Annotated in this window: 53 protein-coding genes (1 of these 53 cut by a window edge); 23 read left to right on the forward strand and 30 right to left on the reverse strand. The window is 71.9% G+C overall.

All coding sequences use genetic code 11. The features are described from left to right. Positions 1-345 precede the first annotated feature (345 nt). The 3 genes from ACERZO_RS36315 (at position 346) to ACERZO_RS36325 (ending at position 2747) form a co-directional block, all read left to right on the forward strand. Entirely contained in the window at positions 346-1065 is a 720-nt protein-coding gene (locus tag ACERZO_RS36315; protein ID WP_372670423.1) for a lysophospholipid acyltransferase family protein, read from the forward strand. Next, a complete protein-coding gene (locus tag ACERZO_RS36320; RefSeq protein ID WP_372670424.1) occupies positions 1065-2081 on the forward strand; it encodes an NAD(P)H-dependent glycerol-3-phosphate dehydrogenase in 1017 nt (338 codons plus the stop codon). Before ACERZO_RS36315 ends, ACERZO_RS36320 begins: the two co-directional genes overlap by 1 nt. A 186-nt stretch (positions 2082-2267) precedes the next feature. Next, the gene (locus tag ACERZO_RS36325; protein WP_372670894.1) at positions 2268-2747 is read left to right on the forward strand and encodes a cysteine dioxygenase; all 480 of its coding nucleotides are present in this window, start codon (positions 2268-2270) and stop codon (positions 2745-2747) included. Positions 2748-2751: 4 nt separating this feature from the next. On the opposite strand, the gene ACERZO_RS36330 is transcribed toward ACERZO_RS36325, so the two are convergent. The 6 genes from ACERZO_RS36330 to ACERZO_RS36355 are packed head-to-tail and all read right to left on the reverse strand — an operon-like array spanning position 2752 to position 7574. Then, the gene (locus tag ACERZO_RS36330; protein ID WP_372670425.1) at positions 2752-3729 is read right to left on the reverse strand and encodes an asparaginase; all 978 of its coding nucleotides are present in this window, start codon (positions 3727-3729) and stop codon (positions 2752-2754) included. Between the two features lie 13 nt (positions 3730-3742). Further along, entirely contained in the window at positions 3743-4567 is an 825-nt protein-coding gene (locus ACERZO_RS36335; protein ID WP_372670426.1) for a class I SAM-dependent methyltransferase, read from the reverse strand. Beyond that, positions 4564-4944, reverse strand: coding sequence for a VOC family protein (locus tag ACERZO_RS36340; RefSeq protein WP_372670427.1), 381 nt, complete (start codon positions 4942-4944; stop codon positions 4564-4566). Before ACERZO_RS36340 ends, ACERZO_RS36335 begins: the two co-directional genes overlap by 4 nt. A 60-nt stretch (positions 4945-5004) precedes the next feature. Next, positions 5005-5745: an FAD:protein FMN transferase gene (locus tag ACERZO_RS36345; protein ID WP_372670428.1), complete on the reverse strand. Its 741-nt coding sequence runs from the start codon at positions 5743-5745 to the stop codon at positions 5005-5007. Continuing rightward, a complete protein-coding gene (locus ACERZO_RS36350; RefSeq protein ID WP_372670429.1) occupies positions 5742-6215 on the reverse strand; it encodes an FMN-binding protein in 474 nt (157 codons plus the stop codon). The genes ACERZO_RS36345 and ACERZO_RS36350 overlap by 4 nt, the downstream gene beginning before the upstream one ends. Before the next feature lie 12 nt (positions 6216-6227). Beyond that, on the reverse strand, positions 6228-7574 hold the full coding sequence (locus tag ACERZO_RS36355; protein WP_372670895.1) for a ferredoxin reductase family protein: 1347 nt from the start codon (positions 7572-7574) through the stop codon (positions 6228-6230). A 148-nt stretch (positions 7575-7722) separates the two neighbouring features. On the opposite strand from ACERZO_RS36355, the gene ACERZO_RS36360 reads away from it, so the two are divergent. Beyond that, complete coding sequence (locus ACERZO_RS36360; RefSeq protein ID WP_372670430.1) at positions 7723-8433, forward strand: response regulator transcription factor; 711 nt, start codon at positions 7723-7725, stop codon at positions 8431-8433. Further along, positions 8430-9851, forward strand: a complete 1422-nt coding sequence (locus ACERZO_RS36365; RefSeq protein ID WP_372670431.1) for a sensor histidine kinase — start codon at positions 8430-8432, stop codon at positions 9849-9851. Before ACERZO_RS36360 ends, ACERZO_RS36365 begins: the two co-directional genes overlap by 4 nt. Here ACERZO_RS36365 and ACERZO_RS36370 read toward each other — a convergent pair. After that, positions 9829-10479, reverse strand: coding sequence for a pyridoxamine 5'-phosphate oxidase family protein (locus ACERZO_RS36370; protein ID WP_372670432.1), 651 nt, complete (start codon positions 10477-10479; stop codon positions 9829-9831). The two genes, ACERZO_RS36365 and ACERZO_RS36370, sit on opposite strands and share 23 nt — an antisense overlap. Positions 10480-10559: 80 nt before the next feature. On the opposite strand from ACERZO_RS36370, the gene pdxR reads away from it, so the two are divergent. Both pdxR and ACERZO_RS36380 read left to right on the forward strand, forming a co-directional pair. Further along, the gene (pdxR, locus tag ACERZO_RS36375; RefSeq protein ID WP_372670433.1) at positions 10560-11966 is read left to right on the forward strand and encodes a MocR-like pyridoxine biosynthesis transcription factor PdxR; all 1407 of its coding nucleotides are present in this window, start codon (positions 10560-10562) and stop codon (positions 11964-11966) included. Positions 11967-12871: 905 nt separating this feature from the next. Continuing rightward, on the forward strand, positions 12872-13966 hold the full coding sequence (locus ACERZO_RS36380) for a D-alanine--D-alanine ligase family protein (protein WP_372670434.1): 1095 nt from the start codon (positions 12872-12874) through the stop codon (positions 13964-13966). Here ACERZO_RS36380 and ACERZO_RS36385 read toward each other — a convergent pair. Then, positions 13963-14496, reverse strand: a complete 534-nt coding sequence (locus ACERZO_RS36385; RefSeq protein WP_372670435.1) for a DUF3515 domain-containing protein — start codon at positions 14494-14496, stop codon at positions 13963-13965. The two genes, ACERZO_RS36380 and ACERZO_RS36385, sit on opposite strands and share 4 nt — an antisense overlap. Positions 14497-14515: 19 nt before the next feature. Next, a complete protein-coding gene (locus tag ACERZO_RS36390) occupies positions 14516-14749 on the reverse strand; it encodes an Lrp/AsnC family transcriptional regulator (protein WP_103341116.1) in 234 nt (77 codons plus the stop codon). 137 nt (positions 14750-14886) lie between these two features. Here ACERZO_RS36390 and ACERZO_RS36395 point away from each other — a divergent pair, with 137 nt between their 5' ends. Together ACERZO_RS36395 and ACERZO_RS36400 are read left to right on the forward strand one after the other, a co-directional pair. Continuing rightward, positions 14887-15843 carry a thiamine-phosphate kinase gene (locus ACERZO_RS36395; protein WP_372670436.1) on the forward strand — a complete coding sequence of 319 codons (957 nt, stop codon included), beginning with the start codon at positions 14887-14889 and terminating at the stop codon, positions 15841-15843. 116 nt (positions 15844-15959) lie between these two features. Further along, the gene (locus ACERZO_RS36400; protein ID WP_372670437.1) at positions 15960-16439 is read left to right on the forward strand and encodes a GNAT family N-acetyltransferase; all 480 of its coding nucleotides are present in this window, start codon (positions 15960-15962) and stop codon (positions 16437-16439) included. On the opposite strand, the gene ACERZO_RS36405 is transcribed toward ACERZO_RS36400, so the two are convergent. Next, complete coding sequence (locus tag ACERZO_RS36405; RefSeq protein ID WP_372670438.1) at positions 16426-17589, reverse strand: glycoside hydrolase family 27 protein; 1164 nt, start codon at positions 17587-17589, stop codon at positions 16426-16428. The genes ACERZO_RS36400 and ACERZO_RS36405 overlap by 14 nt on opposite strands. Before the next feature lie 80 nt (positions 17590-17669). Here ACERZO_RS36405 and ACERZO_RS36410 point away from each other — a divergent pair, with 80 nt between their 5' ends. The 3 genes from ACERZO_RS36410 to ACERZO_RS36420 are packed head-to-tail and all read left to right on the forward strand — an operon-like array spanning position 17670 to position 19738. After that, complete coding sequence (locus ACERZO_RS36410) at positions 17670-18200, forward strand: gamma carbonic anhydrase family protein (RefSeq protein WP_372670439.1); 531 nt, start codon at positions 17670-17672, stop codon at positions 18198-18200. A 30-nt stretch (positions 18201-18230) separates the two neighbouring features. Further along, positions 18231-18908: a uracil-DNA glycosylase gene (locus ACERZO_RS36415; protein WP_372670440.1), complete on the forward strand. Its 678-nt coding sequence runs from the start codon at positions 18231-18233 to the stop codon at positions 18906-18908. A 59-nt stretch (positions 18909-18967) separates the two neighbouring features. Next, a complete protein-coding gene (locus ACERZO_RS36420; RefSeq protein ID WP_372670441.1) occupies positions 18968-19738 on the forward strand; it encodes an alpha/beta fold hydrolase in 771 nt (256 codons plus the stop codon). Between the two features lie 130 nt (positions 19739-19868). On the opposite strand, the gene rpmB is transcribed toward ACERZO_RS36420, so the two are convergent. Then, positions 19869-20060, reverse strand: a complete 192-nt coding sequence (gene rpmB / locus ACERZO_RS36425) for a 50S ribosomal protein L28 (RefSeq protein WP_003091970.1) — start codon at positions 20058-20060, stop codon at positions 19869-19871. Between the two features lie 133 nt (positions 20061-20193). On the opposite strand from rpmB, the gene ACERZO_RS36430 reads away from it, so the two are divergent. The 3 genes from ACERZO_RS36430 to ACERZO_RS36440 are packed head-to-tail and all read left to right on the forward strand — an operon-like array spanning position 20194 to position 24392. Beyond that, positions 20194-21768, forward strand: a complete 1575-nt coding sequence (locus tag ACERZO_RS36430; protein WP_372670442.1) for a DAK2 domain-containing protein — start codon at positions 20194-20196, stop codon at positions 21766-21768. A 3-nt stretch (positions 21769-21771) separates the two neighbouring features. Continuing rightward, complete coding sequence (gene recG, locus ACERZO_RS36435) at positions 21772-23925, forward strand: ATP-dependent DNA helicase RecG (RefSeq protein WP_372670443.1); 2154 nt, start codon at positions 21772-21774, stop codon at positions 23923-23925. After that, on the forward strand, positions 23922-24392 hold the full coding sequence (locus tag ACERZO_RS36440; RefSeq protein ID WP_372670444.1) for a GNAT family N-acetyltransferase: 471 nt from the start codon (positions 23922-23924) through the stop codon (positions 24390-24392). The genes recG and ACERZO_RS36440 overlap by 4 nt, the downstream gene beginning before the upstream one ends. On the opposite strand, the gene ACERZO_RS36445 is transcribed toward ACERZO_RS36440, so the two are convergent. Further along, on the reverse strand, positions 24352-24987 hold the full coding sequence (locus ACERZO_RS36445; RefSeq protein WP_372670445.1) for a TetR/AcrR family transcriptional regulator: 636 nt from the start codon (positions 24985-24987) through the stop codon (positions 24352-24354). The two genes, ACERZO_RS36440 and ACERZO_RS36445, sit on opposite strands and share 41 nt — an antisense overlap. Positions 24988-25018: 31 nt before the next feature. On the opposite strand from ACERZO_RS36445, the gene ACERZO_RS36450 reads away from it, so the two are divergent. The 5 genes from ACERZO_RS36450 (at position 25019) to ACERZO_RS36470 (ending at position 34018) form a co-directional block, all read left to right on the forward strand. Continuing rightward, a complete protein-coding gene (locus ACERZO_RS36450; protein ID WP_372670446.1) occupies positions 25019-26137 on the forward strand; it encodes an erythromycin esterase family protein in 1119 nt (372 codons plus the stop codon). 62 nt (positions 26138-26199) lie between these two features. Then, complete coding sequence (locus ACERZO_RS36455) at positions 26200-28758, forward strand: caspase family protein (protein WP_372670447.1); 2559 nt, start codon at positions 26200-26202, stop codon at positions 28756-28758. A gap of 37 nt (positions 28759-28795) precedes the next feature. Further along, the gene (locus ACERZO_RS36460; RefSeq protein WP_372670448.1) at positions 28796-29704 is read left to right on the forward strand and encodes a S8 family peptidase; all 909 of its coding nucleotides are present in this window, start codon (positions 28796-28798) and stop codon (positions 29702-29704) included. Between the two features lie 133 nt (positions 29705-29837). After that, positions 29838-33215: a pyruvate carboxylase gene (locus ACERZO_RS36465; protein WP_372670449.1), complete on the forward strand. Its 3378-nt coding sequence runs from the start codon at positions 29838-29840 to the stop codon at positions 33213-33215. Next, positions 33212-34018, forward strand: a complete 807-nt coding sequence (locus ACERZO_RS36470; protein WP_372670450.1) for an arginase family protein — start codon at positions 33212-33214, stop codon at positions 34016-34018. Before ACERZO_RS36465 ends, ACERZO_RS36470 begins: the two co-directional genes overlap by 4 nt. Here the strand turns inward: ACERZO_RS36470 and ACERZO_RS36475 are convergent. Beyond that, on the reverse strand, positions 33990-34349 hold the full coding sequence (locus ACERZO_RS36475; protein WP_372670451.1) for a GntR family transcriptional regulator: 360 nt from the start codon (positions 34347-34349) through the stop codon (positions 33990-33992). The two genes, ACERZO_RS36470 and ACERZO_RS36475, sit on opposite strands and share 29 nt — an antisense overlap. Further along, complete coding sequence (locus tag ACERZO_RS36480; RefSeq protein ID WP_372670452.1) at positions 34346-35041, reverse strand: hypothetical protein; 696 nt, start codon at positions 35039-35041, stop codon at positions 34346-34348. Before ACERZO_RS36480 ends, ACERZO_RS36475 begins: the two co-directional genes overlap by 4 nt. Before the next feature lie 300 nt (positions 35042-35341). On the opposite strand from ACERZO_RS36480, the gene ACERZO_RS36485 reads away from it, so the two are divergent. Then, entirely contained in the window at positions 35342-36619 is a 1278-nt protein-coding gene (locus tag ACERZO_RS36485; RefSeq protein ID WP_372670453.1) for a PucR family transcriptional regulator, read from the forward strand. 57 nt (positions 36620-36676) lie between these two features. Here ACERZO_RS36485 and ACERZO_RS36490 read toward each other — a convergent pair whose 3' ends face one another. From ACERZO_RS36490 to ACERZO_RS36500, 3 genes are all read right to left on the reverse strand, one after another. Further along, positions 36677-37252, reverse strand: a complete 576-nt coding sequence (locus tag ACERZO_RS36490) for a hypothetical protein (protein WP_372670454.1) — start codon at positions 37250-37252, stop codon at positions 36677-36679. Positions 37253-37256: 4 nt separating this feature from the next. Then, on the reverse strand, positions 37257-38687 hold the full coding sequence (locus ACERZO_RS36495; RefSeq protein WP_372670455.1) for a DUF6801 domain-containing protein: 1431 nt from the start codon (positions 38685-38687) through the stop codon (positions 37257-37259). A gap of 89 nt (positions 38688-38776) precedes the next feature. Continuing rightward, entirely contained in the window at positions 38777-39397 is a 621-nt protein-coding gene (locus tag ACERZO_RS36500; RefSeq protein ID WP_372670456.1) for a DUF6801 domain-containing protein, read from the reverse strand. A gap of 363 nt (positions 39398-39760) precedes the next feature. Between ACERZO_RS36500 and ACERZO_RS36505 the strand changes: the two genes are divergently transcribed. Continuing rightward, the gene (locus tag ACERZO_RS36505) at positions 39761-40705 is read left to right on the forward strand and encodes an RCC1 domain-containing protein (RefSeq protein ID WP_372670457.1); all 945 of its coding nucleotides are present in this window, start codon (positions 39761-39763) and stop codon (positions 40703-40705) included. 56 nt (positions 40706-40761) lie between these two features. On the opposite strand, the gene ACERZO_RS36510 is transcribed toward ACERZO_RS36505, so the two are convergent. From ACERZO_RS36510 to ACERZO_RS36565, 12 genes are all read right to left on the reverse strand, one after another. Continuing rightward, on the reverse strand, positions 40762-41430 hold the full coding sequence (locus ACERZO_RS36510) for a hypothetical protein (RefSeq protein WP_372670458.1): 669 nt from the start codon (positions 41428-41430) through the stop codon (positions 40762-40764). A 42-nt stretch (positions 41431-41472) separates the two neighbouring features. Next, positions 41473-42021 (reverse strand): hypothetical protein, encoded by a 549-nt coding sequence (locus tag ACERZO_RS36515; protein WP_372670459.1) that lies wholly within the window; start codon positions 42019-42021, stop codon positions 41473-41475. Between the two features lie 17 nt (positions 42022-42038). Then, positions 42039-42554 carry a hypothetical protein gene (locus ACERZO_RS36520; RefSeq protein ID WP_372670460.1) on the reverse strand — a complete coding sequence of 172 codons (516 nt, stop codon included), beginning with the start codon at positions 42552-42554 and terminating at the stop codon, positions 42039-42041. Then, complete coding sequence (locus ACERZO_RS36525) at positions 42539-43747, reverse strand: MCE family protein (RefSeq protein WP_372670461.1); 1209 nt, start codon at positions 43745-43747, stop codon at positions 42539-42541. The genes ACERZO_RS36520 and ACERZO_RS36525 overlap by 16 nt, the downstream gene beginning before the upstream one ends. Further along, a complete protein-coding gene (locus ACERZO_RS36530) occupies positions 43747-44808 on the reverse strand; it encodes an MCE family protein (RefSeq protein WP_372670462.1) in 1062 nt (353 codons plus the stop codon). The genes ACERZO_RS36525 and ACERZO_RS36530 overlap by 1 nt, the downstream gene beginning before the upstream one ends. Further along, positions 44805-45812, reverse strand: coding sequence for an MCE family protein (locus tag ACERZO_RS36535; protein ID WP_372670463.1), 1008 nt, complete (start codon positions 45810-45812; stop codon positions 44805-44807). The genes ACERZO_RS36530 and ACERZO_RS36535 overlap by 4 nt, the downstream gene beginning before the upstream one ends. Continuing rightward, entirely contained in the window at positions 45809-46801 is a 993-nt protein-coding gene (locus ACERZO_RS36540; RefSeq protein ID WP_372670464.1) for an MCE family protein, read from the reverse strand. Before ACERZO_RS36540 ends, ACERZO_RS36535 begins: the two co-directional genes overlap by 4 nt. Continuing rightward, positions 46798-47805, reverse strand: a complete 1008-nt coding sequence (locus ACERZO_RS36545) for an MCE family protein (protein WP_372670465.1) — start codon at positions 47803-47805, stop codon at positions 46798-46800. The genes ACERZO_RS36540 and ACERZO_RS36545 overlap by 4 nt, the downstream gene beginning before the upstream one ends. Beyond that, a complete protein-coding gene (locus ACERZO_RS36550) occupies positions 47802-49079 on the reverse strand; it encodes an MCE family protein (RefSeq protein ID WP_372670466.1) in 1278 nt (425 codons plus the stop codon). Before ACERZO_RS36550 ends, ACERZO_RS36545 begins: the two co-directional genes overlap by 4 nt. Beyond that, positions 49076-49927, reverse strand: coding sequence for an MlaE family ABC transporter permease (locus tag ACERZO_RS36555; protein ID WP_372670467.1), 852 nt, complete (start codon positions 49925-49927; stop codon positions 49076-49078). The genes ACERZO_RS36550 and ACERZO_RS36555 overlap by 4 nt, the downstream gene beginning before the upstream one ends. Positions 49928-49929: 2 nt before the next feature. Next, positions 49930-50724, reverse strand: coding sequence for an MlaE family ABC transporter permease (locus tag ACERZO_RS36560; RefSeq protein WP_086674921.1), 795 nt, complete (start codon positions 50722-50724; stop codon positions 49930-49932). 420 nt (positions 50725-51144) lie between these two features. Continuing rightward, positions 51145-52137, reverse strand: a complete 993-nt coding sequence (locus tag ACERZO_RS36565) for an LLM class flavin-dependent oxidoreductase (RefSeq protein WP_372670468.1) — start codon at positions 52135-52137, stop codon at positions 51145-51147. Positions 52138-52432: 295 nt separating this feature from the next. Here ACERZO_RS36565 and ACERZO_RS36570 point away from each other — a divergent pair, with 295 nt between their 5' ends. After that, complete coding sequence (locus tag ACERZO_RS36570; RefSeq protein ID WP_372670469.1) at positions 52433-56194, forward strand: nSTAND1 domain-containing NTPase; 3762 nt, start codon at positions 52433-52435, stop codon at positions 56192-56194. Positions 56195-56627: 433 nt separating this feature from the next. On the opposite strand, the gene ACERZO_RS36575 is transcribed toward ACERZO_RS36570, so the two are convergent. Then, positions 56628-56719: the final stretch of a HelD family protein gene (locus ACERZO_RS36575; protein ID WP_372670470.1), read on the reverse strand. The gene runs 2023 nt beyond the window's last position; only the last 92 of its 2115 coding nucleotides appear in the window; its start codon lies beyond the right edge, outside the window — the gene reads right to left on this strand; its stop codon occupies positions 56628-56630.

Consider the following 56719-nt stretch of genomic DNA (forward strand, 5'->3'; position numbering starts at 1 on the left):
CTTCCGGCACCCCGAAGCTGTCATGGTGACTACGGCCGGCAACACCGCGTCAAGGCGGGAAAGATGCCTTGACCCGGCGCTGCCGGCCGTGTTGTGGCTTCGGATCGGGGTGCGGGGGAGTCTGGGTTCTCGTCGGTGTCGGTTCTCGGGGGCCTCTTGCCTTTGGTGTCGGCTTTTGGGGCGAGGCCGCCCTGCCGAAAAGCCCGGCGTCTCGCGAGCCGAACCCCGGGCATCCGGCCCGCCTGGACCCGCCCTGACCACCGGCGATCACCCGCCGCTCACCGGCCAAGGAGACCCTCCCTGGACTGCCCTCACCCCGGCGCGGCAGGATCTGGGGGAGCTGACGTGGAGGAGGAGATCGTGGCCCGGCGTGAGAAGGGCGGCTTCTGGGTGGGGCTGGCCGCCGTACTGTTCTACCCGCTCACCGGCATCGCCCGGCGGGTTTACGTCGGGGCCGAGAAGATCCCCAGGCAGGGGCCCGCCCTGCTCGTCATGAACCACATCTCGCACCTGGACCCCGTCGTCGACGCCGTCTTCGTGCACCGGCAGAAGCGCGTCCCGCGGTTCCTCTACAAAGAGAGCCTGCAGCGCGCGCCGATCCTCGGGCCGATCGTCTCCGGGGCCGGGCAGATCCCCGTCTCGCGCGGGTCCGCCGCCGCCGGGGACAGCCTCAAGGCCGCTCACCAGGCCCTCGAAGAAGGCAAGATCGTCGTCATCTACCCCGAGGGCACCATCACCAAGGACCCCGCCGGCTGGCCGAAGGAGTCCTTCACCGGCGCCGCCCGGCTCGCGCTGCAGAACGACGTCCCCGTGATCCCGATCGCGCGCTGGGGCACCAACCAGATCTTCAACGGCTACACGAAGAAGTTCACGCCCTTCCCGCGCAAGACGATCACCCACTCCGTCGGCGACCCGATCGACCTCTCCGCCTACCGCGGCGGCAACACCCGCAGCGCGTCGAAGCTGCGCGAGGTCACCCAGGTCATGATGGACGAGGTGACCCGCCTGCTCGGCGAGATCCGCCACGAAGAACCGCCGTCGGCGAAGCCGGGGGACCCCGCCTGATGCGCGCCGACGTCCAGCGGGTCACCGTGCTCGGGGCCGGCTCGTGGGGCACCGCCTTCGCGAAGGTGCTCGGCGACGCCGGGCGCGACGTCACGATGTGGGCGCGCCGCGAACAGGTCGCCGAGGACATCCGCGAGCGGCACGTCAACAGCGCCTACCTGCCCGGCGTCGGCCTGCCGGAGACCATCACCGCCACCAGTGACCCCGAACAGGCACTGGCACGAGCCCAGGCCGTCGTGCTGGCCGTCCCCAGCCAGAGCCTGCGGGCGAACCTCTCGGAGTGGCGCTCGCTGCTGCCGCCCGACGCGATCCTCGTCAGCCTCGCCAAGGGCGTCGAACTCGGCACGCTCAAGCGGATGAGCGAGGTCATCGGCGAGATCGTCGGGATCGACGCGGGCGACGTCGTCGTCGTCACCGGGCCGAACCTGGCCAAGGAGATCGCCGCCGGGCAGCCGTCGGCGTCGGTGCTCGCCTGCGCCGACCACGAACGCGCCGTCGCGATCCAGCGCGCCTGCGCCAACTCCTACTTCCGCCCGTACACCAACACCGACGTCGTCGGCTGCGAGCTCGGCGGCGCGTGCAAGAACGTCATCGCGCTCAGCACCGGCATGGCCGCGGGCCTGGGCCTGGGCACCAACACGATGGCGACGCTCATCACCCGCGGCCTGGCCGAGATGGCCCGGCTCGGCGCGAAGCTGGGCGCCGACCCGCTGACGTTCGCCGGGCTCGCCGGCGTCGGCGACCTGGTCGCGACCTGCTCGTCGCCGCTTTCGCGCAACCGGACCTTCGGCGAGCGCCTCGGCCGCGGCGAGACGCTCGAACAGGCGCAGGCGGCGGCCGGCGGGCAGGTCGCCGAGGGCGTCATGTCGTGCTCGTCGATCCGGGCGCTGGCCCGCAGCGTCGGGGTCGACATGCCGATCACCGACGCGATGCACCGCGTCTGCCACGAGGGCGTCGACCCGCGGCAGGCGGGCGCGGAGCTGCTGGGCCGGTCGCAGAAGCACGAGTGGTCCTGATCTCCCGGTAGCTGGGATCGCTTGACCGGGCCGGCGGAATACGGAACTCTGAGCGCCATGTTCGCGTGCGAGATGACTGAGCTGCGGGGCCTCACCGGTCTCCGCGCCGTCATGTGCGCGTGTCGCTGTTGTCGGTGAACCCCGCCCCGGCCCAGCTCGACACCCTTTTCTCCCGTGAGGACCCTCATGTTCGCCGTTCCGGACAACACCCTGCTGCGTCCCGAAAACCCCGCGCTGCGCCACCCGGTGCGCGTCGCGCTCGAGGTCGCCGCCGACCGCGACCGCTGGAAGCACCTGCTGCGCTACGACCCCGAAGAGCGCTTCGCGACGCTCGTCGAGAAGGACGAGCAGCAGGAGGTCTGGCTGATGAGCTGGCTGCCCGGCCAGCGCACCGACCTGCACGACCACGCGTTCGCCAGCGGCGCGTTCACGCTGGTCAGCGGCCGGTTGACGGAGGCGGTGGCCCGCCGCGCGCCCGGCGGCCGCGCGGTCACCGAACTGCACGCGCTGTCGGCGGGGCAGTCGCGGGTGTTCGGCCCGGGGTACGTGCACGAGGTCCGCAACGACGGCCCGGACCCGGCGATCTCGGTCCACGTCTACCGCGACGCGGGCCGCGCGATGCGCCCGTACCACCTGGACCCGCTGGGCGGCCCGGTCCTGGACTGACCGGCTAGTCCAGGTCGCCGCGGGCGCGGAACTCGCGCTCGATCGCCGCCCGGTCCGCGCCGGACGCCAGCAGTGTGTGCAGCAGGATCCGGGACTTGCGCGCGTCCAGCCAGCCGGCCATCGTCGCGCCCATCGCGATCAGGCTCGACTCCGAACCGTGGAAGCCGTACGTCGACCGCAGCGTCGGGCCCGCGCCCGTCCGCGAAGCCACCACCACCGGCACCTCGGAGACCAGCCGCGAAATCACGTCGGCGGTGCCGGCGGACACGTGGCCCACCCCGGTCGCCGCGACCACGATCCCGCGCACTTCCGGCTGCGTGGCCGCGTGCGCGAGCATCGCCCCCGAGTCGTCCAGACCGGTTTCGACCACCGGGACCAGCCCCGAAAAATCCGTCCCGGTCAGCGCGGGCAGCCGCGGCGGCGACGGGTGGAACCAGTGCACCGCGTGCTCGACGACCATGCCGAGCGGACCCGCCGGCGCCGACGAAAACGCTTCCAGGTGGCTCGAGTGCGCCTTCCGCACCCAGCGCGCCGCGTGGACGTCGTCGTTCACCGTCACCAGCACCCCGCGGCCGCGGCTGCGCGGGTCGGCCGCCACGGTCAGCGCGTTCCGCAGGTTGGCCGGGCCGTCCGGGCTGAGCAGCCCCGCGTTGCGCATCGCCCCGGTGACCACCAGCGGGACGTCCGACGGCCACGTCAGCTCCAGGAAGTACGCCGTCTCTTCCAGGGTGTCCGTGCCCTGGACGACGACGAACCCGTCGGCGTCCTGCCGCAGCCCCCACTCGCGGCACCGCAACAGCGTCGCGAAGTCCAGCGACGCGCTGCCGATGCCGGCCAGCGTCTCGGCCAGGACGTCCATCGGCAGGTCGCCGAGACCGCCGAGCAGGTCGGCCGCGCCGAGCCGCGGCACCGCACCGCTTTCTCCCGGCACCGGGGCCATGGAGATGGTTCCGCCGAGGGTGGCGAGGGCGATCAAGGGCATGCGCCCACCCTATTCAGCCGCCCTTGACCGCCTGGAGCGTGTAGCTCGCCGCGAGCCGCGACGGCGTGTCCGTCAGCCGCCACTCGTCCGTGGCCTCGTCGTGCGTCATCTGCCCGGGAACCGCGTTCCACGGGACGCTGTCGTGCTCGGTGAACCCGGTCAACGCCAGCCCGTTGTCCAGCAGTGCCGTGATGATCTCGCCGAGCGAGTGGTTCCACGAGTGGCTGACGCTGTTCTCCAGCTTCCGGTCCACCTTGACGTACGTCTCGGGCTCGTCGAACACCAGCGGTTCGGCGTGCTCGAAGTACGGGTACCGCGGCACCGCCGGGTTCGCCGTTTCGTCGAGCGACCACAGCATCGGGTGCCCCTCGCGGACGAACAGCCGGCCGCCGGGCCGCAGCAGGCCGGCGACCACCGACGCCCAGCGCGCGGCCGACGGCAGCCAGCACAACGCGCCGATCCCGGTGTAGACCAGGTCGAACCGCCCGGCGCCGAGCACCTCGACGGCGTCGTGGACGTTCGCCTCGTGGAAGTCGATCTCGGCGCCCGCGGCGGAGGCGAACCGCCGCGCTTGTTCCAGCGCCGGTCCGGAAAAGTCCAAGCCCGTCACGGAGGCGCCCAGCCGGGACAGCGAAACCGTGTCCGTTCCGAGGTGGCACTGGAGGTGCACCGCGCGCAGCCCGGTGAGGTCGCCCAGGCGTGGCCGGTCGAACCGCACGACGCCGCTGAGGTGCTCCGGATTCGAAACGTAGGTCTCGAAGCCGTAGTCCGGCGACGCCGCGTGCAGCACGGCGCGTTCGTCCCAGTTGGCCTTGTTGACGGCGAACGAGTCCGTCACGACGTCGCGGCCCGTTCGGCCGCGCTGCGCAGCACGCAGAACTCGTTGCCCTCGGGGTCGGCGAGCACGGCCCAGCCGGTGCCGTCGGGCTTGCGGAGGTCGTTCACCAGCGTCGCGCCCAGGCCCAGGATGCGCTCGACCTCTTCGTCGCGCTGGACGTCCGGCTGCAGGCACACGTGGAGCCGGTTCTTGACCGTCTTCGGCTCGGGGACGCGCAGGAACAGCAGGTCGATGCCGCCCTCGAGCTGGATGCCGCACTCGTCGTCGCCGGGCTGGTCCTCGTCGGGGACCGGCTTCCCGGTGACCTCGCTCCAGAACTGGCACAGCTTGTACGGATCGGCGCAATCGACGGACACGTGCAGGACGGACGACGGCATGGCACTCCTAAGGTCGGCTTGACCCGAGTCTGGCCGAGCTTCCGGACGCGCGCGAACGGATTACGACGCCAGCGACAGGCCCGCCGTCCGGTGCACGCGGCGGCTGTCGTCGACGATGAGGATCTCGCAGTCCGGCCGGTCGGCCGCCCACGTGATGCCTTCGGCGCCCATCGCGAACGCCGCCGTCGCCAGCGCGTCCGCGGTGACCAGGTCGCGAGCCATGACCGTGACGCTCAGCAGCCCGGTCGCCGGCGCGCCCGACCGGCCGTCGAGGATGTGCGAGCCGCGCTCGTAGGCCGCCGACGTCGCGATGGCGCCGTTGCGCGACTCCAGCACCGCGCACACGGCCAAGGGCTGCTCGGGGTGGCGGACGCCGACCCGCCACGGCCGTCCGGGGCGCGGCTCGCCGGCGGTGACGACGTCGCCGCCGGCGTTGAGGCAGAACGTCGTCGCACCCTCGGCCTTGAGCATGTCGGCCGCGCGTTGCACCGCCCAGCCCTTCACCACCGCGCACGGGTCGAGGCCGCGGCCGGGCAGGCGCGCGCGGAACGCGCCGCCGGAGAGCTGCTCGTAGTACGCGCAGAGTTCGAGCACTTCCAGGAGGTCGTCGCTCAGTTCGGCGGCCGTCAGCTCGCCGCGGTCGTAGCGGCTGACCTCGCTGTCCTCCTTGAAGGGGCTGAACTTCGCGTCGACGTCGCGGAACCACGCGAACACGTCGTCGACGATCTCGGCGAAGTCGCCCTCGTCCCGCAGGTCGAGGGAGATCGGCAGGCCCATCACCTGCTCGACGCGCGTGGTCATCTGCTGCCCCGCGCGTCGATGGCCGCCTGCAGCGACGTCTTGTAGGACTCGCTCGTCTCGGTCGCCCCGGTGATCGTGTCGATGTCGGCGTTCTGGGCCTTCATCGCTTCCTCCTGCAGACGCGGCAACGCGGTGAGCGCGCGGCCGTCGTCCGGGGCCTGCAGCAGGGTGACCGCGACCATCCGCGACCCGGTGAACGTCACCTGGACCTGGACGGTCCCGTAGCGGCTGGACTCCGCGGTGCCCTGGGTGGTCACCGTCGCGTTCGCACTGTCCGGAGTGGACGAAGTGGTCGGATCGGCGGGGCTGGTCGACGTCGAAGCCGGCGGAGCGGCCGATGTGGACGGTGCGCTGGTGCTGGGCGGCGCTTGCGCGACGGAAGCGGTGTTGTGCACCGGCCCCGGCTCGAACCGCCAGACCGCGATGAACCCCGCGACCGACAGCGCGACGACGAAAATGGTCTTCTTCACAGCAGGATCCCCCTAGGCCGCGAGGCTGAAGCGTTCGGCGTGGACCTGGGTCTTCGGCACCTTCAGCTCGCGCAGGCTGCGCAGCACGGCCGACGTCATCCCCGGCGGGCCGCAGACGAACACGTCCCGTTCGTGCACGTCGGGCACCATCATGTGCAGGTTCGCCGGGCCGAGCATCGTGCCGCGCGGGCCGACCGCCTGGTCCGGTCCGGTGAGGACACTCACGACGGCGCCGCGGGCCTTGGCCAGCCCGTTCAGCTCGGGCAGCAGCACCGCGTCGGCCTGCGTGCGCACCCGGTAGAGGACGACGACGTGGCCGTCGATGTCCTCCAGCAGCGCGCGGATCGGCGTGATGCCGACGCCGCCCGCCACGAGCAGCGCGTTGGGCCGCTGCTGGTGGATCGTCGTGAAGGCGCCGTACGGGCCTTCGGCGAACACCCGCGTCCCGACGCGCAGGTTGCGCAGCGACGCGCTGGCGTCGCCGAGCGCCTTCGCGGTCAGCCGCAGCGTACGGCCGTCGGGCGCGGCCGACAGCGAGAAGGGGTTGGCCTGCCACCAGCGGTCCTTCGTCAGGAACCGCCACAGGAAGAACTGGCCCGCCCGCGCCGGCATCTTGTCGAGGTTCTTGCCGGTCATGTACACCGAAACCACGTCCGGGGCCTCGGACACCACCGCGGTGACGCGCAGCTGGTGGCGCAGGTTCCGCCACAGCGGGAGCAGGACGCGCCCGGCGAGCACCGCGGCGCCGGCGCCGAGCCAGAGCGACCACCAGTAGGTCTTCGCGGTTTCCGAGCCGGCGAACGACTGGCCCAGCGCGATCTGGTGGGTGAACGCGAGCAGCACCGCGGCGTAGGTGTAGAGGTGGATGAAGTGCCACGTCTCGTAGGCGAGCCGCTTGCGCGCGAACTTCGCCGAAGCCGCGCCGACGATCAGGATCACGGCGAACGCGACCAGCGCGCGCAGGATGCCTTCCAGGGTGTCGGCCATCTCGACCAGTTCGTCGACGACGCCCTTGCTCGACACCTCGGCGTAGCCGAACGTGATGAACACCAGGTGCGCCAGCAGGGTCCACAGGATCGTGAAGCCGGTCCAGCGGTGCCACGTCGTGAGCCGGTCCATGCCGATCCGCCGGTCCAGCCAGGGCAGCCGCGCGACCAGCAGCAGCTGGACCGCCATGGCCAGCGCGCCGTACATGCCGGCGAGCCGGCCGATGCTGATCAGCACGTTCTGCGACAGGCCGGCCTCCGCGAACAGCGCGGTGACGGCCGCCACATTGGCGCCCAGGAAGAGGAAGAGGCCGGATTTCGCGGCGATCCGGGGGCGGATCGCCGGGCGCGTGGCCTCGGCGGTCTGCGTCATGGTGGTCACACGGATCCCCTTCGGTTTCGGTTCACGAAGGTCAGCCTCGCGACGGACCCTGTGGCGAATCTGGGTACCGGCTGTCGGATTCCTGTCGGCCCGTGTCACCGCCTCGCCGCGCGCGCGGGCGCCGGGAGAAGATGGCGGGGTGCAGCCCTCCGAACCCGTGCGCCTGCTCGTCGTCGACGACGAGCCGCACATCGCCGACCTCGTCGCCACCGTCGCCCGGTACGAGGGCTGGCAGGCGGTCACGGCCGGGTCCGGCAAGGCCGCGTTGAGCCAGGCCGCCGAGTTCGGGCCGGACATCGTCGTGCTCGACCTGATGCTGCCCGACCTCGACGGCTTCACCGTGCTCGACCGCCTCCGGGAGAACGGCAGCGCGGTCCCCGTGGTCTTCCTCACGGCCAAGGACGCGACGGCCGACCGGGTCGCCGGGCTCACCCGCGGGGGTGACGACTACCTCGTGAAACCGTTTTCCGTCGAGGAGCTGATGGCCCGGCTGCGGGCGGTGCTGCGGCGCAGCCACGGCGGGGTGCCGGCCGCGGCGCGCGGCGCGGTGCTGCGCGTCGGGGACCTGACGCTGGACGAGGACACCCGCGAGGTCCGGCGCGGCGACGTCCTCGCCGAGCTGACCCCGACCGAGTACGAGCTGCTGCGCTACCTCATGCGCCGGTCGCCGTCGGTGCTGACGAAGGCGCAGATCCTCGACCACGTCTGGGAGTACGACTTCGGCGGCCGGTCCAATGTGGTCGAGCTCGTCATCTCGCACCTGCGGCGCAAGGTCGACGCGGGCGACGGCGAACCGCTGATCCACACCGTGCGCGGCGTCGGGTACGTCGTGCGCCAGGCCAACCGGTGAAGCGCTTCTTCCGCCGGTGGTACGGGGCCTGGCAGCGCACCCGGCTGGGCACCCGGATCACGCTCGGCCTCGGCGCGCTCGCGCTGGTCGTGTTCGCGGCGGTCGGCGTCACGATGGTCGGGATCATGCACGGCTACCTCGACCGGCGGCTCGACGAGCAGCTGTCCAAGAGCCAGAACACCCAGCTGCCGCAGCTGCGCGAGACGCACGGCTCGCCGCAGTCGGTCTACTCGTGGTACTCGGCGCTGTACAAGGTGCGCGACGGTGTCGCGACGCCCCAGCCCGGCGGCCAGCTGCCCGGCGACGCCAAGCAGCTGGCGAAGATCGCCGCCGACGCGGTCGACGGCGACGTCACGCGGAACATCTACCTGCGCGACGACGGGCCGTACCGGGTACGCGCGTGCCCGGTCGACAACGGCTCGGTGCTGCTGTCGGCCGCCCCGCAGAAGGACCTCGACGGGACCGTCCGGCAGCTGATCTGGGTCGAGGTCGGCGCGTTCACGTTCGCGCTGGCCGTGCTGCTGGTCGTCGGACGGCTGGTGCTGCGCCGCGGCCTGCGCCCGCTGGCCGACATGGCGGGCACCGCGCACGACATCGCGTCGCACGACCTGACGGCGAACGCCGACCTGCCGGTGCGCGCGTCGGGCACCGGCGGCGGCGCCGAAGTCGAAGAGCTGCGGACGGCGTTCAACGTGATGCTGGCCCACATCGACACGTCACTGGCGGCGAAGACCGAGGCGAACGAGCGGCTGCGCCGGTTCGTCGCGGACGCGTCCCACGAGCTGCGGACGCCGCTGACGTCGATCCGGGGCTACGCCGACCTCTTCCGCTACGCGGCGGCGAACGAGCCGGCCGAACGGGAGGCGCACCTGGCGAAGATCCGCTCGGAAACGACCCGGATGAGCGTGCTGGTCGACGACCTCCTGCTGCTGGCCCGGCTCGACGCGCGGGCCGCCGAGACCCCGTTGCGGCCCGAGCGCGTCGACCTGGCGGAGCTGGCCGGCGACGCGGTGGACGCGTTCGCGGCCGGGCGGCCCGACCACCCGGTTTCCTCTTCGCTCGCGCCGGCGTTCGTTTCCGCGGACCCGCTGCGGTTGCGGCAGGTGCTCGACAACCTGCTGGCCAACGCCGCCGTGCACACCCCGCCCGGGACCGCGGTGCACGTCTCGGTGGCGGCTGCGGATTCCTTCGCCGTCGTCGAGGTCCGCGACGCCGGGCCCGGGATCGCTCTCGCGGACCAGGAGCGGATCTTCGACCGGTTCTTCCGCGTCGACGACTCGCGCACCCGCGGCAACGGCGGCACCGGGCTCGGGCTGTCGGTGGTCCAGTCCCTGGTGACGGCGCACGGCGGGACGGTCACGGTGGCGTCGGAGCCGGGCCGGACGACGTTCACGGTCAGGTTGCCGCTCGCTCGGTGACGTGCGCCGGCGTGGTCCAGCCGGGGGAGAGGTCGTCCGACGGCTCGGGCTCGCCGAAGACCGTCCGCACCGGGAGGACACCAGCCCAGGCGTTGTCCGCGTCGAGGTCCTCCGGCTCGTCGTCGGGGCCCTCGGCGCGCATCTTCACCGACGCCTCGGCGAGGTCCAGCGCGAGCACGCTGACCGCGGCGAACTCCTTCGCGTTGACCTCGCGCGCGTGCTCCCACGAGCCGGGCGCGAGGTGGTCGGTGAGCACCTTGAGGCCGTGCATCTTCGCGTCGGCGTCGAGCACCGGCGTCGCCTTCCCGAAGATCACCGCGCTGCGGTAGTTCATCGAGTGGTTGTTCACCGAGCGCGAGTAGACGATGCCGTCGAGGAGCGTCACGGTGACGCAGACGTCGAGGTCCTGCGACGCCGTGCGGAGGCTCGACGCGCCGGTGGAGCCGTGCAGGTAGAGCGTGTCGCCGTCGCGGCCGTAGCCGGTCGGCAGGACGAGCGGCGCGCCGTCGCGGACGATGCCGAGGTGGCAGATCAGCCCCTCGTCGAGGACGGCGTGCAGTGCCGAGCGGTCGGTCACGGCGCGGTGCTTCTTGCGGCCGAGCGTGGTGCGGGGCGTGGTGGACAGCATGCGACCAGCGTCTCCCAGCGCAGTGGCATCGGAAAACGGCCACTTCTCGTACACTTGGGAAGTCCACTCGAGGAGGTCCCGTGACTCACGCCGACACCGCGCTCCCGGTCAGCCTCGACCGTTCGGCGGTGACGCCGCTGGCCGTCCAGCTCGCGGACGCGCTGCGCGAAGCGGCCGCTTCGGGCCACCTCCGGGGCGGCGACCGGCTGCCGTCGACGCGGGCGCTGGCCGGCCGCCTCGGCGTCAGCCGCACCGTGACGTCGGCGGCGTACGAGCAGCTGCACGCGGAGGGCTGGATCGCCGGGCGCCACGGGTCCGGCACGTACGTGACGATGCCGCCGTCCTTTTCGGCTTCGGAGGTGCCGGCGCCGGCTGTCCCGGCGCCCGAGGCTTCCGCGCCGTCGCTGCTCGACCTGGGGCCGGGGACCCCGTGGGCGGCCGGGCTGGACCGCGCGGCGTGGCGCCGCGCGTGGCGTGCGGCGGCCGACCCGGATCCCCTGGTCCGGGCGCACCGGGCGGGGCTGCCGGAGTACCGCGCGGCGGTGTCGGAGCACCTGCTGCGCCACCGCGGCCTGGCGGCGGGCTCGGTGCTGGCAACGGGCGGCACGACGGCGGCGGTGGTCGAGCTGGCCGCGGCGGTCCTGGAGCGCGGCGACGTCGTCGCGGTCGAGGAGCCGGGCTACCAGCGCGCGGTGCAGGCGTTCCGCCGCGCGGGCATGCGGGTGGTGGGCGTACCGGTGGACGACGAGGGGTTGCGGCCGTCCGCGATCCCGCCGGGCACACGGGCGGTGTACTGCTCACCGGCGCACCAGTACCCGATGGGCAGCCGGCTTTCGGCGGCACGGCGGGTATCGCTGGTGGAGCTGGCGCGGTCGTCGTCCATGTTGGTCATCGAGGACGACTACGACGGCGAGTTGCGCTTCGACGTGGCGCCGTTGCCGATGCTGGCTTCGCTGGCGCCGGACGTGGTGGTGCACCTGGGGACGACGTCGAAGATCTTGACGCCGACGTTGGGAGCGGGGTGGATGGTGGCCCCGGAGGCGATCACTTCGGCGGTTTTGGCATACCGGGACTTGACGGGGACGCGTCCTTCGCCGGCGGGGCAGCGGGTGTTGTACGAGTTCGCGCGAAACGGGGATCTGGGCCGGCACCTGCGCAAGTTGCGCCGGGAGATGGCGGAGAGGCGGACGCTGTTGGCGGGGTCGTTGTCATCGGCGGAGATCCCGGTCCGGGGCGACGACGCGGGGGCGCATTTGGTGGTGCCGTTTTCGTCGGCCGCGGTGGAGGCGTCGGTGATCGCTTCGGCTGAGCGGCGGGGGATCCGGTTGGACGGGTTGGCTCGGCATTTCGCCGGTCCGCCTTCCGCGCACGGGGTGGCGATCGGGTATGCGGGGTGTTCGCGGGAGGCTTTGGTGGCTGCATTGCCCACGTTGGTTTCTTTGCTGCGGGGAGAGGTTGGTTCGGCGTTGTCCACAGCCTCATCGTGATGTGGACAAAGGTGGCGTGGGCGGTGTCTTTTCGCGGCTTTGTGTGGGTTGACGGGGATACGCTCAATCCGGTGGAGGTTCCCCCTGGGAGGGCGGGGTCTGTGTCGGCGTGTCGGGGGCGGGGCGGGGCGCGGCGGGCCCGGGTGGGATGGGGCAGAGGACCGGGCGGGGTGCGGCGGGCCCGGGTGGGATGGGGCAGAAGACCGGGCGGGGCGCAGCCGGACCGGGTGGGGCGGGGCAGAGGACCTGGTGGGGCGGGGCAGCCGGACCGGGCGGGGCGGGGCAGCCGGACCGGACGGGCGGGGCAGCCGGACCGGACGGCTTGTGATGGAAGATCCGTTCATCGCGCGGACGGCAAGGTTCTGGCGAAGTTGGCGTCCTGGGGCGCTGGAGCGGAGCCCGCGTGTCTTGAATGACTCATTCAGGTCTTGGGAGGTCCTGAATGAGTCATTCAAGACGGTGGCGGGCCGCCGCCGAACAGGCCCGCCGCGACTCTGCCGGAACTCTGGCGCGGAAGCCGGAGACACCAGAGCCGCAAGCGGGAGGCTCGGGGGTAAAGCAGGCATCCGGAAGCTGGGCGGAGCAAGGGCGCAGTGGCCGCGAGCGGGAGGCGCAGGAACAGCAAGCCGGCAGCGCGGGAGCCAGAGGCACAGAGCCCGGCAACAGGCGGGGCGGAAGCCGGAAGCCAGGCGCGGAACCGCGGATACGGGGGAGCCGACCCTCGAGCCGAAGGCACCAAGCCCCCGAGCCGGAACAGCGGCAAGCCACCCCGAGACCCGGACCCACCGGTCCCTCGACCTACCGGACGTCCCACCCCCTCACCGGTTGCGTTCACCGCCCACCCCGCTCCGCCCGCCGCACCGGGCTCGGCTGTTCCGCGAGGTCACCGGGTACGGTGGCTCACCATGAGCGAGAAGATCCGGGTGGCGGTCGTGTTCGGCGGGCGCAGCAGCGAGCACACCATCTCGTGCCTCTCCGCGGGCAGCGTCCTGGGGAACCTCGACCCCGCGCGCTTCGAAGCCGTGCCGGTCGGGATCACCCGGGAAGGCCGGTGGGTGCTCGGTACCGGCGACTCCGCCCAGCTCGCCATCCGGGGCCGCGAACTGCCCTCCGTCGACGACGGCAAGGGCCTCGTCCTCGCCGGGGATCCGTCCAGCCGGGGGCTCGTCGCCGTCGAACCCGGGCGGGAAAGCGAACTCCTCTCGCAGGTGGACGTCGTCTTCCCGGTGCTGCACGGCGCCTTCGGCGAAGACGGCACCATCCAAGGCCTGCTCGAGCTCGCCGGCATCCCCTACGTCGGCCCCGGCGTGCTCGCCAGCGCCGCCGCCATGGACAAGGAAACCGCCAAGAAACTCCTTGCCGCCGAAGGGCTTCCGGTCGGTACCTTCACGGCGCTCAAGCGAAGCCAGTCCACTTTGGACGACGAGGACAAGGCCAAGCTCGGCCTGCCCGTCTTCGTCAAGCCGTCGCGGGCCGGGTCGTCCGTCGGGATCAGCCGGGTGACGACCTGGGACGACCTCGACGCCGCCATCGAGTTCGCCCGCGAAACCGACCCCAAGGTCCTCGTCGAGGCCGCCGTCGTCGGGCGGGAGGTCGAATGCGGGGTCCTCGAGTTCCCGGACGGGCACGTCGAAGCCTCGCTGCCCGCCGAGATCCGCGTCCTCTCCGAAGACGAAAACGCTTGGTACGACTTCGAAACCAAGTACCTCGGCGACGACGCCGAGCTCGACATCCCGGCCAAGCTCGACGACTCGCTCACCGAAAAGCTCCGCGCCATGGCGGTGCAGGCCTTCCACGCGCTCGACTGCCAGGGCCTCGCCCGCGTCGACTTCTTCGTCAGCGCCGACGGCGAACTGACCATCAACGAGGTCAACACCATGCCCGGCTTCACGACGAAGTCCGCCTACCCGAAGATGTGGGAGGTCACCGGCGTGGACTACGCGACGCTGCTCACCACGCTCATCGACACGGCGATCGCGCGCGGCACCGGCTTGCGCTAGAACTTCAGCGGCTTGGCCGGCAGCTTCGCGGCCACCGTGTCCGAGATCGTCTGCAACGGACCCGTCCCGGCGTTGTCCGGCACGGTCAGCGCCGCGTAGACCTCGCGGTCCACGACGTACCACGTCGACGCGCCCTCACCCGGCACCTGCAGCCACTGGACGCCGTTCACCAGGCGCAACGCCGCCGTCGGCGTCAGCTCCGGCGGTCGGTTCAGGCCGCACCGCAGCACCAGCGGGTCCTCCGTGCCCCAGGCGACCGTCGCCGGCGGCGCCGGGGCGGCCAGCTCGCGCACCTTCAGAGAAGTCCCGTTGGACGTCAGCTCCGTGGGCACGGCACCCAGGAGCGTCGTGCAAGCCGCCGTGCCCGCGGCGGGCGCCGGCACGGGGACCAACGGCAGCGGACCCGCGGTGTCCGAGGACGAGCGCTGGGTCAACGCGAAGACGGCGACGGCGACCGCCAAGGCCACGGCGAGCGCGGCGGCGGTGACGAGCACCACCCTGGGCGGGGCACCGGTGTCGGAGTCAGGCACCCGACCACTACACCACTGCTCAGAGGTGGACGACCGGGCAGGTCAGCGTCCGCGTGATGCCCTCCACGTTCTGCACCTTCGCGACCACGAGCTGGCCGAGCTGGTCGACGCTGTCGGCGTCCGCGCGGACGATCACGTCGTACGGTCCGGTGACATCCTCCGAGCTGGTCACACCCGGGATGCTGGAGATCTCGGCAGCCACCGCGGCCGCCTTGCCGACCTCGGTCTGGATGAGGATGTATGCGTGGACCACGGCGCGCCCTTTCGTCGGGATCGATCGGCTCAAGGTAGGAACGTCATCAGCAACGTATCGCCAGCTCATCGAAAAACATAGGGCATCCGACTATCGGTGATCGACCTTTGTCCCGGTAGAGAAAGCAGAGGTGACCGGTGTCACCGAACGACGGAACGGTCGCCGAGACCGGCGAGTTCGCGCTCATCCGCGCCGTCACCGAAGGACGGCGCCAGCCCCCGGGCACGCTGCTCGGCCCGGGCGACGATGCCGCCGTCGTCGCCGCGCCCGACGGCCGCGTGGTCGCCAGCACCGACGTGCTCGTCCAGGGCGTCCACTTCCGGCTCGACTGGTCGCCGCCCGAGTCCGTCGGGCGCAAGGCCGTCGCGGTCAACCTGGCCGACATCGCCGCCATGGGCGCCACCCCGACCACCGTTCTGGTCGGGCTCGCCTGCCCGCCCGACACCCCGCGAGAGGTCGTCACCGGCCTCGCCGACGGCATGTGGGCCGAGGCCGAACGCGCCGGTGTCGGCGTCTCCGGCGGCGACATGGTGCGCGCCGACCAGCTCGTGATCAGCGTCACCGCGCTCGGCGACCTCGGCGACCGCGAACCCGTGACGCGCTCGGGTGCCCGGCCCGGCGACCTCCTCGCCGTCAACGGGCGCCTCGGCTGGGCCGCGGCGGGCCTCGCCGTGCTCGGCCGCGGGTTCCGCTCCCCGGTCGGCGTCGTCAACGCCCAGCGCTGCCCGGAACCGCCCTACGAAGCCGGCCCGCGCGCCGCCCTCGCCGGGGCCACGGCCATGATCGACGTCTCCGACGGGCTGCTCGCCGACCTCGGGCACATCGGCGAGGCCTCCGGTGTCGGCATCGATGTCCGCACCGCCGACCTCGACATCCCCGCCCGGCTCACCGAAGTCGGCGCCGCGTTGGGCGCCGACCCCCTGGACTGGGTGCTCACCGGTGGGGAGGATCACGCACTGGCGGCCACCTTCCCGCCCTTCACCGAACTCCCCGACGGTTGGCGCACGATCGGCGTCGTCACGATGGCCGACTCCGGGATCACCGTGGACGGGAAACCGTTTTCGCGAGAAGCCGGATGGACGCACTGGCGCTGATGCTGTGCCGATGCTTACTGATCCGGCCACAGCCACGGCCGAATGACTTCGTAGGCAGCGTCACGTGCCGCTCGGGCGGCGGCCTGCTTTTGGCCGGATCAGTAAGGTCGGAAAGCGTGAGAATCGTTCCGGTCCCCTACGACCACCCCGACGCGGCCAAGCTCATGGCCGCGGTGCAGCAGGTCTACGTCGAGCGCTACGGCGACGAGGACGTGACCCCGATGAGCCCGGCGGACTTCGACCCCCCACAGGGGGTTTTCCTCGTCGGTTACCAGGGCGAAGAAGCGGTCGCCTGCGGAGCGTGGCGCGCCCACGACGGCCCGGCGCCCGACTTCCGGGACGGCGACGCCGAGTTCAAGCGGATGTACGTCGCCGATTCCGCCCGGGGCCGCGGGTTCGCGCGGATGATCCTGTCCGAGCTGGAGCGCACGGCGGCGCTGTGCGGCCGCAAGCGCGCGGTCCTGGAAACCGGCACCAAGCAGCCGGAAGCCATCGCGCTCTACACGTCGTCGGGGTACGCCGAGATCCCGAACTTCGGCGTGTACAAGGACGAGCCCGAAAGCCGCTGCTTCGGCAAGGACCTCACCTCGGCGTGAGCTTCAGCAGGGCCGCCGCGTGCGGCCGCAGGGTCGAGGAAACGGAGCCGACGGCAGTCCCCGTTTCCTGGTGGGCCCACAGATCGCGGACGCGCCACGAGCCCGGGATCGACGCGGAGACGGTCGCGGTGGTGCCGCCGGTGTTGAGCAGCACCACCGCGAACCCGCCGCCGGTAAGCGGTTTCCCCCACACCTGGTAGCCGGGGCCGGCGTCGAGCTGGCGGCCCTGGCCGCCCGCGAAGTCCTGGTCCACGGCGATCGCCTCCGGGTTGCCGAGCGTCTCGAGGTCGGCGTCGCCCAGCTTCGCCGGGTCGGTGCCGGCGAACAACGGCGCGTTCAGCACGGCCCAGACGCTGAAGTGCGCGCGGGCCTCGTCCGCGGTCAGCGTGCCGTTGCCGACCTGCAGCATGTCCGGGTCGTTCCAGCCGCCCGGCCCGCCGCTGTGGACCGCGACGGTGGCCTGCTGGTCGATCGTCGCGAGCACCGAGTCCCAGGTCGCGGTGAGGTCGTAGGTGGTCCGCCACAGGTTCGCCACCGGCCGCGCCCAGGTCCACGGGCTCGAGACGCCGTATTCGGAGATCGCGTAGACGATCGGGCGGGGCAGCGCGGCGAGCTCGTCGCGCATCTTCTCGAACGCGTTCTTGCGGTCGAGGCCGTCGACGGTGTCGGCGTTGCACCAGTCGTACTTGAGGTAGTCGACGCCCCAGCGGCCGAACGTCTCGGCGTCCTGGCGTTCGTGGCCGAGCGAGCCGATGCCGGACGCGGGGTAGGCGTCGTTGGCCATCGCGCACGTCCGGCTGCCGGGCACCGCGTAGATGCCGAACAGCAGGCCGCGCGAGTGCACGTAGTCGGCGAGGTCGGCGATGCCGTGCGGGAACCGCGTCGGATCCGCCTGGAGCGACCCGTCGGCGGCGCGTGCGGGCGCTTGCCAGCAGTCGTCGACGACGACGTACTTGTAACCCGCGTCACGCAGGCCGGTGTCGGCGAGCGCGTCGGCCGCCTGCTTGACGACGTCTTCGGTGAGGCCGTAGCAGCGGACCTGGTTCCAGCTGTTCCAGCCCATCGGAGGCGTCCCGGCCAGGCCGTTCGCCAGCGCGGGCGTGGCGACGGGCAGGCTGAGCAGCCACGTCAGCACGACGAGGAGGAGCACGAGCGGGCTGGTTTTCGGTGTCGCGGCGATGCCGTGATCCAATCGCAGGACACGTGAAACCGCGGTCACCCGGAGGCGGCATGCCGATCTACGCACTCGGTTCCCTCGAGCCGACGATCCACCCCGACGCCTACGTCCACCCGGACGCGACGGTGATCGGCGACGTCCGGATCGGCGCGTTCGCGTCGGTGTGGCCGCAGACCGTGCTGCGCGGCGACCACGGCTACATCGAGATCGGCGAGCGCTCCAACGTCCAGGACGGCTGCGTCCTGCACTGCACCGAGCGGCACCCGACGATCCTCGGGCCGTCGTCGGCGATCGGCCACGCGGTGCACGTCGAGGGCGCGCGGATCGGCACCGGGTGCCTGATCGCGTCCGGCTCGGTGGTGCTGAACGGTTCCGTCATCGAAGACGGCGGCATGGTCGGCGCGGGCGCGGTGCTGTCGTACGGCAGCCACGTCAAGACCGGCGAGATCGCCCTCGGCGTGCCTGCGAAGGTGCGGGAGAACAAGTCGTTCGGGCCGGAGAGCATCGCGATGGTGGTGGATTCCTACGTCGAACGCGGGAAGCGGTTCCGGACCGAGCTGAGGCGGCTCGACCCGCTCGGGTGACGTCGGCCACGCCCGGTAGGCTTGCGCGCCGTGACCGCACGACCGCTGCAGGACATCGTCGAGGCAGGCTGGGCGCAAGCCCTCGAACCGGTGGCGCCGCAGGTCGCCGCGATGGGGGAGTTCCTCCGCGCGGAGATCGCCGCGGGCCGGACCTACCTGCCGGCGGGTGAGCACGTGCTGCGCGCGTTCAAGCAGCCGTTCCACGACGTGCGCGTGCTGATCGTCGGGCAGGACCCGTACCCGACGCCCGGGCACGCGGTGGGCTTGAGCTTCTCGGTGGCGCCGGACGTCCGGCCGATCCCGAAGAGCCTGGTCAACATCTACAAGGAGTACGCCGACGACCTCGGCCACCCGCTGCCGTCCAACGGTGACCTGACGCCGTGGGCCGACCAGGGCGTGCTGCTGCTCAACCGGTCGCTGACCGTGCAGCCCGGGAAGTCGAACTCCCACCAGGGCAAGGGCTGGGAAGCGGTCACCGAGCAGGCGATCAAGGCCCTCGCGGCCCGGTCGGAACCGATGGTGGCGATCCTGTGGGGCCGCAACGCGCGGAACCTGCGGCCGATGCTGGGCGAGGTGCCGTGCATCGAGTCGGCGCACCCGAGCCCGCTCTCGGCGCACAACGGCTTCTTCGGGTCCCGGCCGTTCAGCCGGGCCAACCAGCTGCTGGAGCAGCAGGGCGCGGCGCCCGTCGACTGGAAACTTCCCTGAGGATCGGTGTCCGGACCGGCGGGACGGCTCCGACCACGGGGTGGACCTTGGGAGGAAGCATGAACGTCACTTCGGCCGACGGCACGGCCATCTTCTTCGAGCGGCGCGGATCGGGCGCGCCGGTGATCCTCGTCGGCGGCGCGTTCAACGACCGGACGACGGTCGCGGGCCTGGCCGAGGTGCTGGCCGAGGACTTCACGACGATCGCCTACGACCGGCGCGGGCGCGGGGACTCCGGCGACGCGGCCGAGTACGCGATCGAGCGGGAGATCGAGGACCTCGCGGCGCTGATCGCCGACGTGGGCGGGACGGCGTCGGTGTTCGGGCACTCGTCGGGCGCGATCCTGGCGCTGGAAGCCGCGGCGGCGGGCGTCGGTATCGACAAGCTGGTGGCGTACGAACCGCCGTACGCGACTTCGGAGCACCCGCGCGGCGACGTCCTGGACGAGGTGCGCGGGCAGCTCGCGGCGGGCGACCGCGACGCCGCGGTGGCGACGTTCCTGCAGGTCGCGGGCACTCCGGCGGAGATGGTCGAGGGGATGAAGCAGGCGCCGGTGTGGGGCTGGTTCACGGCGCTGGCGCACACGCTCCCGTACGACCTGACGATCTGCGGCCCGGGTGCGCGGGTCCGGTCGGAGAACCTCGCGAAGATTTCGATCCCGACCCTGGTGATCGGCGGCGGCGCGAGCCCGGAGGAGCTGCAGGCGGGCGCCCAGGCGGCGGCCGCGGCGGTGCCGGGGGCGAAGTACGAGACCTTGGCGGGGCAGGATCACGGGGTCTTGCAGTTCCCGGAGACGCTCAAGGACCTGCTGGTCGGCTTCCTGAAGTAGGTGGCCGCGTGTAGTGAATGACTCATTCATGTCGCCAGGCGACATGAATGAGTCATTCACGTCGTCTGGTGCCGGGCATGAAAATGGCGGGTGCTCCGAGGAGCACCCGCCATCCCAAACTTCTCCGGAATCAGCCCCGGACGACCTTGCCCGCCTTGATGCACGAGGTGCACACGTTCAGGCGCTTGCGCTGGGACACACCCACCTTGGCGTGGACGGTCTGGATGTTCGGGTTCCACCGGCGGTTGGTACGGCGGTGGGAGTGCGAGACCGACTTGCCGAAGCCGGGTCCCTTGCCACAGACGTCGCACACGGCAGCCACGTCGAACTCCTTTGGATCTGGGTCATAGAAATGAGCCCAGATGCACTGGGCAACTCGACCATAGTAACTACTGCGGTCGAGGCCCCGAGCACCGGGTCGATACGCTGCCCGGGACCGGGTAGGAGGTTACGGGGTGCGGGTGCTGGACGCGGCGGCGGTGTCGGCCTGGGCTGCGGGTTGTGTGCACAGCCTGGCGAGCCTGCGGCCGGCCATCGACGAGATCAACGTCTACCCCGTCGCGGATTCCGACACCGGCTCCAACATGCTCTTCACGATGACCGGCGCGGCCGCCGAACTGGCCGGAGCGACCCCGCGAGACGCCGCCGACGCGCTGAAGATCCTCGCCCGGGGCGCGGTCGCCGCGGCCAAGGGCAACTCCGGCGTCATCCTCTCCCAGGTCGTGCGCGGGCTCGCGGACCGCGCCGAGGGCGAGCTGGACGGCGCCTGGCTGGCCACGGCGCTGGGCCACGCCGACCAGGTCGCCACCGGTGCCGTGAGCCGCCCGGTCGCCGGGACGATCCTGACCGTCCTGCACGCCGTGGCGACGGCCGTGCGCGGGGACACCGGGTCCCTGACCGAGGTCGCCCGCGAGGCCGCGAAGGAAGCCGCGCACGCCCTCGAGAAGACACCCCTGCAGCTGCCCGCCCTGGCCAAGGCCGGGGTGGTCGACGCCGGCGCGCGCGGGCTCGTCGCGGTGCTCGACGCCCTGGTCGGCGTGCTCACCGGCACCGCGTTCGAGCGCGAACACGCGCTGGAAGTGCCCACCGCGGCGGAGCAGGCCTACGCCTGGGAGGTCATGTACCTCCTCGACGGCGTCGACGAGCAGAGCCTGCCGACGCTGCGCAAGGAGCTAAGCGGCCTCGGCGACAGCGTCACGGTCGCCGGCGACGGCTCCGGCAGCCACGCCGTGCACGTCCACTGCGCCGACATCGGCGCCGCCATCGAAGCCGGCCTCGCGCTCGGCCGTCCGCGCCGGATCCGCGTCGAACCCCTGCTCACGCCGACGCCGATCGAGCCGGGCGGCGGGATCGACCGCACGGTCGTCGCCGTCGTGCACGGCGGCGCGCTGGCCGAGCTGCTGCGGGCCGAAAGCATCCCGGTGCTGGCCGTCCCCGAGGGGCGGTCGCCGAGCGTCGAAGACGTGATCAGCCTGCTCAACGAAGCCGCCGGACGGCACGTCACGGTGCTGCCGGGCAGCGTCGCCCTCACCGCGGCGGTCGACACCGCGGCCGGGCACGCGATGGCCGCCGACCGGGACGTCGTGGTCATCCCGTGCGTCTCGCCGGTGCAGGTGCTGGCCGCCCTCGCCGTGCACGACGCCGGGCGCCGCACCAACGACGACGTCGTCGCGATGGCCGAAGCGGCCGCCGCGACCAGGCGTGGCGAACTGCGGATCGCGCAGGAGGAGTCGCTAACCTGGGTGGGCCGGGCCCAGTCCGGCGACGTCGTCGGCCTGGTCGACGACGAGGTGGTGCACATCGAGCCCGCGCCGGCGTCGGAGACGAACCTGGTCGCGGCCGCGATGAAGGTGCTCAACCGGATGCTGGCGCTCGGCGGGGAGCTGGTGACGGTGCTGAGCGGGGCCGACGCCCCGCCCGGAGTCGCCGAGGAGCTCGCGGAGCAGCTGCGGGTGGAGCACCCCGAGGTGGAGCTGACCAGCTACGCCAGCGGCCAGGCGGACGCCGTGCTGCTGATGGGAGTCGAATAGCCGATGGCCGGACTGCGCGACAAGCTGCCGCTGCTGCTGGGCGCCAAGACGGCGAAGGCGCTCGCCACGTCGCTGGGCATCGAGACGGTCAGCGACCTGCTCCGCCACTACCCGCGCCGCTACGCCGAGCGCGGCGAGCTCACCGACATCGCCGGCCTCGAGCTGGGCGAGCACGCGACCGTGCTGGCGCGCGTCGAGAAGGTGAGCAAGCGGCGGATGAAGTCCCGCAACGGGACCATCCTCGACATGGTGATCACCGACGGGAAGCGCAGGCTCACCTGCGCCTTCTTCAACCAGGCCTGGCGGGAGAAGGACCTCGTCCCCGGCAAGACCGGCCTGTTCGCCGGCAAGGTGTCCGCCTTCCGCGACACCCTGCAGCTGACCAACCCCGAGTACGAGCTGTTCGAGGCCGACCGCGAAGCCGAGGCGATGGACGACTTCCTCGCCGCGATCATCCCGGTCTACCCGGCGGCGCAGGGCATGCCGACGTGGTCGATCGCCAAGTGCGTCCGGCAGGTCCTCGACGTCCTGGAGGTCGACGAGGACCCGATGCCGGCCGAGCTGCGGCGGCTGCACAAGCTGTCCGACCTCGACACCGCGCTGCACGGCATCCACCGCCCGGCCAACTGGGCGCACCTGGAGGCGTCGAAGAAGCGGCTGAAGTGGGACGAGGCCATGGCCGTCCAGCTGATCTTCGCGCAGCGGCGGCACTCGGCCATCTCGCGGCCGGCGAAGGCGAACCCGCACGTCAGCGGCGGGCTCATGGACGCCTTCGACAAGCGGCTGCCGTTCGACCTGACCGCGGGCCAGCGGGGGATCGGCGACGAGATCGCCGCGGACCTGGCGTCCGAGCACCCGATGAACCGGCTGCTGCAGGGCGAGGTCGGCTCGGGCAAGACCATCGTCGCGCTGCGGGCGATGCTGCAGGTCGTCGACAACGGGCGGCAGGCCGCGATGCTCGCGCCGACCGAGGTCCTCGCCGCCCAGCACGCGCGGTCGCTGCGGGAGATGCTCGGCGACCTCGGCCAGGCGGGCGAGCTGGGCGCGGCGGAGAACGCCACGAAGGTCACGCTGCTGACCGGGTCGATGGGCGCGAAGGAACGCAAGAAGTCGCTGCTGGAGATCGTCAGCGGCGAGGCGGGCATCGTCGTCGGCACGCACGCGCTGATCCAGGACCACGTCGAGTTCGCCGACCTCGGCCTCGCGGTCGTCGACGAGCAGCACCGCTTCGGCGTCGAGCAGCGGGACGCGCTGCGCACCCGCGGCGCCGGCGACACGAGCCCGCACGTCCTCGTCATGACCGCGACGCCGATCCCGCGCACGGTCGCGATGACCGTGTACGGCGACCTCGAGGTGTCCGCGCTGCGCGAGATGCCGGTCGGGCGGTCGCCGATCTCCACCACGGTCGTGCCGGTCGCCGAGAAACCCGCGTGGTTCGACCGGATCTGGCAGCGCGTGCGCGAGGAGGTCGGCAAGGGGCACCAGGGGTACGTCGTGTGCCCGCGGATCGGCGACGAGCCGCCGTCGGACAAGAGCGACAAGCGCCCGCCGCTCGCGGTCCTCGACGTCGCGCCCGACCTGGAGCACGGCGCGTTGCAGGGCCTGAAGATCGGCGTGCTGCACGGCCGGATGCCGCCCGACGACAAGGACGCCGTGATGCGCGCGTTCTCCGCGGGCCGGCTGGATGTCCTCGTGGCTACGACGGTGATCGAGGTCGGCGTCAACGTCCCGAACGCGACCGCGATGGTGATCATGGACGCCGACCGGTTCGGCGTCAGCCAGCTGCACCAGCTGCGCGGCCGCGTCGGCCGGGGCAGCGTGCCGGGGCTGTGCCTGCTGGTCACCGAGGCCCTCGACGGCACCGCGACGCGCGAGCGGCTGGCGGCGGTCGAGTCGACCACCGACGGCTTCGAGCTGTCGCGCCTCGACCTCGAACTGCGGCGTGAGGGCGACATCCTCGGCGCCGCGCAGTCCGGCAAGCGGTCCGGGCTGAAGCTGCTTTCGCTGCTGCGCGACGAAGACGTGATCGCGGCTTCGCGGGCCAGTGCGCAGGAGATCGTCGAGAAGGACCCGGACCTGAAGAAGTACCGCGGCCTGGCGCAGATGGTCGCCGACGTCGTCGACGTCGAGCGTGCGGAGTACCTGGAGAAGACGTGATCCGCGACGCCACGGTGGCCGACGCGCCGGCGATCGGCGAGGTCCACGTGCGGTCGTGGCAAGCGGCGTACGCGGGGCTCATGCCCGAGGGCTTCCTCGCCGGCCTCTCGGCCGAGTCGCGCGCGGCGTCGTGGGCGCGGCGCATCGACGGGAACATCGGCCGGGTGCTCGTCGCCGAGGAGGACGGGGTCGTCGCGGGGTTCGCCGCGTTCGGTGAAGCGCAGCTCTACGCGTTGTACCTGCTGCCGGAGTACTGGGGGCGCGGCCTCGGCCGGGCGCTGCACGACCGGGTCGTCGCCGAGCTGTCCGGCGACAGCGCCGTCCTGTGGGTGCTTTCGACGAACGAGCGGGCGAAGGCGTTCTACGTCCGGCAGGGCTGGGCCGACGACGGCGTCTCCCAGACCGAGACGATCGACGACGGCCGCGTCACGCTGGAGGAGCGGCGGTTCCGGCGCCCGTTGCCGTGAACACGCCGGCTTTCGCGGCGGCCGCGGCGGCTTTCGCGGCGACTCCGGCGTCCTCTTTGCCGACGCCTTCGCGGGAGACGAACAGGCGGTAGAAGATCGGCCCGCACGCGACCCGCACGACCTCGACCGCGTCGGTGCCCGCCGGGACCTCGCCGCGTTCGACGGCCCGGTCGACCACGACCGCCGAACGGGCGTGGCGGTCGACGTAGAACTCGCGCAGGGCGTCCGCGGCGCGGCCCGACAGGAACGCCGCCGAGATCGACGCCGTCGGCAGCTCGCGCTCGCCGGGCGAGGTGAAGTAGTGCACCAGCTCCAGGTTGATCCCGCGCAGGTCGCCCTCCAGCGAGCCGGTGTCCGGGGCGGTCCACTCCTGCTCGGTGCCCAGCAGCAGGGCGGCGGCGACCAGGCCTTCGGCGGACTCCCAGCGGCGGTACAGCGTCGTCTTGTGGACGCCGGAGCGCTCGGCGACCGCCTCGACGGTCAGCTCCGCGTACCCGCGTTCGCCGAGCAGCTCGAGGGTGGCGTTCAGCGCGGCGAGGCGGGTCCGCTCGGTGCGGCCGCCCGGGCGTTTGGTCCCGGAAATCTCGGTTGCCAACTGCTACTCCTGTTGCGTTAGTGTGCCCAGTATGCCAGGAACCGTCGCCGTCACCGAGATCGCCGAGCTGATCGGCGCCGCCGAAGTCGTCGCCATCGGCGAGAACAACCATCACATCCGCGAGTTCGGCGTGCTGCGCGACCGGCTCCTGCGTCACCTCGTCACCGAGTGCGGGTTCACGGTCCTCGGGTTCGAGGGTGGATACCCGGAAGGGCACCTGGTCGACACCTGGCTGTCCGGCGGTCCGGGTGAGGTGGCCGACATCGCGCGGGACGGCTTCACCTTCGGTCTGGGCGACTCGGCCGAGGTGCACTCGATGCTGACCTGGCTGCGCGGTCGCGACGTCCGGTTCTTCGGGCTCGACGTGCCGAGTTCGGCGGGCTCGCCGGTGCCCGCGCTGCGGGCGGTCCGTGACGTCCTGTCGCGGGTGGACCCCGCCAATGTGTCCCTTGTGGACACCGCGCTGGCGGCCTGCGAGCCGTACGCGGCGGTGAGCAGTGCGGTCGCGCCCGGGCGTTATGCGGCCATGAGCGTGGAAGCGCGGGACGCGGCCACCACGGCGTTGACCGTCCTCAAAGGACACGTCGAGTCGCTGGCGCCCGAAGCCGCGCACGACGCGGAGGGCGCGCTGCGCGTCGACCTGTACCTGCGGGAGCTGGCCGCGCTGATGGCCGGGCAGGCGCCGGAGCCGCAGAGTTCGTCGCGGGACACGTACATGGCGGCCACCGTCCGGTTGCTGCGTCGGCGGTTCCCCGGCGAGAAGATCGTGCTGATGCTCCACAACGGACACCTCCAGCGCGTGCCGTTCTCGCCGATGCCGGGCATGACGGCGCCGTCGGCGGGCACGCACCTGGCCGCGGAACTGGGGGATCGCTATTTCGCGCTCGCGGTGACCGCGGTTTCGGGGACGACGACCGGGCTCGTTCCCGACGACGCTTTCCCGCTCGGGTTCCGGATGTTCGAGCAGGCCCTGGACGCGCCCGCCGAAGGCAGCGTCGAGGCGGCGCTGGCGGCCGAGGCGCCGTGCGTGGTCGCGCGTCCGGCGGCGTCGGGCATCCGGCACGCGCACATGACGGTGGCGGTCGATGTCGCATCGGCGTTCGACGCGGTGGTCTGCCTGAAAGGGCAGGAAACGATTTTCCGGGCCTGAACCGGACAGGTGTGCCCGTTCGGCTGATTGCCGTAGTGGGTTCGTGGGCGTTTCCTACCGGTATGGCCGGGCGGAGGCGGGCGTTGATCGTCGCCAACGGCGAGTACGACAACGCGGGGCTGCAGCGGCTGGGCTCGCCCGCGGCGGACGCCGACGCCCTCGCCGGGGTGCTGGCCGACCGGGCGATCAGCGACTTCGACGTGCGGGTGGTCCGCAACGAGACCGCGCACGTGGTCCAGGCGGAGATCGAGGACCTCTGCGCGGAGGGCCGTCCCGACGACGTCCTGCTGCTGCACTTTTCCTGCCACGGCTTGAAGGACGACGCGGGCGGCCTGTACTTCGCGGCGCGCAACACGCGGCCGGACCGGTTGCGGTCGACGGCCGTGCCCGCCCAGTTCGTCCAGCAGTGCATCCGGCAGACCCGCTCGCGCAGCGTGGTGCTGCTGCTGGACTGCTGCTACGGCGGGGCGTTCGGGCAGGGCGTGGCGGTCCGGGCGTCGGGCGACGCGAACGTCCTGGACAGCTTCCGCGGCGGCCGCGGGCGGGCGGTGATCACGGCGTCGAACTCGATCGAGTACGCGTTCGAGGGGGCGACGCTGGCTTCGGACGAGCCGGCCCAGCCGTCGGTGTTCACGTCGGCGCTGGTGGAGGGCCTGCGGACGGGCGAGGCCGACCGCGACGAGGACGGCTGGATCGCGCTGGGCGAGCTGTACGAGTACTTGTTCGACCGCGTCCGCGAGCGCAACCCGAAGCAGACACCCAGCCGCGACATCGAGATGCAGGGCGAGCTGTACCTGGCGAAGAGCCGGCGCCGGCGCATCAAGCCGTCCCCGGTCCCGCCGGACCTGGCGGGGGCGATCGCGGCGGAGAACCCGTTCACACGGCTGGGTGCGGTGGCGGAGCTGCGCCGCCGGCTGGCGAGCGACAACCTGCCGGTGGCGGTGGGGGCGTTCGAGGCGCTCCGGTCGATGGCGGCCACGGACCTCGAGCACGTGGCAGCGGCGGCCGCGGACGCGTTGTCGTTCGCGGTGGTGCGGGTGGACACGGCTTCGGTGCGGTTGTCGGCCCCGGCGGGATCGTCGGCGTCGGCGTCGGTGCGGGTGTCGGGGCCACCGGTGGCGCGGGAGGTGCGGTTCGACCCGTCGCACGCGTGGATCCGGGCGGCCGAGGTGGCGGGTGGGGCAGAGCTGTCGGTGACGGCGGGCGAATCGGGAGTGCGGCGCGGAAAGGTGGTGGTGACGGGGCCGACGGGCGACGTGGTGGTCTCGGTGGAGATCGAGACAGAGCCGGCACCGGTGGTGACCGAGCCGGAGCCGGTTGCTGTCGCCGAACCCGAACCCGAACCTGTGCCGGCACCGGTGGTGCCCGAGCCCGAGCCCGCCGCCGCTTCCGAACCAGAACCCGAACCTCCGCCGGCCGCGGAAGCCGAGCCGGTGGTGGCCGCGGCACCCAAGCCCGAGCCGGTAGTGGCCGCGGAGCCCGAGGCCGCGGACCGCCCCGCCGGCCCGGCGAGCCCGGCGGGGCCGGAGGCCGGAGACCAGGCCGCCACGGCCGAACCGGCCGCGAGTGTCCGGCGGGTAGAGGACCCCGCGCCTGCGCCCGAGCCGGAGTCGCCGAAGCGCCCCAATGTGGCCTTCGGTGCGTCAGACGCACCGAAGGCCGCCTTGGGTGCGTCAGCCGCAACCAAGGCCACATTGGGGCGCTCTGTCGGACCCGCGGAGCCTGTGCCCGCCGTCGAAACCGGGGCGATCGAGGCCGCCGCCGGGCCGGCGGCCGGAACCCCCTCCGAGCCAACCGCCGCGGCCGAACCCGGCCCCGAGGCCGCGCCGGCCGGTCAGGCCGGGGCCGTCGATCCCGTCGGTGGCTTCGCCGGGATCCTCGCCATCGCCGGGACTGTCTTCGCCGTCGCCGGGCTGCCTCTCAACTACCGCTACGACAGCTACTCCCTGGCGCAGTACCGGCCCGGCATGGAGTACTCCGTCGGCCTCGTCGCCGCCTGCGCACTCCTCGCCGGGATCCTCAGCCTCGTCCCGCGGACCCGCGAGCGCGCCGGCCCCGCCCTGCTCCTCGGGGCCGGTCTCGCCGCTCTCTTCGGCTTGCTGCGCTTCCTCGGTGAAGCGCTCACCCTGTCCACCGGCTCGGACACCGAGCTGGACGCCGGCTTCACCTTCGCGCTGCTCGCGCACCTCGCCTGGACCGTCGCCGGCCTGTGCGCCCTCGCCGCCCTGCGTCGGAACGGCCTTCGCGCCCGCCGGATCAGCGGGTGGCCGGCGTGGACCGCCGTGGCGCTCGGCGCCGGAATCGCCGCCGGCTGGATCTTCCAGCTCGCCGAACTGGCCTCCTACGACTCGGACAACGCCGGCCGCGCCGGGGCCTACTTCCTGCTCGGTGCCCTGGTGGCCGTCGTCGTCCCCGTCGTCGCCGTGGTGCTGCACCCGGCCGTGCTCGCGACGGGGCTCGCCGGCCCGGTCGCGGTGCTGCCGCCGACCTTCGCCGCCCTGGCCGACTACTCCTCCCTCACCTACGCCGGACAGGTCGTCGCCGTGGTCGGGCTCGCGCTGCTGGCCGCCGATGTCGTCGTGCTGGCCCGGCGACATCAGCCGATCGAGCGACAGTCCTGAGTTGTCGCCCCCGCGTCGCCGGGGTACGACGACGATCATGAAGACGCTGACAGCGGTAGCCGCCGTGGCGGTCGTGCTCGCCGGGCAGGCGCCCGCCCTTGCCGATGGCGGGGTGCAGGCCGATCCGCCCAGCTGGGGCCTCGACCGGATCGACCAGCGCGCCGGGCTCGACCACGCCTACCACTACGCCACCGCGGCCGAAGGCGTCTCCATCTACGTCATCGACAGCGGTGTCGACCCGAAGCACCCCGACTTCCAAGGCCGCGTCGCCCCCGGGCGGGACTTCCTGAACGGCGGCTCCGACACCTCCGACACCAACGGCCACGGCACCCGCCTCGCCGGGATCGCCGCCGGCAAGGACTACGGCGTCGCGAAGGGCGCGCAGATCGTGCCCGTGCGCGTGCTCGACAAGGACGGCGGCGGCGCCACCGACCAGATCATCGCCGGCATCGACTGGGTCACGCAGAACGCCCAGCAGCCGGCCGTCGCCGTCCTCGGCATCGGCGGGGTCCCGAACGACCGGCTCGACGCCGCCGTCAAGCGCCTCGCGGCCGTCGTCCCGATCGCCGTCCCGGCGGGCAGCGAGACGGCGGACGCGAGCGGCTTCTCCCCGGGCCGGGTCGCCGAGGCCCTGACCGTCGGGGCCACCGACGCGCAGGACCAGCCGGACAAGGCGTCGAACTTCGGCCAGGACCTCGACCTCTACGCGCCGGGTGTCGACGTCCCCGGCCCGGTCGCGGGCGGCACCGGCGCCGGTCCGGAGTCCGGCACGTCGATGGCGGCGGCCTTCGCGGCCGGCGTCGCGGCGGTCTACCTCGCCCAGCACCCCGGGGCAACCCCTGCTCAGGTGGACGACGCCCTGGTGAAGGCCGCGACGGCGAACGTGCTGAAGGGCGTCCCGGACGGCACGGCCAACCGGCTGCTTTACGCGCCCCCGGGATCCTGACAAGCTGCCCAGACGCCCTTCCGGCCAACCTCCACCTGCGCATGACGTCCATCACCCGGGACTGAACTCCCGCAGAGCGGGAAGAACCGGGTAACGTGCGTTGACTTACCGATCCAAATGGGAAGGACCGGGCATGTTCCGCAAGGTGCTGGTGGCCAACCGCGGGGAGATCGCGATCCGGGCGTTCCGCGCCGGCTACGAACTGGGCGCGGGGACCGTCGCCGTGTTTCCGCACGAAGACCGCAACTCCCTGCACCGGCTGAAGGCCGACGAGGCGTACGAGATCGGCGAACCCGGTCACCCCGTGCGCGCGTACCTCTCGGTCGACGAGATCGTCGCCGCCGCGAAGAAGGCGGGGGCCGACGCCGTCTACCCCGGTTACGGCTTCCTCTCCGAGAACCCCGACCTCGCGCGCGCGTGCGAAGACGCGGGCATCACCTTCGTCGGGCCGAGCGCCGACATCCTCGAACTCACCGGTAACAAGGCCCGCGCGGTCAAGGCCGCGCGCGAGGCCGGCGTGCCGGTGCTCGGGTCGTCCGAGCCGTCCAGCGACGTCGACGCGCTGGTCGCCGCGGCCGAGGAGCTGGGCTTCCCGGTCTTCGTGAAGGCGGTCGCCGGCGGTGGTGGACGCGGTATGCGCCGCGTCGAGGACCCCGCCCAGCTGCGCGAGTCCATCGAGGCCGCCGCGCGCGAGGCCGAGTCCGCCTTCGGCGACCCGACCGTCTTCCTGGAGAAGGCCGTCGTCGAGCCGCGGCACATCGAGGTGCAGATCCTCGCCGACGGCGCGGGCAACATCATCCACCTCTACGAGCGCGACTGCTCGGTGCAGCGGCGCCACCAGAAGGTCGTCGAGCTGGCCCCCGCGCCGAACCTCGACCCCGAGCTGCGCGACCGGATCTGTGCGGACGCGGTCAAGTTCGCGAAGCAGATCGGCTACCGCAACGCCGGCACTGTCGAGTTCCTGCTCGACAAGCAGGGCAACCACGTCTTCATCGAGATGAACCCGCGCATCCAGGTCGAGCACACGGTCACCGAAGAGGTCACCGACGTCGACCTCGTGCAGTCGCAGCTGCGGATCGCCTCCGGCGAGACCCTCGACGACCTGGGGCTCTCCCAGGACAAGATCTACCTGCGCGGCGCCGCGCTGCAGTGCCGCATCACCACCGAAGACCCGGCCAACGGCTTCCGCCCGGACACCGGGATGATCTCCGCCTACCGCTCGCCGGGCGGCTCGGGCATCCGGCTCGACGGCGGCACCGCCTTCTCCGGCACCGAGATCAGCGCCCACTTCGACTCGCTGCTGGTGAAGCTCACCTGCCGCGGCCGGGACTTCAAGACCGCCGTCGGCCGCGCGCGCCGCGCCGTCGCCGAGTTCCGGATCCGCGGCGTCGCGACGAACATCCCGTTCCTGCAGGCGGTCCTCGACGACCCGGACTTCCGCGCCGGGCGCGTCACGACGTCGTTCATCGAGGAGCGCCCGCAGCTGCTCACCGCGCGGCAGTCCGCCGACCGCGGCACCCGGCTGCTGACCTACCTCGCCGACCAGACGGTCAACAAGCCGAACGGCGAGCGCCCGAAGACGCCGGACGCCACGCTCAAGCTGCCGAAGCTCCCGAAGGACGCCCAGCCGGCGCCGGGGTCGAAGCAGAAGCTCGTCGAGCTGGGCCCGGCCGGGTTCGCGCGCTGGCTGCGGGAGTCGCCGCACATCGGCGTCACCGACACGACGTTCCGCGACGCGCACCAGTCGCTGCTCGCCACCCGCGTCCGCACGAAGGACCTCCTCGCGGTGGCGCCGGTCGTCGCGAACACGTTGCCCGAACTGCTGTCGCTGGAGTGCTGGGGCGGCGCGACCTACGACGTCGCGCTGCGGTTCCTCGCCGAAGACCCGTGGGAGCGCCTGGCCGCGCTGCGCGAGGCCGTGCCGAACATCTGCCTGCAGATGCTGCTGCGCGGGCGCAACACCGTGGGGTACACGCCGTACCCGACCGAGGTGACCACCGCCTTCGTCGAAGAGGCCACGAAGACCGGCATCGACATCTTCCGGATCTTCGACGCGCTCAACGACGTCGAGCAGATGCGCCCGGCCATCGAAGCCGTGCGCGAGACCGGCTCCGCCGTCGCCGAGGTGGCGCTCTGCTACACCTCGGACCTGTCGGACCCGGGCGAGAAGCTCTACACGCTCGACTACTACCTCAAGCTGGCCGAGCAGATCGTCGGCGCCGGGGCGCACGTCCTGGCGATCAAGGACATGGCCGGGCTGTTGCGCGCGCCCGCGGCGACCAAGCTGGTCACCGCGCTGCGCAAGGAGTTCGACCTGCCGGTGCACATCCACACCCACGACACCGCGGGCGGCCAGCTGGCCACCTACCTCGCGGCGATCAACGCGGGCGCGGACGCCGTCGACGGCGCGGTGTCGTCGATGGCGGGCACGACGTCGCAGCCGTCGCTGTCGTCGATCGTGGCGGCCACCGACCACTCCGCGCGCACCACCGGGCTGGACCTGCGGGCGATCGGGGACCTGGAGCCGTACTGGGAGAGCGTGCGCAAGATCTACGCGCCGTTCGAGGCCGGGCTGGCGTCGCCGACCGGGCGCGTCTACGACCACGAGATCCCCGGCGGGCAGCTGTCGAACCTGCGCACGCAGGCCATCGCGCTGGGCCTGGGCGACCGGTTCGAGGACATCGAGGCGATGTACGCCGCCGCCGACAAGATCCTCGGCCACCTGGTGAAGGTGACGCCGTCGTCGAAGGTCGTCGGCGACCTCGCGCTGCACCTGGTCGGCGCGGGCGTCTCGCCGGCCGACTTCGAGGCGGAGCCCAACAAGTTCGACATCCCGGACTCGGTGATCGGCTTCCTGCGCGGCGAGCTGGGCGACCCGCCCGGCGGCTGGCCGGAGCCGTTCCGCACCAAGGCCCTGGAGGGCCGCGCGGCGGCGAAGCCGGTCGCCGAACTGTCCGAAGAGGACCGTACGGCGCTTTCGGAGCACCCGCGCCGGACGCTCAACCGGCTGCTGTTCCCGGCCCCCACCAAGGAGTTCGAGGCGCACCGGGAGGCGTACGGCGACACGTCCGTGCTGCCGAGCAAGGACTTCTTCTACGGCCTGCGGCCGGGGGAGGAGTACGCGGTCGACCTCGAGCCGGGCGTGCGGCTGCTCATCGAGCTGGAGGCGATCGGCGAGGCCGACGAGCGCGGCGTGCGCACGGTGATGTCGACGCTCAACGGCCAGCTGCGGCCGATTCAGATCCGCGACCGCTCGATCGCCTCGGACATCCCGGCGACCGAGAAGGCGGAGAAGGGCAACCCGAAGCAGGTCGCGGCGCCGTTCGCCGGTGTCGTCACGCTGCAGGTCGCCGAGGGCGACACGGTCGAGGCCGGCGCGACGGTCGCGACGATCGAGGCCATGAAGATGGAGGCGTCGATCACCGCGTCCGCCGGCGGCAAGGTGGGCAGGCTGGCGATCAACTCCGTCCAGCAGGTCGAGGGCGGCGATCTCCTGCTCGTCCTGGAATGACGCTGATCAACGCGGTCCCGCAGCGCCAGGGCGCCGTGGGACCGCGGGCGGCGGAGCTGCCGGACGGGTGCGTGGCGCTCGCGGAGCTGGCCGGGCACGTGCTCGGCCGGCCGGTGCACCACGTCCGGCAGACGCGCTCGGTGTCCGAAGTGGACCGCGGGATCGCTTCTCGGGCGGTGTTGACGGGGGCCAACCGCGCGGCCCAGCTGGCGGCTTTGGAGGCCCCGGGCGGCCCGGTCCTGACGATCGGCGGCGACTGCGGCGTCGAGCTGGTCCCGATCGGCGTGGCGCGGTTCCGCTACGGGCCGGGCCTGGGGGTCGCGTGGTTCGACGCGCACGCGGACCTGAACACGGCCTCGACGTCGCCGTCGGGAGCGTTCCACGGGATGGTGCTGCGGTCGCTGTTCGGGGAGGGGGACCCGGAGTTCGCCGCGGCCCCGGCTCTGGAGCCGGGCCGCGTGGCGCTGCTCGGGACGCGGGTGTTCGACCCGGACGAACGGGCCGCGGTCGAACGCGGATTGGCCGTCACCTCCCTGGATGCCTTGACCGGCGTCGAAAGGCTGTACGTGCACGTCGACCTGGACGTGCTGGACCCGGCGGAGTTCGCGGGGCTCAACTACCCGGAACCGGACGGCTGGACGATCGCGCGCCTGGTGTCCGAACTGGACGCCCTGGCGCGGTACGAGGTCGTCGGCGCGGGGATCACGGAGTGCGTGGGGACTGCGCGCGAAGTCGAGGTGCTGGAACCGGTCCTGGCCGCGGTGGGCCGGCTGCTCACGGCCACGCCGCGCGGAGGGCGTTGAGCGCCGTCTCGAGGTCGGCGCCGAGCTCCTGGGCTTGCGTCGCATAGGTCGCCGCGGCGGCGAGGAGCAGCTCCGCCGGGGCCGGGCGGCCCGCCGGGAGCGTCACGACCGTGCCGCGGGCGCGGGCCGTCGTCACCCAGCCCGCCGCCTCCAGTTCGCGGTACGCGCGGGCCACCGTTCCGGACGCCAGTCCCAGGTCCCGGGCCAGCTGGCGGATCGGCGGCAGCCGCGCGCCCTCCGCCAGCGCGCCCGTGGTGACCGCGTGGATCACCTGGTCGTGCACCTGCCGCCACGGCGCCAGCCCGTTCTCCGTGTCGACGACGATCTTCACGCGGGGGCCGGGAGCCGTTTCAGCGGGGCCGTCACGGCCAGGAACGCGGCCACGCCCGCGACCACCAGCAGCAGCGACACCAGGTTGCCGCCCGGCCAGCCGATCGCCGTCACCGCGCCGATGCCCAGGCCGATCGCCACCCGCGCGCTGCGGCAGCGCAGCGCCAGGTCGGCCCGCGCCGCGCCGGCCGCGGGGCGGCGGACCGCCAGCGCCGTGATCGCCGCGCAGAGCACCGTCGTGCCCGCCGCGAACGCGAGGAGCTTCCACTGGGCCGTCACGACGAGATGCGCGACCGACCCGGCGGCCGCCAGGGCGCCGAGCACGAGCATCCAGGCCGGGGTGATCACCGCCAGCGGACGCGGGGCGAGGTCGGCCTCCCGCCGCGCGCTCCGGGACGGCCGCTGGGCGAACAGCTCGGCGATCAGGCCGCCGAGCAGCAGGGTGGCGACGATCGAGCCCAGCCCGGCGTCGCCGAGCAGTGGCGGGAGCGCCAGGAACAGCCACGGGTACCAGAGCCGGCGCCGCTTGAGGTGGCGGACGGCGAGCGCCACTTCGGCGGCGTCCGGGTCGGGGACGCCCCAGCGCACGAGCAAGCGCTTTCCGTGCTTCTCGCCCGGCCAGAGCACGATCAGGATCGCCAGCCCGATCAGCCCGCTGAAGAGCGCGACCGCCAGTACGTTGTCCCACGGCATGCCGGACCTCCCTCGCTTGTATCAACCACATGATACAAGTAACCGCAGTGCGGGTCGCTCGTTGGGTGGTTCGTCCGTTCGTACGCAGGTGAGGGTGCAGTCGGCGGGGCACTTGTCAGCGTTGCGCAGGCGCGTTCGGTGAACTTGTCACGAAGCTGACAAGAAATCGGTTTCCCTTCATCCGGGTGACACATTCGGCGCTAGCTTTTCGATGTGTCCGTTGTCACCCCGCTTCAGGTGCGGGGGATCCGGCCACGCACACGTGAGCCGGGGGCGGCGGGGCGGAGCAAAGGAGCTGCGATGTCGGTGGAGCGCGGATTCGAACACGCTGCGCCACCAGCCGCACTGCCCCGCAAGCTCGCCGACATCCTGCGGCCCGAGCTGGCCAGCCTCGCGGCCGAGATCGTCGACGAGATCCGCGCGACCATCCCGGCGTACGCGCGTCCGCTCGACGGCCCCTACGGCAAGTCGATCCGCGCCGGCGTCGAATACGCGATCACGTTGTTCGTCGCGCAGATCGCCGACCCGACGGTGTCGAAGGAACAGTCCCACGAAGTCCACCACCGGCTGGGGCAGAACGAAATGCGCGAGGGCCGCAGCCTCGACACGCTGCAGTCGGCGTACCGCGTCGGCGCGCGCGTGTCGTGGCGGCGGATCATGCGCGTGGGGCGGCGAAGCGGGCTGTCGTCGGCGGTGATGTCCCAGCTGGCGGACGCGATGCTGGCGTTCATGGACGAACTCGCCTCCGTCGCGCTCGACGGCTACCTGGAAGCGAAGGCGCGCACGGCGGGCGCGCTCGACACGTGGCGCCGCAAGCTGCTGCACCTGATCCTGGAGACACCGCCGGCGTCCCCGAAGGCGATCGCCGAGCTGGCCCAGCTGATCGGCTGGCCGGTGCCGACGGACGCGACCCCGGTGGCGGTCTGCCCGGCCGACGGCGTCGCCCCGGCCCGCCGCCACGCGGGCCTCGACTCCGACATCCTCGCCGAGCTGGACACGCCGGACCCGAAGCTGGTGATCCCGGGCGAGCTGAGCGGCGCCCGCCTGGCGACGCTGCAGGTGGCCCTGCCGGACTGCCGGCTCTCGATCGGCCCGTGCGTCCCGTTGGCGTCGGTGGCGGATTCCCTGCGCTGGGCCCGGAACGCACTGCACCTGGCCGAGCGCGGCGTCCTGGCCCCACGCCCGGTGCTGCGGGCGGAGGAGCACCTGGCGACGTTGCTGGTCAACTCGGACACGGGCCTGGTCGGCACGTTGCGCCACCGCCTGTTCGCACCGCTGGCGGACATGACGGGCAAGCAGCAGGAGCGGTTGCTGGAGACGCTGCGGGCGTGGCTGGACAGCCAGGGCAACGTGGTGGAGATCGCGGAGCGCCTGGGGGTCCACCCCCAGACGGTCCGCTACCGCATGAGACAGCTGCAGGCCACGTTCGGCGACAGCCTCCGCGATCCCGCGGCGCGGTTCGAGATGGAGCTGGCGTTGCGCGCGGGCGCGGCACCGTTGCCGTTGCGCTACCCGGTGAGCGAGCTGCTCCCCTCGCCGCGCGCGGGCGGATCGCGTCCACAGTGGACGCCGCGGTAGCCGGTCACGGCGAAACCAGCGAACCGGGGTTGTCCGGCGAGCAGGCGGAGGCGGTGCTCAGCTTGAAGCCAGACTCCGCCAGAAGTCCTTCCACTCCCGATACATCTCCCGGTCGCGGGACGCCGGGAGCAGGTGCTCGATCCGGTCCAGCTGGTGGGCCAGGGTCATCGGTGCGACGAGCGGCCGGAGTTCGTCGATGTCGGGTTCGCCGTGCCACCGCGCGACCGTGCTCCTGGCCTCCGCGGCCGAGCAGGGGAGTTCGGCGGTGAAATCGGCCAGCAGCCGTCCGGGCGACAGCAGCGCGACGCCCGGCCGCGGCCCGACCTCGAGCAGGAGGCTGGCGGACAGGTGGAACCGGTCGCCGGTGACGCTCAAGTGGGAGGTTCCGCCGAAGGTTTCCTGCCAGGCGAAGAAGTTCCCGGCGACCTCGTCGCAGCGACGCCATTCGGTTTCGCCGAGTTCACGGCAGTGCGCGATGAGGCCCCCGCGGAACTGTTCGCTCGTCAGCGGCCACTCCTCGTCGAGGAGCACGTCCGGGTCGAGCGCGGCCAGCTCCGCGGTGCGGATCCGGGACAGCCGGTCCACCAGGTCACGGAAGCTCAGCACCCTGAGTTCGGCCAGGTCGGGGAGCACGGGATCAGCGGCTCGCGCGGAAGGCCTCCGCGGGGATCGGCGCCACCGGCGGGCAGTTGCGGTGGTCGGCCTCCATGCACAGCTGGATGATCGTCAGCCGCGCCGAGGCCTGGTTGCCCGGGCCTGAGTTCTGGCCCGTGAACAGCGAACTCAGCTTCTCCGCCGCGCCGCAGTTCTTGAACGGGGGCAACGTGAAGCCGCGGTACTTCGGGTCCGGGTTCGCCGGGTCCGTGCCGATCAGTCCGCCGGTGAACGGGTCGTACTCGCCGATCATGTCGATCGGCATCGGCGTCGCCGAGACGCAGTCCGGGCCCGCGTCGAGCGGGACGCCGTTCACCTTGACGTCGCTCAACCGGGACACCACGTCGAGGTGGTTGCGCAGGATGCCGTCGAACAGCGTGCCGAACGAGTGGATCATCGTACCGCTGCGGTAGTCGACCGGCAGGAACTCGACCGTCGCGCTGATCGGCAGGAACCCGTAGCCGAGGTAGGACACCGTCACCGGCGCGAACGCCACCTCGCCGGTGATCTCGCTGCGGATGGGGAACCCGTCGGGCGTCGTGATCCGGAACCAGACGCCGTTGACCAGCGCGGCCGGCTTGCTGCGGATCGTGGCGCCGGTCCTGGTGATCGTGGCCGTGTTGTCGATCTGGTTCGGCTGCAGGGGAAGGACCAGCGTGACGTTCTCGTCGGCCGGCGGCTCTTCGTCCACCAGGGAGTGTTTCTGCGAGCCGCCCGGCTGGGGCGCCGGCGTGGCCTTCTTGCCCGGAGCCGGTTTGCCCGGCCCCGGTGCGGCGGCCGCCAGCACCGCGACCGAGCCGAAGGAGAGGTCCTCGCCCGCGTCGGCGGTGCACGCCACCTGCTCGGCGGGCTGTTCCGGCGGTGCGCCCGTCGGGCCCAGCGCGAGTTTCGGTGCGCTCAACCGGATCTTCAGCAGACCGGCAGCGGACGGGGAGAACGCCGGGAGCTTCCCCTTGGCCGTCAGGAGCAGGTCGCCGTCGGCCGGGAGCGGCGTCGCGGGGATGGTCAGCGGGACGGCGAGGGTGTCCTTGACCTTCCCCTGCTCCAGCAGCAGCTGGAAGGTCAAGCCGCCTTCGAGGGTGGCGGCCGTGCCCAGCAGCTGCTGGGCGGCGGCGCGCGGCAGCGAGAACGACACGGCCAGGCCGTCGATCGTCGCGGGCTTGCCCACGGTCATCGAAACCGGCAGCGTGGCCTCGGTCTTCACGTCGAGCTTCAGCGGCCCCACCGGGTCGGCGAAGGGGCAGGACGCCGCGACCGTCTTCACGACCTCGCGCCCGCCCTTGCCGGCGTCCGCGGCGGCGGTCCCGGGCGCGGCGGAACCCGTCCCGGTGAACGCGCCGGTGCTCACCGACACCGCGCACACCAGCGCGAGAGCGCCGCGGGTCGCCGTCCGCCGGGTCAGCCGTCGGGCCATGCCGTGCTCCTGTCCGTGCCGCGGGGAAACGAGCCGTAGGGATGGCCGGGGCCCCGGCCATCCCTACGGTGAAACCTAGATCAGCGCTGTCACGTGATGACGAAGTTCGGCGAGAACGCCAGGTTCTGCGCCGGGCTCGTCGTCTTCGGCGTGCAGCTCATGTTCCAGTTCGCCCAGGTGTTGTTGGACGCCTTGTGGAACTGCAGGGCCGCGGTGATCGGCGTGCCGAGCGACAGGGTGTCGCTGCCCGCCGTCGCCGGGGCGGTGTAGGTCGGGATCGACGAGGTCGCCACTTGGCTGATGTTCACCGTGATCGGGCCGCCGGCCGGGTAGATCGTCTCGGGGATGTTCAGCCCGCTCGCCGGGCCGGAGACCGAGCCGCGCGCGGCGGTCACCGGAACCGTCGCGGTGCCGCGGAGGCCGTCGTAGCCGACCGCGGTCAGCAGCGAGTGGACGGCCGCGGAGATCGTCGCGGTGCCACCGACGTTGGTCGGCACGGCGGTTCCGCCGGCGGCGATCGAGTCCGGACCGGTCAGGAACGCGGTGATGGCCACGTCCTGCTGCGGGATGCCGGGGAAGGTGCACCGGTAGGTGGCGCCGGCGTTGTAGGTCGTGTCGGCCGAGGCCACACCGGTCAGCACCATGCCGAGCGCGCTGACGGTGGCGGCGGTCGCGGCCGCCTTGAGGGACAGGTTCCTGAGTCGGGTCATGACTGTCAATCTCCTTCGATCATCCAGTTGACGTCTCGGGCGGGCGTTGCCCACGCGCCCCGCGGACCAAAGCGGTACCGCGAATTCCCCCGGGTGTTTTCCCTGGTGCAGCCCGAACCCTCGCGAGGTGGCTGTGATAAATGAGGTTACTCGCCAGTCGGTTGCGCAACAAGGATGTCACGTGGTCGGTTTCCACCGGCCATTGCCCGGATGAGTTCTTGTCAACACCGGAGCAGTGCGGCGATGACCTTGGTGCGATTTTGACAAATACTCGACCCCGTTCCGATCGGTGGTTGTCCGCGTTACTATCGATACCACGCGCGCACCGTGACAGCGGGAATCGATTCAGCGAAAGAGGATGCCGTGGCCCCCCGTTTCCGCACCGCCCACCGCCGGGCCTCCGTGCTCCTCGCCGCCACCCTGGCCGCCGTGCCGGTGGTGTCGGCGGCGTCCGCTTCCGCGCAGGGGCCGGACACCGGCGGCGTCGTCGAATGGGGGTTCTCGAACTACATCATGGGCCCGCCCCCGGAGGCTTCCGACGGGCTGAGCGCCGTCTCCATGGGGGGCATGGACGCCATGGGCCTCCGAGGCGGCCAGGTCCTGGTCTGGGGCGACAACAACTTCGGGCAGACCGAGGTCCCCGAGGCCGCGCTGTCGGGCGTGAGCGCGATCGCCGCGGGCTGGGGCCACGAGCTCGCGCTCAAGAACGGCGGGGTCCTGGCCTGGGGGAACGACTGGTACGGCCAGGCCCAGGTGCCCGCCGACGCGAAGTCCGGCGTCACCGCCATCTCGACCAGCGCCATGCACAACCTCGCCCTCAAGGGCGGACGCGTGCTCAGCTGGGGCCTGCGGTCGGACGTCCCGGCCGCGGCGACCTCCGGCGTCGCCGCCGTCTCCGCCGGTGGCGACCACAGCCTGGCGCTCAAGAACGGCGGCGTGCTCGCCTGGGGCGCCGACGACCACGGCCAAACCGACGTCCCGGCCGACGCCAAGTCGGGTGTCACCGCGATTTCCGCCGGTCACCAGCACAGTCTCGCGCTCAAGGACGGCCGGGTCATCGCCTGGGGCCGCAACGACAACCACCAGGTCGACGTCCCCGAGGCGGCGCAGTCGGACGTCGTCGCGATCGAGGCCGGGTGGACCTTCAACTTCGCGCTCAAGAGCAACGGGGACTACGTCGCCTGGGGGTCCAACGACGTGACCGAAGGCGACCCGGTGGGCTGGGGACTCTGCGGGCCGTTCCTCTCCCTCTCCGCCGGCGACCGGTTCACCGTCGCGCTCAAGGCGGACCCGAACGCGCCCTGCTGACCTGACCGCGGAAAGAGGGGCCTCCCGGTGTGGGAGGCCCCTCTTTCCGTACCCGGTCAGCCTTCGGTCTTGGCCGCCAGGTCCAGGGAAATTGTGTTGCCCGGGCCGGACACCAGCGCGCCCAGGGCCAGGTCGGCGATGAAGCAGTTCTTGAAGTCCGGGATCGTGTACGTGCCCGTCACCGTGATCTTCGGGCCGAAGATGTCCACGTCCTTGGCGCTCAGGTCCAGGTCGAGCGGCTTGCTCGCCTTGCAGCTGCCCGGCACCGTCGGCAGCGGGATCACCGGGACCAGCAGGCCGGCCCAGATGTCGTAGATCTCCATGTTCGCCTGGGCGTGCGTGGTCAGCGTGCCGTCGGCGATGGTGCCCGTGGCCGGGCCCGTCGGGGTGATCTTGACCTTCGCCTTGATCTTGAAGATGCCCGAGACCAGCGAGATGTTGGCCTGCGACGGCGGCAGCGTCAGGTCGGCGCGCAGCCCGACCGAGCCGGTCTGGTCGTCGATGATCAGGGCGCCGTCGAGGTTGCCCGGGCCCAGGGCCATCGCGCTGCCGGTCTTCTTGACGACCGTGCTGCCGGTGACCGTGTAGCCGACCGGGATCTCGACCACGTCGGCCGAGGCGGGAACGGCGGTGACAACGCTCATCGCGATGCCGGCGACCGCCGTGACCGCGGCCGCGCGTGCCCATTTCCGGCCGTTCTTCCGAGTGCGCGACAAAGTAAGCATGCCGACTCTCCTTCATATTGTGAAACAGCGGGGAAAACGGGATCAGCGAGGGGTGAGCCCGGTGATTTTCCAGGTGTTTCCCTCACGTTCCGCGGTCACCGAAAGCTGGGCCGCGGCGGAACTGCTGGAATTGTTGTCGGCGCGGGTCGCCGATTGGTCCAGGAACACGAGCAGCCGGGCCCGGCCGTCGCGGATCTCCTGCACCGCGGACGACGTCACCCGCGTAGCCAGCACCAGTTTCTGGGCCGGTGCTTTTTCCTTCACCTGCGCGAACAGCCGGTCGTAGGTGGTGAGGGCGTCGCCGCGCAGGACGTCCTTGGCGGCCTGCTCGGTGACGTCGGTCCGGTCGTAGGAGTAGGAGAAGATCCGGTTGAGCGCGAGCGTCACCGCCGAGGTGACCTCCGCGGTGGCCCCGACGTCGGTCAGGGCGTGGTTGGCCGCGGCCGGATTGTCCGCCGCCGACCGCGTCAGCAGCGTGAAGGTCACGCCGGCGCCGGCCAGCAGCACCGAGACGGCGACCAGGAGCGGCAGCAGGAACCGGCGGCGCCGCGGCTCCTCGACGACGACCTCGTCGACCTCGTCTTCGCTCACTGGCAAAGCCTCGGTGCTCATCTCGCCCCCACCGGCAGCTCGTCGAGCGCGCTGAGCTTCCAGCCGCCGTCGGTCCGGCTCAGCCCCGCGGCGAACCGGTTGCGCTTGGTCGCCGGCGCGACACCTTCCTTCTGCGCGGTGATCTCCACCGACGCGATCAGCTTCGCGGTCCCGGCGTGCTCGTCCAGTTCACTGAGCGCCGCGTCCAGCACCTTGCCGGTGGACACCGTCGCGTCCTGGGTGAGGGTCTTCTTCGTCGTGTCGTCGGTGTGGGCGAGCCGGTCGTGCAGCGGGCCGGTCGACGCGTCGAGCCACTGCGCGAGCCCCTGGTCGAGCTGGTGGTAGTCGAGGGTGCACAGCCGCGCGACCAGCTCGCGGCCGGCGGTCAGCGCCTCGTCGCGCGCGGTGCCGTAGGTCAGCTCGGCGCTGTGCGCGGTGCGGTACCAGGTGAACCCCGACCAGCCCGCGAAGGCGGCGGTGACGACGACGGCAAGCACCGCCACCCGCAGCGGCCATTTCACTTTCCCAGCCACAGCATCTCCTCGAGGGTCGGGGATACGGCCAGGCCATCGGACGACGCCGTGAGCGGGGCGCCCGAGCCGGGCACCGCCGCGGGCGGCACGGCCAGGTGCCGCGCGTTCTGCGAGCCGCGCACCGACGTCGCGTCGCCCGGCTCGAGCGTGCAGGACGCCCCGGTGTTGAACGGCAGCGGCGAGGTGTCCGTGCTGGGCCGGAACTTCGTGCCTTCGTACCCGGCGCGGCAGGGGAGCGGGTCGTAGAAGGTCAGTGCCATGCCGAGGTTGCCGTCGCCGCCGTCGAAGGCCGTCGACGTCGCCGCGACCACCTTCGGCGTCGCGACCAGCAGCTGTTCCAGCTGGCTGGTGCGGGCCTGGAACACCTGCGCCGTGGTCAGCAGGTTGGCCAGCAGGATCGGCAGGCCGGGATCGGTCTCCCGCAGCAGGCTCCCCAGCTCGGACGCGGCGGGTGGCGCGGTGGCGATCAGCCGCCGCAGGTCACCGTCCGAAGAGGACAGCTGCGCGGCGAACAGCTTGGCGTTGTTCGTGAACGAGCGCCATTCGGCCGACGAGTCCAGCTGGGTCCGCAGCACGGTCGAGCCGTCGTCGATCAGCTTCGTCGTCTGCGGCAGGTTGACCGCCGCGTCCTTCGTGAACGACGTCGCCGTGTCGAGCAGCACCTGCAGGTCCGGGCCGGTGCCGCGCAGGGCGTCGTCCAGCTCGTCGACGACCGTGCGCAGGTCGCCGGTCGGCACCGACGCGGTCAGCGAGTCGAGGTCGCCGAGCAGGTGCTGCACCGGCATCGGCAGCGTCGTCTTCTCCCGCGGGATGACCGAGCCGCCGGCCAGGTACGGGCCGTCGGACGTCCGCGGCTGCAGGTCGACGTACTGCTCGCCGACCGCCGACCGGTTGGCGACCACGGCCTGGGCGTTCGACGGGATCGGCGGGGCCGAGCCGTCGATGACCAGGTCGGCCTCCATCCCGGACGGCGTCAACCGCAGGTCGCCGATCCGCCCGACGGCGACCCCGCGATACGTCACCTCGCCGTTCGTGAAGATGCCGCCGCCTTCGGCGAGTTCGAGCTTGACGGTGTAGCCGCTGCCGCCGAAGAGCCGGTCGATCCCGGCGTAGTTCGCGCCGACGAACGCGACCGTGACGAGCGAGATCACCACGAACGCGACGACCTGGATCCGGACCCGGGTGGTCAGCATCACTGGCCTCCCGTCGGCAGCGGCAGGACCGGCAGGCCGGGCGGCGTGCCCTCGCCCGGCGGCGGGAGCGGCACCCCGGGCGCCGGGATGACCGACAGGTACACGTTGAGGTAGTCGCCCTTGATCGCCGGGATGACCGCGTCGGTGTACGGGAAGGACGGCAGGATCTCCAGGGCCTTCGGCAGCGACGCGCCGGCGTCGGCGAGGCGGTGCAGGATCGGGGCGAGCGCCCGGAGGTCGGCGACCAGGTCGTCCTTGCTCTTGTGGATGACGTCGGTGGCGACGCCGGAGAGGTCGTCGAGCGACTGCAGCATCGCCACGAGCTGGGTGCGCTGGTCGGTCAGCGTGCGCAGCCCCGGCGTCAGGTCGGTGAGCGCACCCGACACCTGCTTGTCGCGGTCGGCGAGCGTCGTCGCGAGCCGGTTGACGCCTTCGAGGGCCGCGGTGATGTCCTGGCGGTGCGCGTCCAGGTCGGTGGCGAGGGTGTTGACGCCGGAGAGGAACGAGCGGATCTGCGTCTCGTTGCCGGTCATCACCTTGGACAGCTCGCGGTTGATCGTCTGCAGCTGCCCGATGCCGCCGCCGTTGAGCAGCAGGGAAAGCGCGCCGAAGACCTCTTCGAACTCGGGGTTGCGGTTGGTCCGCGACACCGGGATCACGGCGTTGTCGGCCAGCCGCGCGCTCGCGTTGGTCTCCTTGTCCGGTGCCGCCAGTTCGACGAACTTCTCGCCGAGCAGGCTGGACTGCCGCAGCCGCGCGACGGCGTCGGCGGGCAGCGAGACGTCGCCGTTGACCTCGACGACGGCTTCCGCGGTCCAGCCGTCGCTGCCGAGCCGGATGGTCTGGACGCGCCCCACCGGGACGTCGCCGACCTTGACCGCGGCCTGCGGCACCAGGTCGAGGACGTCGGCGAACTGGACGGTGACGTGGTACGGGTGGTCGCCGACGTCGGCGCCGCCGGGCAGCGGCAGGTCGTAGACACCTTTGAACTCGCCGGAGCAGGCCGTCAGCACCAGGCAACAGCCGGCGGCCAGCGCTGTGACGCGTCGGAGTGGTTTCATCGCCCGCCTGCCTCGTTCGTGTAGACGGACCCGGTCACCGGCAGCGGCAGGTAGTCGAGCAGGTCGGTGCGGCTCTGCAGCGCCCCGGTCGCCGGGTCGATCGTCTGGAGCAGGTTGGCCGCGGCCAGCGGCGCGGTCTCGAGGGTCTCGGCCAGCGACGCGCGCTGGTCGACGAGCGTCTGCGTGGTCACCGCCAGCTTGTCCACATTGGACTTGATGAGGGCCCGGTTGTCCTTGAGGAACCCCTGGATGTCGCCGAGCGCGGAGCCGAGCGAACGCAGCGCCGAGGCCAGCTCGTCGCGGTTCGCCGCCAGCGTGCCGGACACCGACGAGAGCTGCTGGTTGACCTTCGACACCTGCGCGTCGTTGTCGGCCAGCATGCTGGTGAACCGCTGCAGCTCCCGGACGGTGGTGAACAGGTCGCCGGAGTTGCCGGCCAGCGTCCGGGCCAGCTCGGAGAGCTGCTTGACCGAGTCGTGGAACGCGGTTCCGTTGCCGCGCAGGTTGTTCGCGCCGGTGGTGAGCAGGTCCGACAGCGCGCCGTTCTTGTTGGCGCCGTCCGGGCCGAGCGCCTTGGTGAGCGTGTCGAGGCTGGCGTACAGCTCATCCAGCTCGACCGGCGTCGCGCTGCGATCGACCCCGATGGTCGCGCCGTTCCCCAGCCGCGGCCCGCCGCGCGCGGGCTTGGAGAACTGGACGTACCGGTCGGCGACGACGCTGGGCGCGATGACGACGACGTCGGTGTCGGCGGCGATCGGCGCGGAGCCGTCGTAGGTCAGCGTCACCTCGACCTGCTCGCCGCGCGGCGTCACCGACTCGACCTGGCCGATCCGGACGCCGAGCAGCCGGACGTCGGAGCCGCTGTACACGCCGACCGCACGCGAGAACAGCACGGTGGCGCGGTCGAGGCCGGTGCCGGAGAAGATCCACCACAGCGCGGCCACGACGGCGAGCGCCGTGACGACCGCCGCGGCGAGGAACCGGTAGGTGCGGGTGGCGTTCACTTCGGGGCTCCGAACTGCTTCGGCGGCGTGCACGGGTCGCGGTTCTCCGGCAGCAGGCCGCAGAGGTAGGCGTCGAGCCAGCGGCCGTTGCCGAGCGCGTTGTTCGCGAGCCGGAAGTACGGGCCGGCGGCGGCCAGGCTCTTCTCCAGGTTGCCGTTCTGGCGCGAGAGCAGGTCGGTCACCGTGTTCAGCTGGCTCAACGCGGGTTTGAGCGCCGCGGTGTTGTCGGCGACCAGGCCGGAGAGCTGGGTGGCCAGCGCCTGCGCGCCGGTCAGCAGGTCGTGGATGGCCTGGCGCCGCCGGTCGAGCTCGCCCAGCAGCAGGTTGCCGTCGGAGAGCAGCTGCTCGAAGTCCTCGTTGGAGTTCGCCAGCGTCGTGGTGATCTGCTTGGCGTTGGCCAGCAGGCCGGCGAGCTGGTCGTCGCGCGAGGACACGGTCTTCGACAGCGCGGACAGGCCGTCGAGCGCGGTGCGCACGTGGGCCGGGGCGTTGCGGAAGGTGTCGCTGATCGCGGTGAAGCTGTCGGCGAGCTGCGCGGTGTCGATCGAGCCGGCGGTGTTCGCGAGGCCGTTGAACGCCTCGGTGACGTCGTAGGGCGTGACGGTCCGGGTGCGCGGGATCGCCTGGTCCGGATCCTGCACGGCGTCGCCGGTCGGCTTGAGCGCGAGGAACTTGCGGCCCAGCAGCGTCTTGATCCGGATCTCCGCCGACGTCCGGTCGCCGACCCACGCGTTCTTGACGCGGAAGGTGACGAGCACGTGGTCCTCGGCCAGCTCGACGTCGCGCACCTCGCCGACCTTGATGCCGGCGACGCGGACCTCGTCGTCGGCCTGCAGCCCGGCCGCTTCCGAGAACTCGGCGCGGTAGGTGGTGCCGCCGCCGACGACCGGCAGGTTGTCGTAGTTGAACGTCACGGTCAGCAGCGCGGCGAGGACGACACTTCCCGCGACGCCGAGGGTGAGCGGATTGCGTTCCTTGAAGGACTTCACGAGCCGCACCTCTCCGCCGTGACGGGCGTCCCGCGCGGGGGCGTGGTCTGCAGGGTGGCGCTGCAGAGGTAGAAGTTCATCCACGAGCCGTAGGAGGCGATCCGGCCCAGGCTGTTCAGCTTCTCCGGCAGCGTGCCCAGCGTCTGCTCGAGGCCCGGCAGCGTCTTGTCATCGGCGAGGTTCTTCGTGACGCGGTCGAGCCCGGTGATGCTGTCCTTCAACGGGGTCCGCGCGTCGCCGAGCAGGCCCGCGGTGGCTGTGGAGAGGTCGCCGAGGCCGCCGATCGCGTCGCCGATCGCGGTGCGGTCCGCGGCCAGGCCGGAGACGAGCTCCCGCAGCGTCGAGATCAACGTCGTGAGCGCGGTTCCCTTGCTGTTCACCGTGCCGAGCACGTGGTTGAGGTTGGTGATCACGTCGCCGATCAGCTGGTCGCGGCTCGCCAGCGTCGACGTCAGCGAGCCGGTGTGGGCGAGCAGTTCTTCGACGGTGCCGCCTTCGCCTTGCAGCACCTGGACGATCTCGCCGGAGAGCTGGTTGACGTCGGTGGGCGAGAGCGCCTGGAACAGCGGCTTGAAGCCGTTGAAGAGGTCGGTCAGGTCCAGCGCCGGCGTCGTGCGGTCCAGCGGGATCTCGCCGCCGACCGGCAGGGTGCCCGTGCCGCCCGCGCCGCGTTCGAGCGCGATGTAGCGCTGCCCGACCATGTTGCGGTACTTGATGACCGCGCCGACGTCGGCGGGCAGCTGCCGGCCCTCGTCGAGGGAGAACCGGACGTGCGCCAGGCTGTGGCCGGCGATCTCCAGCTCTTCGACCTGGCCGACCCGGACCCCGGAGATCCGGACGTCGTCGCCGACGTTCAGCGAGGTCGCGTCGGTGAAGGTGGCGCCGTAGAGGTCGGTGCGGCCGACGCCGGTGTTGGCGATGGACACGGCCAGCAGCACGGTCGCGGCGGTGGTGACCAGGATGAAGATCAGGCTCTTGACGAGCGGGGCGGCGAACTTCCTCACTTGAGCGTCACCTCCGTGCCGCGGTAGAGCGCGCCGACCAGCACGCTGCTCCAGTCCGCGACCTGCCCGGTGGGCACGCCCAGCTGCGGCGCGAGGATCGTGGCGAGCAGTTCGCGTTCCTGCGGGGAGTTCGCGACGCCGAGGTCGTCGCGGGTGCCGGTCATGAGCGGGTGCTGCGGCGCGCCGGGCGCGACCGCGGCGGTGCCGGTCGTCGGGGCGACGCCGCTGGGGTAGCAGCGCGGGCCGCCGCCGTCGGCCGGGTACATCGGGTCGTCCTTGCCGGGCACGTACTTGCCGCGCGCCTGGCTGACGGTGACCTGGGCGTGCATGCCGGGCTGGTTCGTGCCCTTGCCCAGTGCCTCGTCGACGGGCTCGCGCAGCGCGTCCATCGCCTTGATGGTGCAGGGGAAACTGGGGGAGTAGCGCGCCGCGACCTCCAGCGCCGAACGGCTGTCGGCGGAGAGGGCGATGATGTTGTTCTTGTTGCGGTTCAGGAATTCCCGGACCTCACCCGACGAACCGGAGACCTCTTGGTAGACCGTCCCGAGGTCGGGTGCCTTGTCCCGCACGGTGTTCAGCGTGACGGCGGAGTCGGTGAGCGCGTCCAGGAGGTCCGGGGCGATGTCGCCGTAGAGCCGGGAAACCGACGCGAGGTCCTGGACGTCCTTGGTGAACGCCGGCAGCTGCGGGTTGAAGTCCGTCAAGTAGTCCGCGGCGGTGGAGAGCGTCTCGCCGATCTGCTCGCCGCGTCCCTGCAACGCCGTCGACACCGCGGTCAGCGTCGTCGCGAGCTTCTGCGGCTGGACGGCTTTCAGCAGCGGCAGCAGGTTGTCGAAGACGCGCTCCAGCTCGATCGCGTTGGCCGAACGGTCCTGCTCGATCACGGAACCGGCGACCAGGTGCGGGGCCCGGACACCGTCCGGAATGGACAGCTGGACGTACCGCTCGCCGAACAGCGTCTTCGGCACCAGCAGCGCGGAGACGTTGCCGGGCAGCATGTCCACCTTGTCCGGCTCCAGGGCAAGCGCTATCTCGGCGCCCTGCGGGGTCGCCCGGACTTCGCGGATCTCGCCGACGAGCACGCCGCGGGCCTTGACCTGGCCGCCCGTCTGCAGCTGGTTGCCGATCCGGCTCGCCTTGAGCGTCACCGGGACTGTGCTGACGAAGTCCTTGTCGTACACCTTGATCGAGAGCGTCACGAGCACGCCCAGCACCACCAGGAACAGCACGCCCGCGGTGCGGATCCCGGCCTTGCGGCGGGTCTCCCGTCTCATCCGGCCACCTGCACGGTGGTCGTCGCGCCCCAGATCGCCAGGGACAGGAAGAAGTCGAGCACGCTGATCGCGACGATCGCGGTGCGCACCGCGCGGCCGACCGCCACGCCGACACCGGCCGGGCCGCCGCTCGCGCGGAAGCCGTAGTAGCAGTGGGCCAGCACCACGACGACGCTGAACACCAGGACCTTCCCGAACGACCACAGCACGTCGCCGGGTGGGAGGAACAGCAGGAAGTAGTGGTCGTAGGTGCCCGCGGACTGGCCGAAGAACCAGACGGTGATCTGCCGCGAGGCGAGGTAGCTCGACAGCAGCCCGATCGCGTAGAGCGGGATGACGGCGAGGAAGCCGGCGATCACCCGCGTCGTCACCAGGTACGGGACGCTCGGGATGCCCATGACTTCCAGGGCGTCGATCTCCTCGGAAATCCGCATCGCGCCGAGCTGCGCGGTGAACCCGCAGCCGACGGTGGCGGAGAGGGCGAGCCCGCTCACCAGCGGCGCGATCTCGCGCGTGTTGAAGTAGGCGGAGACGAACCCGGCGAACGCCGACGTCCCGACCTGGTTGAGCGCGGAGTAGCCCTGCAGGCCGACGACCGTGCCGGTGGCGACGGTCATCCCGATCATCACGCCGATCGTGCCGCCGATGACGGCGAGCGCGCCGCTGCCGAAGCTGACTTCGGCCAGCAGCCGGACGATCTCGCGCAGGTAGCGGTGCAGCGCGCGGGGGATCCAGGCGATCGCGCGGAGGAAGAAGAGGATCTGGTCGCCGAGGGTGTCGAGGAAGCCGAACCGGCGGTCGACGGCCTCGCGGACGCGTGCCGTTCTCGGGAGTTCCGTGGTGGTCACGATCAGCTCCCCTTGGGCGGCACGAGTTGCAGGTAGACGGTGGTGAGCACCAGGTTCAGCACGAAGAGCAGCAGGAAGGTGATGACGACGGACTGGTTGACGGCGTCACCGACCCCCTTCGGGCCGCCCTTGGGGTTGAGCCCGCGGTAGGCGGCCACGACCCCGGCGACGAACCCGAAGATGACCGCCTTGATCTCGCTGATCCACAGGTCGGGCAGCTGGGCCAGGGCCGAGAAGCTCGCCAGGTACGCGCCGGGCGTCCCGTGCTGCATGATCACGTTGAAGAAGTAGCCGCCGAGCACGCCGACGACGCTGACCATGCCGTTGAGGAAGACGGCGACGCCCATCGCGGCGAGCACCCGCGGCACGATCAGCCGTTGCACGGGCGAGACGCCGAGGACTTCCATGGCGTCGATCTCTTCGCGGATGGTGCGCGAGCCGAGGTCCGCGCACATCGCGCTGCCGCCCGCACCGGCGATGAGCAGCGCGGTGACGATCGGGCTGGCCTGCTGGATGATGGCGAGGACGCTGGCGGCGCCGGTGAACGACTGCGCGCCGATCTGCGTGGTCAGCGACCCGATGTGCAGCGCGATGACCGCGCCGAACGGGATGGAGACCAGGGCCGTCGGCAGGATCGAGACGCTCGCGATGAACCAGAACTGCTGGATCAGCTCACGCAGCTGGAACGGGCGGCGGAACGTCAGCCGGACGACGTCGAGGCCGAGCCCGTAGAGCCGCCCGGTCTGCCGCAGCGCGGCGGCCCCGGGGAACGACGTCGTCGTCGTCCGTTCGGCCATTCGTGTGCCTCCCCAGCGGTTCCGGCGGCACGCCGAATACACCCGAGGTGAGCAAGGGGAAATGGTCCGAACGGGGTAACAAATGTCGGCCATTCACGGTCTCGGGGGACACCGTGCCGTTTCCTACTGGTCGGTACGCTAACGACGGCCCTGCTGGGAGACAAGAACTTGAGCGGGATCACGCGGTCACGGGCTGGTAACCGCGCATTTCTTGTCCGGCGCTGACAAACGGACCGGATCTTGTTGTCAGAAGTGGAAAAGAAAATACCGACCCGGGTGTCGGAAGAGACGGATGGGCACCTTTGTAACACCGGACGGTCACTCGCGCCCGCCCGAAAGGTCACCCGCGGCCGCCCGGGACGTCTTGAATGAGTCATTCAGGACCTCAGGTGCCCCGAATGACTCATTCAAGACCGCTCCTCAGGACTTGAGGCCGGCCAGCAGCTCGTAGGACCGGACCCGGTCGGCGTGCCCGTGGACCATCGTCGTGACCATCAGCTCGTTCGCGCCGGTGTCGGCCAGCAGCTGCTCGAGTCCCTTGTGGACCGTCTCCGGCGAGCCGATGATGCTCGAGCCGAAGCGGTCGGCCAGGAACGCGCGGTCGACCTCCGTGTACGGGTACTCGGCCGCCTCCTCCGGCGTCGGCAGCGCGATCGGGCGGCCGCGGCGGAGGCTCAGGAACGTCAGCCCGGACGGCCCGGCGAGGAACTGCGCGCGCTCGTCCGTCTCGGCCGCGACGACCGACACGCCGAGCATCACGTACGGCTCGTCGAGCACGCCCGGCCGGAAGTTCTCGCGGTACAGCTGCACGGCCGGGATGGTGTTCTCGGCGGCGAAGTGGTGGGCGAAGGAGAAGGGCAGCCCAAGCCGCCCGGCGAGCTGCGCGCTGAAGCCGCTCGAGCCGAGCAGCCACACCGGCGGCTGGTTGCCCTCGGCGACTACCGCGTTGACCCCGCGGGCCTCCGAATGGGTGAAGTAGCCGATCAGCTCCTGCAGGTGCTCCGGGAAGTTGTCCGCGGACAGCCCGCCGGGGCCGCGCAGCGCCAGCGCGGTCCGCTGGTCGGTGCCCGGCGCGCGGCCGATGCCGAGGTCGATGCGACCCGGGTGGAAGGCCTCGAGGGTGCCGAACTGCTCGGCGACGACGAGCGGCGCGTGGTTGGGCAGCATGATCCCGCCCGACCCGACGCGGATCCGCTCGGTCGCGTCGGCGACGTGCCCGATCAGCACGACCGTCGCGGAGCTGGCGATGCCGGGCATGTTGTGGTGCTCGGCCAGCCAGTAGCGGGTGAAGCCCAGCCGTTCCGCGTGCCGGGCGAGGTCCAGGGTGTTGCGCAGCGTCTCGCCGACGGTGTTCCCCTCCGAAACGGGGGACAGGTCGAGCACGGACAGCGGCACGTCAGGCAGTGAGCTCACAACCGGGGTCAACGCCCCGGTGCCGCGAATGCTTCCCCGTCCGCTGTGACGGCCTTCACGGCGGGACGGCGAGGTGGGGCCGCGGCCTCCGAAGCGGCCGAGGAGACCGGCATCCGCGGGGCGGCGCCGACCTCACGGCAGTGGCCGAGTTCGCCCTCGCCCGGCCCGCGCGGCGCATGGCCCGCTGAGGTGAAAGCGGCCGGTTTTCCCGAACGGGCCCGGTCCGGCGCGCAACCCGATACCGTGTGACGGAAACCGGAAAAGGGAGGACGGGGTGCCGCGTCCGGAGCGACCCTTGGATCCCGGGGACGACCCGCTGACCGCATTCGCCGCCGATCTGCGGCGGTTGCGGGAAAGCGCCGGGAATCCGACGTACCGCGAGCTCGGCCGGCGCGCGCACTATTCGGCCGGGACGCTTTCGGAGGCGGCCGGCGGGCGGAAACTCCCCAGCCTGGCCGTGACCCTCGCCTACGTCCGGGCCTGCGGCGGGGTGCCCGCTGAATGGGAAGAGCGCTGGCACGCCGTCGCCGACGACGCGCGTCCGGACGAGGCCGCCGCGCCCGAGCCGGAAACCGGGGAAAAGCCGCCTTACGTCGGGCTGGCGGCATTCACCCCCGCCGACGCCGGCCGGTTCTTCGGCCGCGAGCGGCTGGTCGAAAAGCTCGTCACCCGGCTTTCGGGACAACGTTTTCTCGCCGTTCTCGGCGCCTCCGGCTCGGGGAAGTCGTCGCTGCTGCGGGCCGGCCTGCTGCCGTCGGTGAAGGACCCGGTCGTCCTGCTGACCCCGGGCGCCCGGCCGCTGCAGGAGTGCGCGGTGAAGTTCGCCGCCGCGCTCGGCCTAGCGCCCGGGGCGCTGCTCGACGACTTCGCCGCGCACCCGCGCAACCTCGGCCTCGCCGCCCGGCAGCTCGCCGAGCTGGAAGACACCGACGTCGTGCTCGTCGTGGACCAGTTCGAAGAGGTCTTCACCCTCTGCCAGGACGAGCAGGAACGCGCGCGCTTCCTCGACGCGCTCGTCACCGCGACCACCGAGCCCGGCAGCCGGACCCGGGTCGTCCTCGGCATCCGCACCGACTTCTACACCCACTGCGCGCGGCACGCGGACCTCGCCGAAGCCATGCAGGACGCGCAGGTCCTTGTCGGCCCGATGACCACCGAGGAGCTCCGGCAGGCGATCACGCGGCCCGCCGTCGACGCCGGGTACCGCGTCGAGACCGCGCTCGTCTCGCGGCTCGTCGCGGACGCCACCGGCCGGCCCGGCGTGCTGCCGCTGCTCTCGCACGCGCTCCTCGAAACGTGGCGACGCCGGCGCGGCACCACGCTCACCCTGGCCGGGTACGAGTCGACCGGCGGCATCGAGCGGGCCATCGCCCAGACGTCGGAAAGCACTTTCGCGCGGCTCTCGCCCCGGCAGCAGCGGCTGGCCCGGCAGGTCTTCCTCCGGATGACCGCGCTCGGCGAAGGCACCGAAGACACCAAGCGCCGGATCGGCCGGGGCGAGCTCGACACCGACGACGAGGACACCGCCGTCGTGCTCGACGGGCTCGCCGCCGCGCGGCTGGTCACCCTCGACGACACCGGCATCGAGATCACGCACGAGGCCCTCATCCGCGGCTGGCCGCGGCTGCGCGAATGGCTCACCGAGGACCGCGAGGGCCTGCGCGTGCACCGCCAGCTCACCGAGGCGACCGACGCCTGGGAGGCCGTCGGCGAGGACTCCGGCTGGCTCCATCGCGGCACCCGGCTGGCCCTCGCGCGGGAGTGGGCCGCACGCCAGGACACCGCGCTCTCCCAGCGGGAACGGCGGTTCCTCGACGCCAGCCTCGCCGTTGAACACGCGGAGCAGGAGCGCGACCGCCGGCGCACCCGGCGGCTGCGTCAGCTCGTCGCGCTGCTGGCCGTGCTGCTGGTCGTCGCCGTCGCGGCCACCGCGTACGCCGTGCACGCCCAGAGCACGGCCACCGACCAGCGCAACAGCGCGCTCGCGCAGAAGGTCGCCGGGCAGGCGCTGGCCATGCGCGCCACCAACCCCGCGCTGGCCGCACAGCTCGCGCTCGCCGCGTACCGCCTCGACCCGAGCGCCGAAGCCCGCAGCAGCGTGCTCGGCGTGTTCGCGACGCCGTATTCGGCCCGCGTCACCGGGCACACCGGCCGGGTCAACACCGTCGCGCTGCGCCCGGACGGCCGCGTTCTCGCCACCGCGAGCTGGGACGGCACCGCGCGGTTGTGGGACGTCCACGACCCGCACCACCCGGTGCCGCTGGGCGTGCTGACCGGCCACACCGGCAACGTCAACAACGTCGCCTTCAGCGCCGACGGCCGGTCCGTCGCCACCGCCGGCTTCGACGGCACCGCACGGGTCTGGGACGTCAGCGACCCCGCCCGGCCGGGGCCCGGGATGATCGTCGAACAGCACGAAGGCAAGTCCTACGCGGTCGCCTTCAGCCCGGTCGCGCCGCTGCTGGTCACCGGCGACGTCGCCGGCACGCTCCGGCTGTACGACACGACCGACCCCGTCCACCCGCGGCCGGTGGGGGAGCTGACCGGGCACACGTCGTACGTCAACAACGTCGCCTTCAGCCCGGACGGCCGGCTGCTCGCCTCGGCGTCGGCCGACAAGACCGCCCGCCTCTGGGACATTGCCGGGCGGCGCCCGCTCGGCGTCGCGACCGGGCACACCGACGTCGTGCACTCGGTCGCCTTCAGCCGCGACGGGCACACCCTCGCGACGGCTTCGGCCGATCAGACGGCGCGCTTGTGGGACGTCACCGATCCCGCCGCGCCGGCGCAGCTGGCGTCGCTCGGCGCGCACAAGGCGATCGTCCGGTCGGTCGCGTTCGGCCCGGACGGGCACACCCTCGCCACGACCGGCTTCGACCGCACCGCGCGGCTGTGGGACGTCGCCGATCCGCGGCAGCCGCGTGAGCTGCAGTCCCTGCCCGGGCACATCGGCGCGGTCGGGTCCGTGGTGTTCAGCCGCGACGGGCGCACGCTCGCCACGGCCAGCGACGACCAGTCCGCCCGGCTCTGGGACCTGCCCGGCCCCGCCGTCCCGGCCCACACCGCGCGGGCGTGCCACGAAGCCTTCGGCCGCGGGGTGCTCGCGACCGGCGGCTACGACGAGGTGGTGCGGCTGCACGACCTCGCCGACCCGGCCGCGCCCAGGACGGTCGCCACGATCGGCGGCTTCGGCGACGCGGTGTGCGGCGTCGCGATCAGCCCGGACGGCCGCACGCTGGCCACCGGCAGCTGGGACCACACGATGACGCTGCGGGACATCACCGACCCGGCCCACCCCGGGCCGCCGACGGTGTTCTCCCGCCCGCACGACGACATCGACGCGGTCGCGTTCAGCCCGGACGGCAAGGTCCTCGCCACGGCGGGCGACGGCCACACCGTCCGGCTCTGGGACCTCGCCGACCGCCTGCACCCGGTCGAGATCGCGAAGCTGCAGGGGCACGACGACGACGTCCACACGCTCGCCTTCAGCCCGGACGGCCGGACGCTGGCCAGCGGTAGCTGGGACCACACCGCGCGGCTGTGGGACGTCTCGGCGCCCCGGGCCCCGAGGCCGCTGGCCAAGCTCGAAGGGCACACCGACACGGTCTTCTCGGTCGCGTTCAGCCCGGACGGCCGCACGCTGGCGACCGCGGGCGCCGACCGCGTGGTGCGCCTGTGGTCGGTCGCCGACCCGGCCGCCGCGCGGGTTTCGGCGGTCCTCGCCGGGCACACGGACATCGTCATGGCGGTGTCCTTCAGCGGCGACGGCCGGGTGCTGGCGTCCGGCAGCTACGACCGCACGGTCCGGCTGTGGGACGTCGCCCGCGCCGAGCCGTACGCGGTGCTGCCCGAGGAAGCGGACCGGGTGTACGCGGTGCAGTTCGCCCCGGACGGCCACACACTGGCGGGCGCGGTCGCGGACGGCAAGGTACGGTTCTCGGAGACCGATCCTGACCGGGCGGCCGAAAGAATTTGCGCGGTCGCGGCGCCCCGCATCACCGAAGCCGAATGGTCGGCGAGCCTGCCGGGCATCGATTACTCGCCGCCCTGTTCATAACGAGTTGTTCGGCGTTGTTGTTCGGTGCGGGAGCGCGGACACCGAACAACGTTTGTCCACTAGACATGCCCTCGGACGGCGACGTCCCACGACGTTCACTCACCGGGGGTCTGAAGGGCTCCTTCAAGGGCGGGAGCCCCCGCATCCCGCCCTCGGAGGAGCCCTTCAGCGTGTCCGGGGCCGGTCAGCCCGCTGCCCGGGTGCGGAGCGGCTCGGCAAAGGTCTTGAATGAGTCATTCAGGACCTCTGAAGACCTGAATGAGTCATTCAAGACAGCCGTCAGCCAGCCGGGGGCCGCGCGCGATCGCGTCCGAGCTCACCGCCGCTGAAGCGGCTGGTCGCGCCGCGGGCTGTGCACTCGCGCCGGCCACATGACGTGAATGACTCATTCATGTCGTCAGGCGACATGAATGAGTCATTCACGTCATCCGGGTCAGCCGGCCGGGATCCAGTCGGGGTTGGACGCCAGCACGATCAGCTGCTGCGTCGCCCGGGTCAACGCCACGTACAGCACCCGCCGGCCCG

Origin of the sequence: Amycolatopsis kentuckyensis (assembly GCF_041679295.1) — a bacterium.
Taxonomy (GTDB): Bacteria; Actinomycetota; Actinomycetes; order Mycobacteriales; family Pseudonocardiaceae; genus Amycolatopsis; species Amycolatopsis kentuckyensis_A.

What these genes read in the sequence shown, in the direction of transcription:
- ACERZO_RS36410 (WP_372670439.1), top strand. Translation starts at nt 17,670, where the DNA reads ATGCCGATCTACGCACTCGGTTCCCTCGAGCCGACGATCCACCCCGAC.
- ACERZO_RS36550 (WP_372670466.1), bottom strand. Translation starts at nt 49,079, where the DNA reads ATGAGACGGGAGACCCGCCGCAAGGCCGGGATCCGCACCGCGGGCGTG.
- ACERZO_RS36530 (WP_372670462.1), bottom strand. Translation starts at nt 44,808, where the DNA reads ATGAAACCACTCCGACGCGTCACAGCGCTGGCCGCCGGCTGTTGCCTG.
- ACERZO_RS36560 (WP_086674921.1), bottom strand. Translation starts at nt 50,724, where the DNA reads ATGGCCGAACGGACGACGACGACGTCGTTCCCCGGGGCCGCCGCGCTG.
- ACERZO_RS36510 (WP_372670458.1), bottom strand. Translation starts at nt 41,430, where the DNA reads ATGCTTACTTTGTCGCGCACTCGGAAGAACGGCCGGAAATGGGCACGC.
- ACERZO_RS36500 (WP_372670456.1), bottom strand. Translation starts at nt 39,397, where the DNA reads ATGACCCGACTCAGGAACCTGTCCCTCAAGGCGGCCGCGACCGCCGCC.
- ACERZO_RS36355 (WP_372670895.1), bottom strand. Translation starts at nt 7,574, where the DNA reads ATGACGCAGACCGCCGAGGCCACGCGCCCGGCGATCCGCCCCCGGATC.
- ACERZO_RS36345 (WP_372670428.1), bottom strand. Translation starts at nt 5,745, where the DNA reads ATGACCACGCGCGTCGAGCAGGTGATGGGCCTGCCGATCTCCCTCGAC.
- ACERZO_RS36455 (WP_372670447.1), top strand. Translation starts at nt 26,200, where the DNA reads ATGGCCGGGCGGAGGCGGGCGTTGATCGTCGCCAACGGCGAGTACGAC.
- ACERZO_RS36325 (WP_372670894.1), top strand. Translation starts at nt 2,268, where the DNA reads ATGTTCGCCGTTCCGGACAACACCCTGCTGCGTCCCGAAAACCCCGCG.
- ACERZO_RS36525 (WP_372670461.1), bottom strand. Translation starts at nt 43,747, where the DNA reads ATGCTGACCACCCGGGTCCGGATCCAGGTCGTCGCGTTCGTGGTGATC.
- ACERZO_RS36320 (WP_372670424.1), top strand. Translation starts at nt 1,065, where the DNA reads ATGCGCGCCGACGTCCAGCGGGTCACCGTGCTCGGGGCCGGCTCGTGG.
- ACERZO_RS36340 (WP_372670427.1), bottom strand. Translation starts at nt 4,944, where the DNA reads ATGCCGTCGTCCGTCCTGCACGTGTCCGTCGATTGCGCCGATCCGTAC.
- ACERZO_RS36330 (WP_372670425.1), bottom strand. Translation starts at nt 3,729, where the DNA reads ATGCCCTTGATCGCCCTCGCCACCCTCGGCGGAACCATCTCCATGGCC.
- ACERZO_RS36495 (WP_372670455.1), bottom strand. Translation starts at nt 38,687, where the DNA reads ATGGCCCGACGGCTGACCCGGCGGACGGCGACCCGCGGCGCTCTCGCG.
- ACERZO_RS36450 (WP_372670446.1), top strand. Translation starts at nt 25,019, where the DNA reads ATGCCAGGAACCGTCGCCGTCACCGAGATCGCCGAGCTGATCGGCGCC.
- ACERZO_RS36480 (WP_372670452.1), bottom strand. Translation starts at nt 35,041, where the DNA reads ATGCCGTGGGACAACGTACTGGCGGTCGCGCTCTTCAGCGGGCTGATC.
- ACERZO_RS36470 (WP_372670450.1), top strand. Translation starts at nt 33,212, where the DNA reads ATGACGCTGATCAACGCGGTCCCGCAGCGCCAGGGCGCCGTGGGACCG.
- recG (WP_372670443.1), top strand. Translation starts at nt 21,772, where the DNA reads ATGGCCGGACTGCGCGACAAGCTGCCGCTGCTGCTGGGCGCCAAGACG.
- ACERZO_RS36370 (WP_372670432.1), bottom strand. Translation starts at nt 10,479, where the DNA reads ATGCTGTCCACCACGCCCCGCACCACGCTCGGCCGCAAGAAGCACCGC.
- ACERZO_RS36460 (WP_372670448.1), top strand. Translation starts at nt 28,796, where the DNA reads ATGAAGACGCTGACAGCGGTAGCCGCCGTGGCGGTCGTGCTCGCCGGG.
- ACERZO_RS36485 (WP_372670453.1), top strand. Translation starts at nt 35,342, where the DNA reads ATGTCGGTGGAGCGCGGATTCGAACACGCTGCGCCACCAGCCGCACTG.
- ACERZO_RS36380 (WP_372670434.1), top strand. Translation starts at nt 12,872, where the DNA reads ATGAGCGAGAAGATCCGGGTGGCGGTCGTGTTCGGCGGGCGCAGCAGC.
- ACERZO_RS36420 (WP_372670441.1), top strand. Translation starts at nt 18,968, where the DNA reads ATGAACGTCACTTCGGCCGACGGCACGGCCATCTTCTTCGAGCGGCGC.
- ACERZO_RS36465 (WP_372670449.1), top strand. Translation starts at nt 29,838, where the DNA reads ATGTTCCGCAAGGTGCTGGTGGCCAACCGCGGGGAGATCGCGATCCGG.